Source organism: Bacillus sp. FJAT-25509 (genome assembly GCF_001420605.1).
In the GTDB taxonomy this organism is placed as follows: domain Bacteria; phylum Bacillota; class Bacilli; order Bacillales; family Bacillaceae_G; genus Gottfriedia.
Genome location: NZ_LJIZ01000038.1, coordinates 1 through 57671, shown reverse-complemented (window position 1 = coordinate 57671; position 57671 = coordinate 1). Strand labels below are relative to the sequence as shown.

The following is a 57671-nucleotide window of genomic DNA, read 5'->3' as shown; positions in this document are numbered from 1 at the left end:
AAGAACCAGTATAAAAAAATACTATGTTTAATACATATCTTTTCTTGCCCTTGGATCTTATTGTGTTCCATTTTTCTTTTTGTTTATTTAAATTTCTCATTTATCGCCCTCACTTTACTCATCACTTCTCTATTTATCTAATTTTCAAATTATTATACAGTATCAAATGAACTTTGTAATTTGGGGGAAATTGCTTATTTCATTGAAATTTAAACTTCATTGTTGTTAATAAGTAAAAAAAACGTCTCTCCTTTATCGTTTTGATTAGGACAGCCGTTTTTAATTTTTAAATCCATTAACCTTATACTCAAATTTTAGAATCATTTTCATTATTTTTTAATTCATGATAAAAATGTGCCTCACTTGCATTCATATAAGGAAACAACCATAAAAAACCAATGCCAACTGTTAAAATGCATAATAAGATCCAACCAAGAAAAGAAAGGTCTAAACAAAACAATTTCCACTTATATCCATCCATCATTCTTCTACTCTTTGTTATCGCATCATTTGGAGACAAATGTGGTTCTTCAATAAATATGTATGGCGCCATTCTATATGAATATGATTTTATAATGCCAGGAACAATCAAAAGCAATGTCCAAAGTGTAGTATATAAATAAGTTAAGAAATTTAGTAAAAATGCATTTAAATATAAATTCAAGTTTGTAAAATAATAAAAGATTGTTTGTAAGGAATAAGGTTGCTCATCTTCCTTTGTCGCAAATGTAAAGAGTCGTGTACTCCCGATCGTAATAATTGCCGTAATAAATAAACTATAAATAAACGTTATGTAGTCATCCCAGCTAATTACAAAGGATATATATTTCGTCAATTCATTTTTAATGGGATTCGGGAAGTATACAGTAAGTCGATTTTCAACTAATGTAGTTAAAAGATGTACTATGATCGTATACCCAATAAACTTTTTCCAATTCCCTCTCAGTGTATCCCTTGCTCTTGAGCGTATTTCATCTATGTACATGAAAACACCTCCTTTATGTTTATGAATATAAAATTCTACATTTTTCTACAAATCCCTTTTTAAAAATTATGTCAATATTTTTACAATGAATATTTCTATTAATTTTTAGCACAAAAAAACATTCCATAATTAAAAATGGAATGTTTCTTAAAATCACCAATTGTTGTCGAGTCAATCCTAAATTGATTGCCACTGTTTTACATATTAAATAAACTGTCTTCTATGAAATCACATCGCTAGACTCAACTTTGTTGTCTACTTCTTAATCGACCAATTATTTCCATATATTTTCAATCGATCTAACAGATTTATTTGTCCCTGCATGTTTTAATCCGTAAATATCCTCTATTGTATGTAAAAGATCAAAATGGTTTAAATTTTCGTTAAATTGTCCTTTTTTTACCATGGGTCCAACAAAAACGGTGGGAATTTTGTTATTATGTGAAAGGTCATCTTCATCCCACGTTACAATTAGCAAACTATTATTCGTTTTTGCCCATTTGACATAAGCACCAATTTGTTTTTTTAACCACTGATCTCCTTGTTTAATTGTTCCATCGTGCATGTCATTTTGGAGATTAGGGATTATAAACGAAACAGTTGGAAGTTTACTAAAATTTGTTGGGAAATTTTCTAATGGCTGATTTGCTTTTTTAGGGACATTTGTAAAATTAGCCCAAGGATTGTGCCTACGTGCATAATTTTTGTTGTATTCTCCATTAAAACCAATTGAAGGCAAATCTTCAGAATAACCGGCAAATGTTAATTTTTTTTCAATAAGCTCACTTGCTAAATTATCTGTTGAGAATTTTGTTTTTGGTAAAGCATCATCTGTGACACCTTGATTTGATCCAGAGAACAGGTCCAAATAATTCGGCTGGCTAGGATGTTCAATTGCATGATAGTTAGTTAAGTTGGCACCTAGGTTCATTAGTGAATTAATATAAGGTGCAGAATGATTCCCCATAATTTGCTGTTTCGCATGATTCTCCTCAATTACTATTACAATGTGATCAATTTTTGGAATTCCTGATTCTGTTTGCGAATTGAAATTAAATAATTTAAACGTATTTAGATTTTTTTTATTAATCTGTATACAAGCAATTAAAACAAAACAGATTAAAAAAAGTACTATAACCCATTTTCTCAATATAACACTACCTTTATTTAATTATTTTCTTATTTCAATGAAATTAAAGTTTTAACATAATCTAGTTATTTATTCTGTATTTTTCCTTAAAACATTAATTCTCTTTGTATATGTAATTACCCTTCTTTGATTTATTTCTTTCAATTCATTAATAATGATGATCTTCTTTTTGTTGTTAAGTTTGTCGGGCCCATAAGAAAAAAACATCCCATTAGATAAATGGAATGTTTTTCAACAAAATTATTCTTTTAAACCCATTGCTTGTTTAATAGCCTCATAGATATAAGTGTTTTCATATGTTCCTGATAATAGCTCTGCTCCAGCACCAATTGCTGTTAATGGAACAGATACGCCACCGTGTCCACTTGTTGTCCAGTCAATCATGAATTGATTGCTACTGTTTGCCACATTAAATGGTCCGTCTTCTTTAGAAATTCCATCGCCTGACTCATCTTTGGTGTCAACATCTTCAATTGATAAGCCACCACATTCATGGTCTGCTACTACTAGAACAAGAGTGTCAGGGTGGTTCTTAGCATATTCCTTAGCTACAGATACTGATTTATCTAGTTCTTGACCAGCCTTAATCATTTTTTCAGCATTGTTCTCATGAGACATTTCGTCTGTTCCCTCTTCTTCTACCATTAAGAAGAAACCTTTTTTATTATCTGATAAAGTATCGATTGCTTTTTTAGTCATGTCAGGAAGAGATACTACTGGATCATAAAGATCACCTTTTCCCTCTTCTCTTTGTTCAAACATTTCTTCGTTTGCAAAAAGACCTAACAACTTACCATTTTTCGCTTTTTGTAGCTCATTAGCATTCGTTACGTAATTGTAGCCAAGCTTTTTCGCTTCATCTACAAGATTTCCTTGTGTTCCTTTACTTTGCTCAGAAGGGTCCTTTACTGGGTGGTCTTCGTAGCTTCCAGCATTTCCTGCAGGATACCAAAAGTCCTCTCCTCCACCTAGTAGAACATCGACTTTGCTGTTTTCAAGATACTGCTTAGCAATGTCACTTTGTTTTGAACGATCTGTTACATGGGCACCAAATGCTGCTGGAGTTGCATCCGTAATCTGGCTTGTTGTGACTAAACCAGTTGATTTCCCAGCTTCTTTCGCCATTTCCAAGACTGTTTTTACTGACTTCTTGTTTGCATCAACACCAATTGCCCCATTATACGTTTTTACCCCTGACGCCATAGCAGTAGCCGCAGCTGCTGAATCTGTTATAGCAGTAGTTGAGCTAGTATGTACCAATCCAGCATAAGGCATATCATCCATTGCTAGTTTACCAGTTTGTCCAACAGTAGCCAGTCGGATCGCTTCACGGTGTGCAGCCCCCATTCCATCTCCAACAAAAACAATCACATTTTTAGCCTTTCCTTGTTTGTGACTATTATCGGATTCTTTTGCATCGACGAAATGATTAAATCCCAATGTTGTTGCAGTTGCAATTGTTAAAGCAGCACTGATTATCGTTTTCTTTTTCCCCATTAATAACACTCCCTACCTGAATATTTTCTTAATTTCAATATAAAGGAAGAGTATTTAGGAACTGTATAGATACTGTAAATATGGTATAAATTTGTATGAATATTTTGTAACTTTTGTCAATGTAGTTCTTTCAATTTTTAAATTTAATCCTTGTTTAATGTTTTAATTTCTAGTTTATTTATCGAATCCAAATAAAAAAAGAATCAAATTGTAGATTCTTTTCGCTCTCAAACTATGATCTTTTAGATTTCTTAATGATTCTATTAAATAGTACAAATACTGCAATTAAAATAATTAAGACTAAACCAGGAAAAACGATATTAAGCATTTTAGACCAGCCTTTCAGGTAGTGTTTTATATTATTTCGTCACAATCGTAAATATTTCCTTTTTTGGCGAAATTAACTACCCCACCATTATATTAAATTAAAGTTCAATTTTTTTTCACATAGATTACTTTATTTACTTTTAGTATCCTCCGATTTAATAGTTAAGAGACTTTCCCATTACTAAATTTAAGGAGGAAATACAATGATTAGAATTAAAAAAGGTTTAGCTATTTGTATAGTATCTTCAATGTTACTAATATGTGGAACAGCTTTTGCAGCAAATGGTAAATACTCTACTACATATAGCATGACAGGTGGCGTCGAAAGTAAAAGACTTGATGTTGGTAGTAATCCTACCTTTATTGTTGCAGTTAATCCTACCAAGGGTATTTGGGTAGATACTAAGAAAACAAAACAAGCTAATATAGAACTACAATTTAAAATGGATGCTTTTGGCTTAGATCCGATAATAGATGTAACAAATGTACCATCAGTAACTGGTGGAAACAAAACATTTACAAATAAGACAAAGGGTAAATATTATATTTATTACCGTAACTACACAGGCCTTCAAATGGAAGGAAAAACATCTATATCTTGGAAATACTAACATGTTCGGCTATTCAATATCATTAGATCCTATTGAATTTTTATTTGTATTTTTGCTAGGATTAATAGTATATTTCATTAAGATAAAATGGATTAGTAAATCAATTACAAAACAAAAATTCGTTCATTTTACATTATGGTTTTTTTACTACTTATCTTTAGTAAAAGTTGTTTTCTTTCCAATTACGTATTTCTATAAAAAAAATCTTGAAATAACTAGTAAGCTCTATTATCAATTTTCACCTTTTAATACAATTCTTAAGTCGATTGAACATGATCTATGGATACAAGTAATTGGTAATATTCTTTTGTTGCTTCCAATACCAGTTCTCTATGTAGTACTAAAAAGAAAAATTCTGCGGTTTCATAATTTTTTTTTATTTGGTCTTTTTCTGTCTTTCTCAATTGAAATAATTCAGCTTGGAATCAATTATATAACTGGATATCCTAATAAAGTGATGGATATTGATGATGTAATCTTAAACGTTAGTGGTATATTATTAGGTTGGTTTATTTCGAGAGTATATTCGTGTTGGTATTTAAAAGAAAAAACCTTAGTTTAAAATCCACTTCTCAGCCCTGCCCCACTTATTTTTTATAGATAGAAAAATCACTCTAATGATTATATTTAATTAGTTGAATTTTATAATTGGGGGAATTCACCGTTTTTTAAGATTTTTTTGTATGCATTATAGGAAGTAAATTAAATTTTTGTGCTTTGAAATAGAGATCAATCATATATTTATTATTGTGTAAAATTCATTTTTTTTTACAAAGCGACTAAAGAGAATCCTCTTAGTCGTTTTTTAATCCAATGATTTTCTTGTGGATTAATCGTCTTTTTTATATTTATCAATTCTACATGCCATTTCTTTCCAACAGACTTTCCTACATTGCAACTCAGCCACCTTATCGCATTCTTTCCCATAAAAAATAAAATGCATTTTTTCTTAAAGTCAACATTAGAATAATTTTAGCTATTAAAAAGGGAGTGAGACAATTTGGCTTACTGTACTAAATGCGGTGGAAACTTAGAGCAAGGGGCAATATTTTGTACAAATTGTGGTGAAAAAACTAGTATTCCAGAAGTGACTAATCAGGTCGAAACTCGTTCGAAAAATCGGAATTCACATGAAAGTAATTATAAAAATAAGTATAGTAGATTAAAAGGTATATTGATTTCAATTGCCGTATTAATTATATTGGCTGTCGCAATTTATTTAATTTATCCAAAACTTACAAATAAAAATAAACACTCTCAACATGTATCGAATCATGTACAACATAATGAAAATGAGCAAGAGGCAGTGGGAGATTCTGCAAATAATCCACCTAATACTCAAACGATCCCTTCTTATAAAGCTCAATTAGAACAATTAAAAATTTACGCTGGTAGTAGAAGTCTTTCTGTTGGTAGTTGGGACATAACACAAATTGATGGTGTAATACATTTAACAGCTAATAATATTTCTCCACAAAATCTTCAATCAATATTTAATTTATATGATAGTGGAAATATTTCTCCAATAAGAGATTGGGCGATTAAAGTAGCAAATATTGCAGATGAAGTAGCAATGTCTAAAAATACATCATGGTATATTTATGTAGGTGATCAATGTGTTGCACAGTATCCACAAACGTTATCTAACGATGATTTAATGTATTATTCAGGCTCTTGCGGTGTTTCAATACCTGTATTGGAAGGAAATTCGAAAAATGATTTAGCTATCGTAATCCATACAATGGTGTATGGTGACGTATCTACTGCAAATAAGTTTATCTTGCCAATGAGTAATATAAGAAAACTAACTCAAGATGATCTAGATTATTTGACGAAAGATGAGTTGCGCAAAGCTAGAAACGAAATTTATGCACGTCATGGATACATTTTTAAAACGGATGAAATGCGCAACTATTTTTTAGCTCAATCATGGTATAGTCCAAATGTGAATTACAATGGTACTTTAAGTGCGATTGAAACTTATAATGTAAAACTAATCAAAGCTAGGGAGGAGTTCCTTAATTGAAGTTGGTAGTTAATAAAAAGATCATTATTTTTTTTATGATCTTTATAATCTGTATTTTAAGTTTTTTATTTTATCCAAAAGATCATTCTGATAATAAACCGCACAAAACATCACTAAGTCAGCAGCCTAAAATAGAAAACTTTAAAGAAAAATCAAATAAAGTCATTCAAACAAATGAAAAGAAGAACTCCAAAAAGCCACTTGTAATTTGTATTGATCCAGGTCACCAAAGTAAAGCAAATACAGCGCTTGAACCATTAGGTCCGGGCTCTAGTGAAATGAAGATTAAAGTGGCTGGCGGTACAACAGGAGTAGTGACAAAGAAGCCCGAGTATGTTTTAAGCTTAGAGGCATCACTTAAATTAGGTGAAATCCTTAAAAAGAGAGGTTACAATGTCATCTTCACTCGTACAACAAATAATGTAAATTTAAGCAATAAAGAAAGAGCAGAAATAGCCAACAAAATCAATGCTGATTTATTTATAAGAATCCACGCTGACGGTTCGAATGATCATTCTACAAAAGGATTTTCTGTCTTAACTCCGTCTAAAGAAAATCCTTATATTTCTTCACTTTATAAAGATAGTTTATTAATTTCACAGAATATTGTTGAGGAAGTAAAAAAAGACCAATATACAAAAGTAAAAGGGATTTCCTATCGTGACGATCTCTCAGGATTTAATTGGTCAAAGGTTCCTGTTACATTAATTGAACTTGGATTTATGACAAATCCCGAAGAAGATCGAAAACTATCGGATCCACATTATTTAACAAGTTTGTTGATGAAGATAGCAGATGGGATCGATCGATATAGTTCAGAAGTTATTGACGATGGGTCAAAGTAGATATAGGTAAATAACATATTTACTGCTAAGATCCCGCACTTCTTATTTTGTATTTCTAAACGTGTATTGGGATCGTTGGATGCCTTGCACGTTTATTTTTTTATTGATGGGTCTATTTCTGATATAGATAAAGTTAGATTTTTACAGAGTGAAATTAGAATTTAAGAAAGAAGGTTACAACTTTGTGCCCCATTTTTTAAAGCACGAAATACCTTTCATTCCTATCTGAACATAGTTCGGAATGCTTGTCCATTTATATTCAGAAAAAGGTCCCCTCCAAGTAAAAGAGTAACATCCACAAATTAAATGGTGATGTCTTTTCACTTTCTACATGAATGGGATCATATAGTAAATCTTAAATATAGTTTCTAATTTTTTGTCCTATCTATTAAGTGGCTTTTTTTACCTACTATTAATCTTTATTCCATATTAATTAAAATAGTTTTCCTAATAGCAAGTCACTAATTCTATGAATCGTATTTATGATCATTGTTCGTAATAAAATCATTTGAGTGATTGCCATTACTATATAAACTATTGAAATGATATATAAACTATCGATTCCTTTTGTTTTAGTATTTTGGAACGAACTGATCACTAATGGTACTACACTAATACTCATAAATACCGATACTAAGATAAATATTAGACAAAGTGTTATCGAGACATAACTTAAAATAAATGCAAAGCAAACTAAAGCTAAACTAATAGAATAGATAGTTCCATATCTCGCAATAACTTCTTTTAATTGAAGATTTGTTTTTTTACCTTTTAAAAAAATGTAAGATGTAATGACTGTTACTAAATGAACAATTAATATCATAACAAACGGGCTAATAACCAAGGTACTAAAACTTAATTGGTTACTGAAGTTAGTATAATCTCCTATAACACTCTCTGTTGATTTAATCCCAATCTTTAATACATTATAGAAAGTTGCTGGAATTAATAGCGAATATAAAATTAAAATAATAATCCCTTTTAAAAAATGTTTTTCTGTAACACCTTGTGCAACACCATAGGGATTTTTAATAGCTAATTTAAAGAAACTCCAAAAGTTTAACATTGTTGATTTAAATTGATTAAGTTGCTCTGAATTCACATGATTCATAACTTGGCTATTTGCACCTGGTTCAGTTACTGTTTGTGATAAGAGCCCGTTATGTACAATTGCTGAGGAATTTTGTTTCGATCGTTCTGTCTTAGGTGTAACTACTTTTGAAACCGATTCACCTAATGAAATATCCTCATTAATCTGATCTTGATTTGTTGAAATTACCTCTTCATTTTTCAAAAAAATAACTTTTGTTCCGCAATTCCCACAAAAACGGTCATTTTCTACTAATGAGTTGCCACATCTTTTACAAAACATAACTATTCCTCCTTTACCTTAGACAAATTTAATATACTTTTAATTTATATTTTGGTAGTGAGGAAAAATTCTGAAAATAATTATTTAAAATACAAATAAACGTTGATAAGATTTTAAATATATAAAAAATATAAGGGTGACTTCTATCTAATTTTTAGAAGTACCTTTATCCAGTGATTTTTCCGCTTATATTAAGAGGAATTTGATTCTACTGTGCCACTAACTATTCCAATAAAAAAGATGACGCCCAAAGTACCAACCAGGAGGTCAGTACGATGGACGCCATCTGTTTCGGGATTTAACCCTATTATATGAGGTCTCTCTAAAAGAATAATCTTTTATGAAGTCCATATAATCGTTAAATATTGGTTCGTTAGGAGCCAATCTTAACTAGAAGATATTGTCGTGTAAACAATATCTCTATTTCAGTATTACCATTAAGGATGTCTTTATACTTATTTTCAATAATAACTTGTAAAAATTTCTTCTAATACCATAAAATTCTCTAGGCTCTTTTTTATTTTACTAGCTCTTTAAACTACTGGTGGGTTGCCCATGTTATTTGTTGTCCACTCTTCAAATGAAGGACCGTAAACACCAAATACTGGTAAATTAGCATGTCTCATTAATACGGTTAATTGCCCACGATGATGAATTAAGTGTTTTATTATTATTGATAAGATTACTCCGTTTGTCATCGTTCTACCAAATTTAAATTGCTGTTCTGTTAGTCTTTCATTAGTCCATTGACTTCTAACAGTTTCTATTAAATCTGAACTTACTTTATCAAAAGTTTCAATTACCTCTTTAGCTGATCGAGGAACTTGATGTTCATTTTCTAATGGAACGGCATTAAATCCAAAATAACCTAATAAACCTTGAGAACTACAAGTAATATGCCAAATTGTTCTTCCAATCGTTCTTCCATTTTCAGCTATTGAAACATTTAGGGAATCATCTGTTAAAACATTAATTAAGTTCTTTGTTAATTCCGCTTCTCGAGTCCAATCTTCAATAAATTCTTCAATATTAGCATACATTCTCATTCCTCCAAACTGTTACCTGGCGTTTTATTGTTTAACTCTTATTATTTCTCTCAACTGCTTTTTACCATTTTTATTACTTTTCTTGCTCGCCTTCGGGCAGACCGTATATCCATACTTTAGTGCACTTTGATTGTATGCATTGAAAGGATTACCCCTACAGTTCTTTCTCTCTTACTGTTTCTTTTGTTTTTTATCATGGGGATACAGATGTACGCTATTTAGTAAGTTCTTTAGTTTGCCCCTGAAAATGACATCCTTAAATTCTTTTGGATGAAATGGAATGATTGGTGTAAGATATGGAACACCTAATGAACGAAGTCTGGACATGTATATGATCAGAATAACTAGTCCAATACCCATTCCCGTAAATCCAAACCAGTCGCCTATGATAAGAAAGATGATTCGTAACGGAAGAAGTGGTGCTCCCATGCCACCAAACATAAACATTAAACTAATCAAGATAGCGGTTCCTACAACAACGATACTCATTGGGTGAATGATTTTAGACTGTACGGCTGTTGAACTAATAATGGTTGTTCCGAGTAAGGATGCGACAATAATCATATCCCCTGATATACGGAACGCTGAAATTGATAATAAATACAAGATAAAAATTAAAAAAATCATATCCCAAAAAGATGTGAAACCGACTTTATCTTCAAAAAATATTTTGACAGCTTTCTTAGGAAACCAATCAGTGTGATATTTTTGAAGGGCTATGTAAACACCTGGTAGTAAAAAGGTAAGAAAAAAACTAATAAAAAATAATGGTTTATTTGCAAAGCGTCCTGTTTTCTCGTAATACGAATTCGGCACCTGCATGAATTGAACAAACAAAGCGGGAACAACCGTTGCTTCGGGTGTTCCATCTACGAAAATCGCAATTCTCCCTTCATATAATGCAGATACAATTACATCTGGCATTTCTTCTGTTTTAGTCAAATGGAAAAGTGTAGGCCTATATCCTTCGATTGCATCGTCAATGATACGGCCCTCTATTGCATATTCGACATCCACGGAGTCAATTTTTTCACGAACTTCTTCAAGGCACAATTGATCAACTTTACTCTTTAAGTAAACAATTGCAACATCTTCCTGTACATACCTGCCTATTTTCTTCATTTCAACTACTAACTCCGGTGACTTAATGTAACTACGAATCATGTTTATATTTGTTTTAAACATTTCATTCAGTCCAATTTGTGGACCTGATGGTGAACGTTGTCGAAAGCTCTTTTCAACGGTTCGCGCTTTAAGTGTTTTGATAAACATTTCTTTTGGTATTAGCTTCGCTTTTGCTAACGGCTGAATAATTGATTCTCTTATGATTTGTGTATTCACAATCCCATCGAGATAGATGAGAACCCCATAATGAATCTTATTATTATGTCCCTCAATTTGGATGTTCCTCGTCGTAAATTCAGCTGTATTGTTTAGTTTTTCTTGTATGACTTGAGTGTTCTTGGTTAAACTCTTTGTAAGATTTGAATGATGATCTTGCAAGCTAGTCACCCCCTAGTTAACCCGTAAATTCTTTCCCACCTATAAATCCCATTTTCATAATCATATAAATTACACTTAATCTTAAGAATTCTTCTTGCTCGCTTCTCCAAGGTACTCTTTGTTTCCCACACTCTTTCTCCACATTAGCAAGTATTCCCAAATGGAACAAATAAAAAAGAAGAAAGCACTTAAGGCTCCCTCCTTCTCTAAAATGATGCAAAACCTATAAAAAATAAGACAGAGGATTAACACTCTGTCTTAAAAAACATTTCTTATTATTTAAAATTATCTATTGCCGCTCTTTCTATTGCCAAACCATTGGTATAACGTTTCATGAATAGCTCAAATCCCTCTACATCCTTTAAGTCTGGAGATATTGCTTTACCTGTTTTTTCAATAAATACTTTGTGGTTTAAATAACCTTCAAGCATTTCATTGTCTGCTTTGTTTAACATATAGGATGCAAGTAATGCAATCCCCCATGCTCCTCCTTCTCCTGCTGTCTCCATAACCGAGACTGGAACATTGAGAGCAGCGGCCATGATTCTTTGTCCAACAGCTTCAGTTTTAAACAAGCCACCATGACCTAGGATTTTATCCAATTTCACTTCTTCCTGTTTGAGAAGTATATCCATCCCAATCTTCAATGCTCCTAAGGCTGTATATAAATGAACACGGATGAAATTAGCCAGATTGAATTTGCTCTCTGAAGAACGGACAAACATTGGACGGCCCTCTTCGAATTTAGTCATATGTTCTCCAGAAAGATAGCCGTAAGCTAGTAAACCGCCACAATCCGGATCCCCTAGAAGAGCTAAGTTATACAGAATTCCATATAACTTATTCATATCAACATCCTTGCCTATTAGTTTTGAAAATTCATCAAACAAACTAATCCATGCATTTAGATCGGAAGAGCAATTGTTGGAATGGGCCATTGCGACCAGATTTCCATTAGGTGTAGTAACAAGGTCAATCTCCGAATAAACTTTTGACAGTTCCTTTTCCAATACAATCATTGCAAATACAGAAGTTCCCGCTGAAACATTACCGGTTCGCTTAGCTATACTGTTAGTTGCGACCATACCAGTTCCTGCATCACCCTCTGGCGGACAAAGTGGGATTCCTCCTAGTAGTTCTCCTGTAATATCTAGTAGCTTTGCTCCTTCTTCTGTGAGGTAGCCTGCTTTTTCACCAGCTACCAAGACCTTTGGCAGAATATCTTCTAATTTCCATGGTAAATTATGAACTGCAATTAAAACATTAAATTGATTAATCATGTTTTGATTGTAGTTCCTTTTAATCAAGTCAATTGGAAATACACCAGAAGCTTCACCAATTCCTAATACTTTCTGTCCTGTCAGTTTCCAATGGATGTAACCAGCAAGAGTTGTCTGAAAAGTAATATCTGCAAGATGTTCTTCCTGATTCAATATTGCTTGATATAGATGAGCGATACTCCAACGCTCTGGAATTTGATAGTTAAATAGTTTTGTCAGTACTTTTGATGCCTGTTCGGTAATATTGTTACGCCAGGTACGAAATGGGGCCAAAAGCTCTCCCTCTTTACCAAAAACCATATAGCCATGCATCATTCCACTAAATCCAATACCTTCCACTTTTTGTAGTGTGACGCCATATTGATGTTTTACATCATCTGCCATCTTTTTATAACTGTTTTGTACACCCTGCCATATATCCTCTTCACTATATGTCCATAGATTGTTGATATATTTATTCTCCCAATCATGACTGCCTGAAGCTATCGGTATATGGTCTTCTCCTATGAGTACTGACTTAATCCGCGTTGAACCTAGTTCTATACCAAGAACTGTTTTACCACTTTGAATTTCTTCTCTTCGTTTGAGACTCATTATACTCACCTCCAGTTCTTAATTTATTAACTCTGTATTTCCAGAAACCTTTAAAACTCCCTTTTTAGATTGAGATTCTAAGAGAAAAAATAGAATTTCTGAAAGTCTATTAATCTATCTATAAATAACTTCATTCCAGCGTAATTCGTTATTAAATGCCTCCGTTTTAGTATCTTTGTTAATTACAACCAGCTCAATTCCAGTCAGTTCAGCAAAATCTCGCAGCTGTTCGGTTGTTACTTTGTAAGAAAAGCTAGTGTGATGTGCTCCTCCTGCTTGGATCCAATTTTCAACAGCTTGGTTTAAGCTTGGTTCGGTTTTCCATAACACTCTTGCAACCGGTAGATTTGGCATCTCTTTTTCTGGCTGAACAGCTTCAACTTGATTAACAAGTAATCGAAAACGATGTCCAAGGTCAATTATAGTTGCATTTAATGCGGAACCGCCTCTTCCATCAAATACAATTCGAGCAGGATCTTCCTTGCCACCAATTCCAAGTGGGTGTACCTCAATTTTTGGACGAGTTGCGGAAATTGAAGGGCAAACTTCGAGCATATGTGCACCAAGAACCATTTCATTTCCAGGTTCAAAATGATAGGTGTAGTCTTCCATAAAAGAAGTACCTTCGTTTCCAGCTATAATTTTCATCAATCTGACAAGTGCCGCTGTCTTCCAGTCACCTTCACCTGCAAAACCGTATCCTTGTTCCATTAAACGTTGAACTGCTAGACCAGGAAGCTGATTCATACCATGCAAGTCTTCAAAAGTGGTAGTAAATGCAGTATATCCGCCTTCTGTTAGAAAAGCTTTCATACCAAGTTCAATTCTAGCTTGGTAACGGATTGAATCGCGGACTGGACCTTCAGTCAGTCCTTCGGGAGTAATGTCATAATGCTGCTCATATTCAGCCATTACTTGGTTAATTTCTTGTTCAGTTACATCATTCATTCGTTGAACAAGATCGCCTACACCGTAACCATTCACTGTCCACCCAAGCTTGATTTGCGCTTCAATCTTATCCCCTTCAGTTACTGCAACCTGACGCATATTATCACCAAATCTCGCAACCTTAAGATTTTTACTTTCCTCGAATCCTACCGCAGTTCTCATCCAACTGCCGATTCGTTCTCTTACTTTTGGATTCTCCCAGTGACCCATAATAACTTTTCGCTTAATTTTCATGCGCGATGCGATAAAACCATGTTCCCGGTCTCCATGGGCGGCCTGATTCAAATTCATGAAATCCATATCGATTGTATCCCAAGGTATATCACGATTAAATTGAGTAGCTAAATGCAGATAAGGCTTTTGAAGTGATGAAAGGCCCGCAATCCACATTTTAGATGGTGAGAATGTGTGCATCCACGTTATTATTCCTGCACAATTTTGATCAGCATTTGCTTCTAGCATTAATTTGCGGATTGAATCTGAATCTTTTAATACTGTTTTAAAAAGCACCTTATATTGGACACGAGAATCATCTTCCAACCCATTTACAATCTTTTTTGAATTCTCTTCCACTTGACGAAGTACATCTTCTCCATACAATAATTGACTTCCAGTTACGAACCAAAATTCATAGTTTTTTGTAGATAACAATGTAAATCCTCCTAAGTAAATAAATGATATTTATCGAAAATAACAAATTAAGAATCAATCCAGTATTAATAATTCCACCTAGTTACTTTTGTCCATAATAGGCATTTGCTCCATGTTTGCGAAGATAATGTTTATCAAGTAGAAATTGGTCAATGGCTTTTATTTGAGGGTTTAGGATATATGTGTTTAATGCCATTTTGGCTACTTCTTCTAATACAACGGCATTATGTACCGCTTGGTTAGCATTTTTCCCCCAGCTAAATGGAGCATGACCTGCTAGTAAAATACCTGGCATTGCAACAGGGTCAAGTCCTTCATTTTTAAAGGTTTCAATAATGACGTTACCTGTTTCATGTTCATACCCTCGGTCAATTTCTTCCCTGGTCAATGCACGAGAACATGGAATCTCACCATAAAAATAATCCGCATGAGTCGTACCAAGTGCAGGAATTCTTCGCCCTGCTTGAGCCCAGCTTGTAGCCCATGGTGAGTGGGTGTGCACAATTCCACCTATTTGGGGAAATGCACGGTATATGGCTAGATGTGTAGGTGTATCTGAAGAAGGTCTTAACGAGCCTTCAACTATTTTTCCGTATAAATCTAATACGACAAGGTCATCTATTTGTAAATCGTCATATGGTACACCACTTGGTTTAATTACGACCAGTCCTGATAGATGATCAATTCCGCTCACATTACCCCAAGTAAAGGTGACCAAACCATGTTTTGGAAGCTGAAGATTCGCTTCCAAAACATCCTTTTTTAACATTTCTAACATCATGGCTCCTCCTTTGTATTAGGCAATATTTGCCATAATCAAAGTGATTTTAATCGCGAGAACTCACATTTGCTTTTTTATACAAGTTCCATTCTTACTTACTATAAAACTCGAGCTCAGCAACATTTCCATACCCACCATTTGGGCTCACATATCGGATATAACGATAGGCTGTTTCTCCGGTTAACTCTGTTACGTTCCATCCAAGTTCAGGTGTTGAAGTAATCGTGTACAGATCAACAAATCCATCAGTCGATGAAGTATTAGAACCTTGAATTTTTCCTCCTACCATTCTTCCTGTATAGCCTGCACGCGGGTAGTATCGTATTTCTTTTAACACACTTTGCTTACCTACTCCCAAGTCAATTCCTGTGATGCCACCATTCGCTTGACTGTAGTCATAGAAGGTATTGATATTTCCATCAAATGCTTTATCAAATTCCCCGCCTGGTGCCCACGGCGGATTTTTACCAAATGGAACTCCTGTTACTTGAACTAGCTGATTCGTTATGTTTACGACCATTTCACTTACAACTCCAGATCCATCGGCTGCTGTAGCTACAACTTTCACTTGACCGTTTTTACCATCCTTATTTGCAGATAACAATCCGTCTGAAGAGATAGTAGCTAAATCTGTTTGTGAACCGTTCAAGTTAAATACGGACCACTTAACATTCTGGTTAGCATTTGCGGGAATAACCTGCGCTTCCAACTGCAATGTGCCACGGTTGGTCCCAATTGTTTTCTCTCCATTTTTTCCGGTTATTATAATAGTAGATACATGATCAAAAAGGTCGATTGAATAAACGTTATCTTCAAGATTAACCGATTCTCCGTTACTTTTGCCTAATGTTATATTTGATGTAGAGACATAAGTTGTTAACTTTTCATTTTCCTTAATTTTCATCTTAATTTTTACTAAATCACTTACTTGTTTGAAATGCCCTGGGGCACCTTCTAAAACAACATCCACTACTCCTGACTTTGCTGACTTATTAGTTGAAACCTTAATTTTACTATTAAGAGCTTCGGCTGAAACAAAATCCATCAATTGAGAATCATAGTTTAGTTGCATCTTAACGGAGTGAATGTTATCTAATAAATCGTTAAGAGAATAAATAAGATTAAAAGAATCATTTACTTTTAATGAATTTGGCCCGTTTACTGATAAGACTGTTTCCACTGTTTCCGTCGGCGCAATCTCAATTTTATCGATATTCGGAGCGTATTGTTCATAATCCGGTGACTCTGTATCGTTATAGAATCGAATTGAGTTAGAACCTTTCTTAAGTTCTACGTCAAATACTATCGATCTAAATGTTTCCCAACTATAGGTACTTCTAAAGTAAGTTTTTTCACTAGCTTCACCATTAATGCTAATGTTTGCATGTCTTTCCACGACGTTAGCATTATAATCATGATTGCCTTTTTGTTCATTATTTGCATAGTGTACAATTAGTTTATACTTACCACTTTTTGGAACGACAATATCGTTAAACTGAAGATAATTATCGGCACCTTTTCCTATTAAACCAACATAGTTATTACCTGAAGCATATGGGCCTTCTTGTACTTTAGCTGTACCCGCAATTGTATTGCTCGTTTTTTCAGCCTCAATAACCTGAATTAGTTCCTCTGTCTTCCTTGGTGCCGCTTTTACCTCTAGATTATCGATATTAAGATTACCCTTAGTATTCTTTAATTCTATTAAATTGATTCCTGCTTTTAGATAACGGATTTCCGAATGGGTATTCCAATCACCATCTGCACTTGAACGTTCTAACTTAATATCCTTGACCTTATTACGATCCACATAATATTCTACATTGCTTGATGAACTATCTGTTGAGTACTTAAAGTTCGTCTCATAATATCCATTTTTCTCAACGTTCACAACAAACATGACTCCTGTTTTACCCTCTTTTGATAAGTCAAGATAGCCAGTTCCGCTATAATTATCAAGCTTTGAGTTTACTTCACCATTTGTCTCAGCATATTCCGCTTCGTACAAATCAGTTTGAGGAACTACCTCACCCTCATACTTGCCAGCCCTTGTAAGATCAATTCGATCAAGAAGAGCTACTCTTGTTAAATTACCATCCTGCATTACTGGCATTCCAGAGAACGAAAGCGTATGTTCACCAGCTTTTAAATCTAGGTAAACTTTTTTGATTCCAATAAATTTAAATCCAATATTAGCCGGATAAACAATTTCAGTTGCTTCTCCGTTATCAACTTTAAATGAGTGTTTAGCTGTTTTTCGTCGATCAGCAATCGCTGCCTCAGGGCCTAGCGGACCGTTTCCATAATAAACATCCATCAAGTATTTTCCATCTTCAGGTATATTGACTTTAAATTTCACACTGCTATTTTCATCATCAATGCCACCAACTTGTTTGCCGCCAGAAGTCGGCCATTCAATATAGGCACTGCTATTTTCTAGGTCATATACACTTGCTTTTCCACTTAGTTGTGCATTTTCTGCTTCATAGATTTTTTTCCATGGTTGATTTGGAAATGTTGTTTTTGCAGTTGCTGGGGTCACAATCGCTTTATAAGCTGACATATTGTGCATATTTGAAACAGGAACAATTACTTTCCCATCAACAACAGGGTAATCTTTTTCATGTACGACTACTGGATTACCTGCAGCACCATCAAATCCAGTCCAAGCACTTTCCCAAATCGTTACATGTACAGAATCACCAAATTCCTTGTGCTGATTGAATCCTTTTAACACAAGGTCAGCACTACCATTAATACCGCCAAATACGACTTGTGATTGTTTTTTCGATTGATCAATTGTAGCAATGCCTTCTAGTCCTATTGCATTAGCATTTGGTGGAGTTACTTGAACCGTTTCTTTTCCCTTCATTTCACCTGTCCATTTATAAAGCCACCATGCTCCATTAACTTGATTATTTCCTACAACCAAGTCGTTCAAATTATCAGCCATATGCCAATAAGGTAATTCACCAAAAACTTTACTTCTTTCAAACTTTGCAAGAAATTGCAAGAGGACGCCTTGATTAGATGGATCTCTTGGACGAGCATATTCATTAATATTAATTTCAAGCGGTCCAATTCCTAACTCTTTTTCGATTGAACGAAAATCATCATATCTTGCGTTCCATCCTGTGAAGAAATTATCTCCTAATTCATGCCAAGTTACGATATCTGGTAAAACATTATTCTCTTTAGCAAACTTAAAGAAATTACGATAAACTGTGCTGTTATAACTAGCAAAGTTTGGTCCTGCAATTTTCGCATCTGGATGGAGTGATTTTATTTTCTCAACGACAGTTTTCCAATCTGAGAAAAAACGTGCTTGTGCTTCAGAATTCATACCGCCATACCAAATTTGATCTGGTTCATTGAAAGGTACATAAACAAAGGTATTTTTATTAGAATTCGCAACAACTTTTTTCACAATCGTTTCGACCTTATTCAAATAATCTGGTATACCAGTAAATTCGTATGGCCACTTCTCATAAAAATCTTGTAAATAGATTTGTATTTGCTGACCTCCCGCTTCAAGGAAATAGTCTGAAATCTTTAAGGCATCACCATTTGGATGTTGCAATCCGTCTGGGGCTTTTTGGACTGCTGTATTTGGCTTAAGTGGAATAATCGTGTTAATGTCAGGAACGTTTGGCTCACTCATACCATATAAGAAACCAGCCCCTCCGTTTAACATCTTTCCATTTTCTTTAGATAAATCAACTACTAGCTGTGGGTCTGTTGCTGCTGATGTCTTTACTGGAGAAAAGCTAAATCCGCTGCATATTAAGATTGTACAAAAAAGACAGGTAACGATTTTTTTTAACATTCATTTGTCTCCCTTTTTATTATTTTTACAATCAAAATCTCCACGGTGTAAGAACTCGATGAAACTTACCAAATATTTTGCAAATTAACGATTCTTTAAATTGACCTCAAATAATCTAGCAGCATTCCTTTTTGGGATTTTAACTGTTAATGTCCCACTATGTTTGTTCCATTTGTAGTCAACATCCCCTTTTGATGGGTATGCTAATTTAACTTCTACTTCTCTATTATTTAAATGGTTTAATGGGATCAAATAGTTTTCCTCACTAGAATCCAATCTCCAAACTGCAATAAAATTCTTATCGTCGTTTCTTAATCCAAAGCTCATCCAAGAATCGCCTAAATTAGGTATACCTGTTGGCCAAATTGGAGTACTAGTTACAATGGATTGACGAATTGTTTTATAGTACTCAATTCCTTCTTTAACTAAAAGGAACCGTTCTGGACTGATTTCAGCTAAATGGCCACTTTGATGAATTCTTAGAAGTAAGCTATTGATCATATTAAAAATAACTTCCTCATCGTCTCCTTCTTTTAACGGATATGACCACACTGCACACTGTTCAGGTGTTACTAAGGAGGCAGCAGCTGCAGCAATTGCACCATTCTTTAAGTAATCTGTTTGATCACTACTGGATTGTAGACTATGCCGACTTAGTAAACTATAATCCATCCGCATACCGCCGCTACTGCAGTTTTCTATTACTAAATCAGGATATTTTGTAAATATTTGATCAAGCCAACTTAAATAAGCTCGGTTATGCTCAAGTAAACCGTCACCCATTGAATCCGCATGATAATCTGTACCCACTCCAGCATTAATGTTATAGTCCATTTTGATGTAACCAACACCATACTCGGATACTAAACGATCAATTATTCCGGTTGCAAAATCTCTTACCTCGGGATTACGATAATCTAATTGATATCTAGAATGATCGATCACTCTCTTACCATGGCGTTGAAAAAACCATTCATCTGGTACTTTACTTGCAAGTGGACAATTGATTCCCATCACTTCTAATTCTAACCAAAGTCCAGGTACCATCCCCATGCTCCGAATATAATTTAAAACCTCTGTTATCCCATTTGGAAAACGCTCTTTAGAAGGGATCCACTCACCTACTCCATCCCACCAATAACCATCTGAATACCACCCACAGTCGACACAAAAATATTCACAACCAGCAACAGAAGCTGCCTCGATTAGGGGTAACAATTTTTCTGTCGTTGGATCACCGAATAGACAATTCATATAATCATTAAAAATGACTGGAAGATGTATATTATCATTATTTGGACGACGGATTCTTCTACGATATGACGTTATTTCTGAAATGGCTTTTTCTGTTCCACCACTAGTAGCTCCAATTGCAACAGGTACAGAAACAAAGGTTTCTCCTGGTATTAGCTCTTTCCACCACTGATTCTCACTTTCTGTAGGTCCACTTAACAGTAAATAAAGCGAATCCGCAATATCACTTATTTCCCAATGCCAAGATCCATGATGTTCAATTTGCCAAATAAATCCCGTTCCTGTTTCTGTATTTTCTAAAATGGCCATCGGAACATATTGTGATGTTGACCATGTTCCAGTACTAGAATACGCTAATCTTTTCATCGAAAATTCATTCACTTTGTATAGCCCTAAATCGGTCAGTGAATAGTGATGCCATTGTGCTTCCCCATACCATGTGTTATGAGGGATGTGTAACCTCATTTTCTCTTCTCTGTTTTTTAGACCTTCTTTATCGATACCTGTATAAGCGAAAGATGAAACGTATTCGATACCAACCGGTTCATTACCTTTATTAACGACCTCTGTCCAAGTCCTTACAATCTGAATTCCGTTATAAAATTGCATAGTTGAATTCACTACAACATTTGTTACTTCATCCATCAATTCAAACACAAGCTTACGACCGTTTGAATTTACTTTATCCTTAAAATTTTGTAATTTTAAGCGTCTCCCTGGGTTTGTACCCGTATGTTTTGACCCATGATGATCATTTTGATTTTCACCAGAAAAATGAACTTCAACTAGACGATATTTACTTCTTTTTTTATCATCCCAGTTTAAATACTCATTTGAAGGAATAGACGAAAAGTGAAGAAATCTAACATCTTTGTCCTCGGTGACCTCAAATACAAGGTATATTCCGTTTTCTTCAATTTCAATTATTTTCCCAACTTTTTCTATTACTTCTGACATGTTAAAACCTCCTTATCCTTTAACTGAACCAGCCGTCATACCTTCTATCAAGTATCTTTGTAAATAGATGAACATGATTACGATTGGAATAACTGCTAACACAGATGCAGACATGATACTTCCCCAATCTGTAGAATAGAGTCCTTTAAAAAGAGTAATCCCTGGCGTTAACGTACGATGTGCTTCGTCGTTAATAAAAACATATCCAAACATAAACTCATTCCAAGCGTTAACAAATGCAAATAACGCTGTTGCTACAATGCTCGGAATTGAAATCGGCAGGATAATCTGAAATATTATTCGAACTCTTGAACAACCATCCATCTCCGCTGCTTCTTCTAATTCATATGGAATTGAATCAAAAAATCCTTTTAACATAAAAGTACATAACGGGACCATAAACGTTGTATAAGCTAGAATCATTGATGCGTATGTATCCAACAATCCAAACCTTTGCATCAAGATATAAAGTGGAACTAACAATAGAACCCCTGGAATCATTTGAGATAATAGCATTGTTATATTTAGAAATTTAACTCCTCTAAATCTTTGAAACCTGCTTAAAGCATAACCAGCAAAAATCGATACCAATACAGATATAAGTGTTGTAGAAATTGCAACTATTAAACTATTAACAAAAAACGTAATGAACTTTGTATTTACTAGAACATTTTCAAAATGTGAAAAAGTAGGATGTTTGATGAAGAAACTAGGATGGGTAGTACGAATTTGATCAGTTGGTTTTAAGGACGTTACCAACATCCATAGAAACGGGAACACGCAGTAAATCGAGATGACGATTAGCACAATATAAGTCACAATTTTACTCACCAGCATCCTTCTTTTACTCATTAGCATGTTTTATCACTCCTAACATAGATTAGACTCTATTTTTTTTGACATTATAATAGTAATTAACTACAAAAATTGTAATCATAAATCCTATCATCATAGTTGCCAACGCTGAAGCCGATCCAACATCAAATTGTTTCATTGCATATCGATATATCATGATTGGGAGAGTTTCAGTCGCATTAAGTGGCCCACCTTCTGTCATTACCCAGATAAAATCAAAGTTTATAGCTGTCCAGATAAGATGAATAAAGATTAAGACTACTGATACCGGCTTTAATTGTGGCAACACAATTTTAAAAAATCGCTTCATCGCACCGGCTCCGTCTATCGCCGCAGCTTCTAATAATTCTTTAGGAATCGATTGCATTGCTGCTAGTAAGCAGATTGTATAGTAAGGAAAACTTCTCCAAATATTTACAAAGGTTACAGTTAACAATGCGGAATTCAATTCGCCTAACCAATAATACGGTTTATCTAATATCCCAAACTTTGTAAGAAGAAAATTAATAATGCCATAATCTGGGGTTAACATCCATATCCACGTCGTTCCTGCAATTACAATTGGAACAACCCAAGGTATAATGATCAATCCTCTAAAAATTGCTCTTCCTTTTAACTTTTGATTTAAGGCTACTGCTGAAATTAAACCTAAAATAAACTCACCCGCAACAGAAACGACAGTCCAGATCGTCGTGTTAGAAAGGGCCTTAGTAAAATTTTCATCATGAATAACATTTTTGTAATTTTCTAATCCCGAAAAGGAAGTTTTTAAAGTACTAACGAGGTTTTTAAAATGGAAGCTATCCCACACGACATTGATCAGAGGTAATGCAATTAAAGCAAGAAAAAAAAGGATCGCTGGAAATATAAATAAATAAGCTTGAATCATATTCTTTTTTTCTTTTGAAAATCCCCCTTTAACTTTTTCTTTAGTTAATCCGAGTTCTTTATTAACTTGCTCAGTTTCTATGTTCAAGAGTATATACCTCCCTCTTTCGATACGGATGATTGATGATTGTATGTAATAAAAGAGCAAGTATTACTTTTTCTCCTATACAATACTTGCTACTCCTTGAAATAATTTATTTACTGCTAAGTTCTCCTGATTTCTGTAAATCATTATTAATTTGATCTGACAACCATTCAGCAACTTTTTTAGGACTTTCCTTTTGCAATAATGACTTAGCAAGTGCATCTTCCATACTTTTTGTAACGCCACCTAATGAGATTTCAGGATATGTTACACCAGTTGGCGCTAAATCCGTAAAACCTTTACCCCACTGACTATCACTGACAACATCAGTACGTGGTGAGTTAGTTGGACGAATGTTAGATTGCCATTCTTTCCCTAAGATATAGCTTGCAAACTCCCATGTTTCTTTAGGATGTTTACTATTTTTGTATAAATATAGAGGGCTAATTTCTAGGAATGTTGCTGGTTTTTCTTTGTAAGGAGGAGCTGCTACTTTTACATCTTTCATTTCTTTAGGATTTTCTTTTGCTCGATCTTCAATCCATGGCCCGTTTACTACCATTGCATATTGACCAAGGGAGAAGTTAGTATCTTCTTCTTCCCATCCCCATGCTTTAGCATCAGAAGGAATTACACCTTTATCTTGCATTTCCTGGTAAAATTTAAAAACTTCTGTCGCTTTTACAAGTTGCTCAGGATTATCTTTCCAAGTATTTTTAAATTTACCATCATCCATTTTCTCAGCAATCTTTACATCATTTGAAGCTAAGTAGGCAAGTAGCTCTTGTGGTGAGCGCACTCCTGCACCAGCTATACCGAATGCGGATTTACCAGTTGCTTTTTTAATATCGCCCGCTACTTTCATTAAATCATCAAAGGTTTTTGGAGGTTCCTGAATTCCCGCTGCTTTTAGCATGTCTTCATGGTATAAAAGTGCTCGAATTCCTAGATATTGGGGGATGGCAGTTACTTTCCCTTCGAATGTTAGGGCTTTCATTACATTTGGATAAATTTTATCCTTATCAGCCCAATTATTTACATATGGAGTTAAATCGTGCAATGCACCCATTTTGTTAAATTCTCCATACCATTCACTTAATCCCCAGCTTAAATCTGGAGCTGCACCACCACTAATTGCCGCTACTAATTTATCGTGTAGTGCATCAAAAGTAATAACTTGCGTATTAATTTTAATATTTGGGTGTTCATCTTCAAATTTCTGAATTTGCTCTTTCGTTTTTCTCTCTTCTTCAGAACCAGGTGCCCATGAAGCCCAGTACTGCAAAGTCACTTGTTTATTTCTATTTTTATCAGTTGAAGCTTCTTTTGAATTATTACAACCAGCTAAAGTAGTTGAAAAGACGAGTAGCAACATAAAGATTATTGAAAAGTACTTTTTCTTCACCACTATTAAATCTCTCCCTAAGATTTTTTATAAAATAATTACAAATTGCAAGCTCACATATTTACTAGAGTAACCACTTTAATACAAAATGCTAGAATGATGGTTAAGAAATAACTAATGCCAAAACATTAGAAAACTATGTAACTACTAATCTTTTTCTACATAAAACCACCTCCAATGTTGATCATCTTTCAATCATCCCCACTACTTTCTCTAATGATTAATTTTGTTGGAACGGTTACTTTTAAAGGAATTTTCCTCCCACTTATCCGATCGAGTAACAATTTCACTCCTGTTTGCCCCATCTCTTTTGTAAATACTTTCACAGTTGTTAATGGCGTACTTGCAAAACTTGCCATCTCTATATCATCGAAACTGACAATTGCTACATCATTCGGGACTGAAAGATTTGCTTCCTGAAGCGCTTTTAATGCACCAATTGCCATTGGATCACTCGAAATAAAGAAAGCTTCTGGCAGATCTTTTTGTTGAATTGCTTTTTTCATCAATTCATATCCTTGTGACATTGAATATTCACCAATAAACGTATACTTTTGATTATAGATCCCTTTTTCTTTCATTAGATTTTCATAAGTTGTAAGACGTTTGTCTTCGATGGCAACAGTCTCGTTTTTCAAATATTCAATATCCACTCCACCTATATAACCTATTTTCTTATATCCTCGCTCCAATAAATGCATCAAAGCGGTTTCTGTAGATTTTACAAAATCAATTACAATGGAATCATAAAGATCTTCATCTGGGGAATGATGGATATATACTACGTTTTCAATGTTATCGCTTACAGCTTTGAATGCCTTTTCGCTAATTTTTCCAACTATGATGATTCCACCTAAATCTTTAAATAGGTGATTCGATCCAATATCATTCCATCTAAACATGAAAGTCGAAGCTATACCTTGGTTCAGTAATTCCTCTTCAACTCCTTGTCTAATTGTAAGGAAGTATGGATCCGCCATTTCTTCTTCCAAAGTTTTAGAAAGTAAGATTCCCACGCTTATACCTGGTTTATCTGATTCCTGTTGTTCAACACGCCTTTCTAATACTGTCTTATAACCTAAATCCTTTGCAGCTTGTAAAATACGTTCTCTCGTTTCTTCTAAAACTGTAATCTTTTGATCATTATTTAAAACTCTCGAAACAGTAGCTGGTGAAACTTGGGACAATTTTGCTATATCTTTAATTGTAGCCATATTATGAACCTCTCTACGTAATATTTTAGTGATTTTCACTTAATATTTACTAATTTATTTACTTGTTATATTTGTATGTTAACAGATATTGAAAATGCTTTCAATGTATTTTTCGGATTTTTCTAAAAATTTAAACAAAACAATTCATTAATCGCAAAGATTATTCAAATTTTATTGTTAAAAACCACTAAATATAACTAGTAAATTTTTTACCGGTAATTTTTTTCTATTTGGACCTCTTTTGTTCTTTCATTTAATATTTAGTAAATGCAAAAGAAGTAGATTTCCATCTACTTCTTTCTAGTTTAGTAAATTCAAATAATAGATGATCGTCTATCAGCTAAGGTAAATGAAACGACTTAATATGATTTAACCTCAATAAAGTGACCTCTCCACTTGCTACAATTAATTCAATAACACCTTCCTCTACACTCTTGAGTATTCCAATTTTCATTGGATCAATCGCCCCATCAAATACGACAAATTTTCCTTCTTCTTTTTTTAATTGTGTATCAAACAAGCGTGAAAATGACATATTTGCATTTTCAGGTAATAGATTGATTTTTGAGTTATAGGGATTGGCATTATAATTGTATGGTGTTAGCCATTTTAAATGTGATAAAGGGACATACAGCATTTTAAATACTGGTGAATAAAACACGATATAGTCACTTAGAACGTTTATAATATTTCCATGAAATGTGATATTACCTGTGACATAAATCTCTGCAAATATTCCTTTTGCATTTGATAATATTTTACGATAAGAGATCGTTCCAATATCTTCTGCTATTGAAGGTCCAGTAGGTTTATCTATTTTGTCTTTAAAGTTGTTACTAAGACTTACCCTGTGAACGTGAATCCATGGAATATAATAGTATTTTTCCCCATTGTACAATACAAGGACATCTCTTCCATAATCTGTTAGTATTCCTTCAAAATAATTACCACCTGATAATTGTACATAAATTTTTTCTCCAACTAATGATTGTACATCACTCACTTGCATCTCCTCTTTCTAATAGATTGAAATTGTTAATTAGGCGAAAACTAATTGCACCCAATAGTATAGTAGAAACAGTGTAACGATTGTTGTTAATGGAATGACAATTAATGATACATTTAGATAATCCTTCCATTTAACTTTAATTTTATTTTGTTTTAAGATGTGCATCCAAATTAAGGATGCTAAAGTACCTACTGGAAGTAATAACGATCCAATGTCACTACCGATTATATTAGCTAGATAAATTGTCTTTAATGTAATCGGATCAAGTCCCATTTCTGTCAGTGTAATGGTTCCAACCATTAAAGCTGGATGATTATTAAAGAGATTAGATAGGATTGAAACTAATCCTCCCATAATAAAGCTTGCTTGAAATAAGCCTTGGTTTACGATTGGTTCACAGAATTTTACTAAAGCTGCAGTTAAACCAGCATTATGGAGACCATAAATAATCACATACATCGAAAAAGCAAAGACTAAAATATGCCAAGGTGTCTTTTTTAAGATATCAACAGGGCTTGTCCGTAAGTGATACCATCTCCAAGTTAACAAGACGAGAGAACCTAAAACTGCTACATATTGGATCGGTATTCCTAAAAAAGAAGCGACGAATAATAAGCAGCGCATTAGAAAAACAAATCCCAATACCTTTAACATAAATTTTGTTCTTTTTTGTTTTGTTTCTACTGACATTTTCCCTTTTAAAGGATGAAAATTTTTCATAAAAAATGACTCTTCAATATCATCGGTAGACACCGGCAATTGTTTTGGTAATTTATTTCTTAATACCATGTACATTAGCCATGACATAAATAGCAATCCTGTACTTGCAGGGACAAACATCATAGCTGTGTGCATATAAAGAGTCATATGAACAATTTTTAATGCGATTAGATTTACGATATTACTTACACCGATTGGTGCACTTGAAGCCGTGGCAATTAATGCTCCGCTAAGAAGATATGGAATTTGTTGATGTGGTTTTAAACGTAGGTTTTTTAATAGGAGAATTAAAATCGGAGTTGTAATTAAGATGCTGCCATCATTATTAAAGAGTAATGTCATTAAAAAGCATAAAAGCTGGATATACCAGTATAATCTGCGTCCTGACCCTTTTGCTAAGCTTGCAAGTCTAGCAGCAGACCAATGGAAAAATCCAAAACTTTCTAAAATAATCGCCATTACAATCGTTGCGATAATTGTAATAGAAGCTTCACCAATTTTGTGTACAATATCGATTAAATTACTTTTTGTTACGATCCCAGTCACTAAAATAATTACTGCCCCAAATGCAGCAGGCCACGCTTCATTTATTCCTTTTGGTCTCCAAAATATGACTGCCATCGTTAATAGAAATACAGAAGCACTCATTAGAATTTCGAAATTCATAAAACTCACCTTCTTATAAAATATTTTCCAATGAAACTTGTCCATTTAATATATTATTATTCAAATATAGTAATGATGTTTTAGATGATTTCATTATTTTATGGAAGATGGTTGTTTTACCTAAATAATGCAAATGTCCCTTAAAGATAAATAACTATAGTAACAATTGTCCAATGGTGCCCTTAGAAAGAGTACAATGAAAATCACATTTTGTGGATGATCTCATCCGATTTATATTTTTCTAATCATATAGTCTAGAAATTATCTTTTATTCGGATTAATTATAATAAGAGAAACAAATAAAAAAAGAGAAGCTCTAGAATAAGAGCTTCTCAATTAACAAAAGCACACCACAATTGTTTATCTGTCGGTTTAATAATAAACCAAAAACTAAAATTTATTTAAGGCAAATGCACTGACTTAATATGGTTAAGTCTTAAATAAACTACTTCCCCACTTGCGACCGATAGTTCAATTACACTATTTTCAATCGTATTCAGCAAACCAATTTTCATAGGATCATTCCCACCATCAAAAATAACTAGTTTTCCTTCTTCTTTTTTTAATTGAGATTCAAATGAGCGCACAGGGGAGATATTCGATGGATTAATCGGAAAGTTTGCATTATCAATTGAATAAGGTGTTACATTTTGATGATAAGGTGAGAGCCACTTTAGATGAGATAATGAAATATACATCATTTTAAATACTGGTGAATAAAAAACGATATAGTCACTTAAAACGCTTGTAATATAGCCATGAAACGTCAAATTCCCCGTAACATATATTTCCGAGAAGATCCCTCTCGCATTTGTTAAAACTTTCCTGTAAGAAATTGATTCAATCTCATTTGCAATTGAAGGCTCGTTAGGAGTATCTATCTTATCTTTAATATGCTGACATAAATGTACTCGATGAACATGAATCCAAGGGATATAATAATATTTTTGACCATTATATAATACAAGTATGTCTTGTCCTGCATCTGTTAAAATACCTTCAAAACCTATATCTCCAGATAGAAGTACAAATACTTGTCGATCTAGCAATGAATCTATATAACTCACCTTTTCTCCCCCCTTTATAATTTAAAATAAAAACGTTCTCTTCTTATAAAAAGTAAATAATGTTCTGCCTAAATCGTACATTTATTTATTTCTACAGTTTTACTTTTATTCTTTTAATATTTAAGATATGCATCAAAAAAATGTGATTAGTTGATTGAATATGTGAAAAAACATTTAATTTTTACTTTGGAATGGAATCGCTCACTCGATCTTACTTTATTTTTTTGGCTGCTTTAAAGTAGATTATTATTGCTGTGATTGCATTTGCATTTTTTATGGAAAAGAAGTTTGGAACTGGTGCTCCCAATAAAAGTGGTAATCAATCAATGAATGAAGAAATTGGGCGACAATCAACTAATCCCACGAATAATAATAACATTAACATTCCTTGACTGTTTTTACTAAAAAAGTTCGATTGCATCACAATTATGACTCATATACTTGTGTAACTAACACATGCTTTAGTTATACAACGTGAAACATGATCGACGATTTGTCGGTCTATTTTTATTGAACAGAATGGCAGTTCAGTTTGATAAGCACTTCAAAAAAGTATTACAAATTCCAAAATATGCTAAAATTTAATTATCCATTTAAGTAGTTATGAAAATGAATAATACAAACGGGGCGATGACATTGAGAAAGATGGGAATAGAATCTTATTAATCGTGAATTAGAGAACTTATGTAACTAACGCAGTGCTTTAGTTGAACATCGAACGTATGCTAGGGCATTAGGCTCAGCAGTTTTTTATGTCTTTAGAAGAAATGCTTTTATTTAGGTAATATATAAACTTATGCAACAAACGCATGCGTTTGTTGCATAAGTTGGTCGGTTGAAAAGTCGATTCTTTTATTGAGCTAAGCCAGAGGAGGAGTTACTAATGAAATTTATGATGGTTGTGAAGGCCTCAAAGGATTCTGAAGCAGGGACAATGCCAAGTGAGCAGATGGATCTGATGTTTGCTGAGATGAAGAAATATAATGAAGAACTGAAGAAAGCTGGAGTTCTGGTGTCAGTCGGTGGACTCCATCCAAGCTCCAACGGTATTCGTATAACATACCCTGTTCCTGGAGAACCGCCGATCATTACAGAGGGACCTTTCGCTGAAGTCAATGAGTTGATTGCAGGATACTGGTTCATAGATGTGAAATCTCGCGAGGAAGCAATTGAATGGGCGATGCGCGCACCAGATCCACATGGTCTTGGTGAAGGACAGATTGAACTACGCCAAGTATTTGAATAGACCGATAGGCTAAAAATTAGATTAATATGACTGAATAAAAAAAGTCATATCAACGGGTTTATCCTGTACAGGTAAACTAATATTCAGTAAAAAAGTGAAAATCCAGAAAACCTGTTAGAAGGCTTTTCTGGTTTTTTATCGTAAATAGTTAGAAATAAATCAATTGCTGAAAAAATTCTTATCCAACATAATGGAAGATTAGTTGAATAAGGAAGAATTGAAATTTATTTAACAAAATACTGAATTCCCCCAAATTACAAAGGTCGTTAAGTTGATATAATTATCTTAAAGGTGGAATAAATTGAAAAAATCTAACCGTTATTCTAAGTTTGGTTCTAACATTCATAACTGCATTTATCCCCACACACGCAAACGTTAGTTGCATAACAGAAAGGACTGCAGTTCATTTTTGCAGTCCTTTTAATATGAAAAAATTTATACTTTTGGTACATATTGATCACTATGAAGCAGTCCACGATCGTCCTGCCTACCTTTCGGGACCAAATCGAGAAACTGGTATGTGATATTCATCATGTCAATGCCACGTGCGTAAGTGGAGTATGTATGAAATATATTTTCCTCATCATCTTTATAAAAAACACTCGCGCCTTCTCTGTCGGAACTCATTGGATTTTGCATAGTATAGTTATAATATGCTAATTTATTTTCTACTTCGTCTTCTATAAAAGATGCTTGAAAATCATAATTAAAATCCGTGTGTCCTGATGAATACCAGGGAAATGTCCAACCCATACGTTTTTTAAATGCCTCCAACTTTTCTAATGGTCCACGGGAAATACAAACAAAGCTGACATCTCGGTGATTTAAGCGAGGAACCATTCCGCTGTAGTGGTCGGCCCAAAAAGAACAATGTTTGCAGCCTTGATTCCAATTTGGACTGAACATGAAATGGTATACAATCAATTGACTTTTTCCATTAAATAGATCTGCTAATGATACCGTACCGTTCGGACCGTCAAATAGATAAGACTTGCTAACGGCTTCCCACGGCAAATCTCTTCTCTTCTGTGTAAGTTCATCCCTTAACTTGGTGAAATCTTTTTCTTTTTGTAAAAGTTCTTTCCTCGATTCAAGCCATTCTTTTCTTGGCAGAACTTTGTGATCCATAACAACACCTCGTCATATAGTTTTACTCATATGTTCTTTTTTGAGTGGAATTTAAAAGTCACATTTAGACTTAATTCAAATCTCTCACCCGTAAGGTCGAATATTAGTGTACCATATTGTATAAGTACATATTCCTCACCTTTATGATTATTGGATGTATGACGAAAAATGAAAAACTTAATAAATTAAAAGTTGAACAAAACAAGGGTCTATCTTCTATTGGAAAATTAGTGGCGTTGAGTTTGGTTTCTTAGCTCTTCCAAAATATTCGGTATTATCATTTTCGTTAATCAAAAAAATTTTTGGTTAATAAATATAATCTTATTCAACTAATTCAGTGCGACAATTGAATTAGACATAAAATTACCCCATCAACTTTGGAAAGCAATATCTTCCAAGTGCATATACTGTTTCAAATTCTAAGTTTCTTGATTTAATAAAACAATATCAGCGTCGCACCCAGGTTTTAAGTTATCTTTTTGTGATAGTTTTAGCACTTGTGCAGGATTTGAAGTAATTACTTGTAATGCGATTTCTAATGAAATCCCTTCATTAATTACTGCATCTCTCATTCAATGTAGACGTTAGAGAAAAATATTGACCTTAATGACAACAAAAAAAGTAACCCTTCGTACCAACCGGAACGAAGGGTTACTTTTTGTTACAAAATACATGTATTCTTAATCTCTTTTTATATTAATACACATCACGTTGATAACGCCCTTGCTTCTGCATATCTTTAAGATGTGCTTCAGCTGCCTCGCGATCCATCGCACCTTCTTTTTCAAGAATCGTAATAAGCGCTTCGTTGACGTCTTTAGCCATATATTCCTTATCGCCACAAACGTAGAAATAAGCTCCTTTTTCGATCCATTCAAACATTTCTTTGCTATTTTCAAGCATTTTATGCTGTACATAAACTTTTTGATCTGTATCACGAGAGAATGCAGTATCAATTTTTGTTAATACCCCATCTTGTTGATATTTTTCTAACTCGCTTTTATAAAGGAAATCTGACGCTTCATGCTGATCTCCAAAAAATAACCATGAACGGCCAGCGACTTTATTGACTGCTCGTTCCTGGATAAACGAACGGAATGGTGCAATACCCGTACCAGGTCCAACCATAATAATATCTACGTCTTGAGAATCTGGCAGATAGAAGTGTTTATTTGCTTGAACATAGACTGGAAGAGTATCTCCTTCTTTAATACGTTCTGAACATAAAACAGAACAAACACCTTTTCGATCGCGCCCATGCGCAGTGTAGCGTACAGCACCGATTGTTAGATGAACTTCATCTGGATTTGCAGCAATACTACTTGCGATTGAATATAGACGAGGAGTCATTTTTCTTAATAATGAAACAATCTCTTGAGCAGAAGCACTCCATGGACCAAAATCACGTAACATATCAAGTAAATCTCGCCCATAGCAATATTCCTTAAGTTGAGTTGCATTTTCAACCAACACAAGGTTTTTTAGCTCTTCGTTTTCTGTAAATGCAGCTGCCTGTTGTAATATCTTCTTCGTTATTAGTGTAATTTCAAAGTAGGATGTAAGCGCTTCTTTTAAAGATAGTGTTTCACCCTGCTTACCAACAGTAACAACTGCTTCTTCATCCCATTTCATTTCATTTATAAGAGCAGCAACTAGCTCTGGATCATTTGAAGGAACCACGCCAAGTGCAGCACCTGGGACATAAGTAAATCCTGATCCTTTCAATGATAATTCAATATGCCTTGTTTCCTTATTTGAGTCTGTTCCATTTAAATTAATATTTTTAAGAACCTTCGCTTGAAATGGATTGGTCCTTGAATATGGGAGCTGCTCATTTGTAGTATCATTTAAAGTAGATTTCATTACTCGTAACCTCCAAGAATTGTTATATAACTAAGATAACATAGAAGTGGGAAATAATGTATTAACATCTACGACTTTTTTACCTTTTTCGCGCTTTTCTTTAGCCAACCCCCGAAATTTTAAGAGTTCTCCTCTTTTCCTCTGCTTATATAGGGAATTTTTAGATAATATACTGAAAACTGTAGAGGAGAAATAAAATATTAGTAGTATCTAATCTATAACCTATTATAAAAATAGCAGTTACTAATCATTGGGAGGAAAAAACTCATGAAGAGTTTTACGAAGCAAGAAAATAGTTGGATTTTCTATGATTGGGCCAATTCAGCTTATTCTATTATTATTAGCACTGCCGTATTCCCTCTTTTTTATAAAGCTTCCGCTTCAAAAGCTGGAATAAGTGCTTCTGATTCTACTGCTTATTTAGGTTATACGATTGCTATTTCTACATTCATCTTAGCTATGTTAGGTCCAATTCTTGGAACAATCGCCGACTATAAAGGATTTAAAAAGAAGCTCTTTACTTTCTTTTTTACTCTCGGTGTTTCTTTTACTGCAGTACTTACTTTTATTCCTAATGATAACTGGCTTTTACTATTGATATGTTATACGATTACAGCTATTGGCTTTGCTGGTGCTAATGTATTTTATGACGCTTTTTTAGTAGATGTAACTTCAGAAGTTCGTATGAATAAGATATCCGCTCGAGGCTTTGGTTTAGGATATATAGGTAGTACAATTCCATTTATCATTAGTATTGCTATAATTGTATTAGCTCAGAAAGAGATCCTTTCAATTTCAACAACTTTAGCAAGTCAAATTGCCTTTCTCATTACTGCAGTCTGGTGGGGCATTTTTGCAATTCCTTTGTTACGAAACGTTCGTCAAAATTATTTTATTGAACCTGAACAAAATCCTGTATTTAATAGCTTTAAGAGGCTAGGAAAAACATTTAAAAATATCCGACAATATCGTGCCTTATTTATATTTTTAATAGCATATTTCTTTTATATCGATGGCGTTGGAACGATTATTACCATGTCGACAGCATATGGAACTGACCTTGGAATCAGTTCAACAAATCTATTAATTATTTTGTTTGTCACACAGGTTGTTGCTGCTCCATTTGCAATTATTTATGGAAAGCTTGCAGATAAGTTTTCCGGTAAAATGATGCTTTATGTTGGAATCATTATTTATATGTTTGTTTGTATATATGCTTACTTTTTAAATTCTACTTTAGACTTTTGGATTTTAGCCATGCTTGTTGCCACGTCTCAAGGTGGAATTCAAGCTTTAAGTCGTTCATATTACGCAAAACTTGTACCTAAAGAAAAATCAAATGAGTTTTTTGGCTTCTATAATATTTTCGGTAAATTCGCATCGATTATGGGACCATTAATAGTCGGCCTGACAGCTCAAATCACAGGACGTTCTAATATGGGGGTATTTAGTCTAATTATTCTATTTGTAATTGGTATTTTCTTTTTAACTCGTGTTTCTGAACCCCAAAATACAGAAGTAGCTAAAACTACAAATTACTAAAAAGAGATAGGAGGATGTCCTAAAAAGGGCACCCTCTTTATTTTTAACTCTTTGAAGTTTCAAAGGAAAATAGTAATAGTTTTTTCATTTTCATATTCAATAAAAAAATTCAAAATTCAAGAAAAAAATCCACGTTAGCGAAGCTTTCTTCCTTATTAAACTAAAACACTGGGCTAGTTGAACATGCTGTTAAATAAAGATTAAAAAAGAGAGTGTTTGTATGACACTCTCTTCTTTCAATCTATCTTCGATGTTCAACTAAGTCAATGGCACCTAATACAATATGGGCTAAACCAAAACCAAAAACTGTATTGGCGATCATTTTATTCGTTCCTCTTTTTTGTTTTAATGCATAACCAGTAGCAGTTACAGCAGAACCTAAAACTGTTGGGATTAAACCTTCACGAATATTCATATAAGTTTACCTCCACATCGAAGTTTATGATGTAATTTACACCATAATTTTAGTATCGGCTATAATAATTCTATGTATGTAAGTATTCAAAAAGCAACATGAATCTAAGTCCAACTAGGTAATCTTATGAAATTGAAGTCACTAATGAAGAATCTTAAAAAGTTTTAATTTTGAGAAGAAAAAAACCTATCTTACCACAAGGATTAAGATAGGTTTAATTTACAGTATGAACCTAATTCATTACTGGCTCTTATAGAATAATTTTTAAATGTTTCAAACATGATTTTATTGTCAAGGTAGGTATATTTTCTAAACACTATTCCATTTTTAATAAATTACTTTATTTTATTTGCTTCATAAAGATTTATTTGAATAGGCGCTGTAAGGTAATCTTTGGCTTTTTCAGCAAACGCTGTAAAATGAGCACTTGTATTATGTGTGGCTACAGCATTTAAATCTTGCCAAGTTTCGACCATGATGTATTCATTTACCCTATCCGTTTGTTTTGTCAAATCGTATGAAATATTACCTTCTTCTGCTCTTGATAATTCTAAAAGCGAAGTCATTTCCTCTAAAAACATCGTTTCTTTTGCTGAATCAATTGTCATTTTCGCATGAATAATAATCATTATATTTACCTTCTTTTCATTATTTTTTTTATATTATTTTTTATTTTTTATTTCCACTCTGCTACACGTTCAACTGGTAAACGTACAGATTGATATCCTGCATCCACAGCTTTACCTATTGAAATCAACATAACAGGAACATATCTGTCTTTATCCATACCGAATGCTTCTGCAATTTTGTCTTTTTCGAAGCCACCAATTGGACAAGTGTCATAACCATAAGCACGAGCCGTTAGCATAAATTGCATTGCTACCAATCCACCATCAATTAAAACAGTATCTTTCATTTGCTCTGCAGTACTGTTTGCAAAGAAACCACTAAGTGTTTCTAGTTGTTTCTCTTTTACATCTTTTGGCATATAACCTAATTCAACTGCACGACCATATATTTCTTCAGCATAGTCAAAATTATTTAAGTCCCCAAATAGTGCAATCATCGCAGAAGAAGTTTCAACTTGTGATTGATTGAATCGGGCTAATGGAGCTAATGTAGCTTTTGCTTCATCACTTTCAATTACTAAGAATCTCCACGGTTGCATGTTTACTGAAGAAGGAGCTAAAGTTGCCGTTTCTATTATTTCATGCATTTCCTCCACTGGGATTTTAACATTTGAATCATATTTGCGGATTGAGCGTCTTCCTTTTAGAATTTCATTAAAATTATTAGTTAATGTTGTCGTAGTCATTGTTGTATTCTCCTCTTTACTAATTTTTAAGTATTATTTAGATTATCGCGATTTGAATTAATTTGGTTCATATTTATTTGTATACGGTTTAAATATTCAAGTGTTAAGTCAATTTCTTCTTCTGAAAATCCAATAAGCATGTTCTCTACAAACTCTACTTTTTCCTTCCATAAACTAGACATTTGATCTTGTCCCATTTGTGTTAATCTAACTAAGGTTATTCTGTTATCAGTCTTACACTTTCTTCTAGTGATCTTTCCATTTAACTCAAGTTGTTTTAAATGTCTAGTAATTGCAGCACTATCAATCTTTAAATTTTTTTGAAGCTGAGATTGACTAATTTCACCGTACTCAAACAATTGATTCAAAATTTCTAATCGTGACTGACTAATACCCATACATTTTTCAAATGTTGTTTCAATTTGAACTTTTAATTCTTTTAATAGTGATAGTACTTTTGTTTCTTTTGTATTAGGCACGCGCTACCTCCAAAAAGATTTGATGAAATTTTATTAATGGTTACTAATTTTTGACCTATCAATAATTGATGGGTCAACTATTGATATGTCAATTAATATACACCTTAGTCCTACATGAATCAAGTACAAAATCAAAATTTATGTTTTTAAAAATTTCAGATGATTCAATTACATTTCTTTTTTGGAATTAGACACTTTGCATCTGTCCCTTAGCAGAGGTTTCATGTCAAAAAATGATGGGACTTTTTTACTTAAAAAGGATAACTAATGTATATATTTTCCAAAAATGGAAGATTTCATCTAGTTACTGACAATTTTGTTCAATATATTAAAAATATGACTACAGTTATGCAATAATGTTGAAAATTGCGTTTAGCGATTGAACATGTAATCTGGAATTTTTCATGTAATAAGTAAGCTATAGTTGTTTAAGTCTTTAAAAACTTTCATAATCATATAAACATAAATTTACTAACTATGGAAAACATAAAACCTAGTAAATATTAAATATTTAATTACAGGAAGAAAGGTGATGAAATGGAACTTTACAACGATAATCCGACTTATCAACCTGGTGATATTGTCTATGTTTTTTACCGAAACCCCCATACACAGAATGTGGCAAATATTCAAGCTGCAGCAGTTGTAAACAATCCAGAAAACTCCAATGAATTAGCCTTATTTTTATATGAAACTTATTACCCTCTCTCAAATGAGATGGCAGTTTATTCTACTGAAGAAGAGGCTAACCAAGCATATAATTACTATTTTGGAGAAGCTACAGAGGAGAAATTTGAATGAATAAACCTTTTACACCAAAGCTAGTATATTTCGAACCAAGTGCGTTAGATTATCCATTAGGAAGAGAACTACAGACAAAGTTTGAAAAGATGGGGGTCGAAATTCGCCATACCACTTCTCATAACCAAGTAAGAAATCTCCCAGGCGACAACGATCTTCAAAGATACAGGGTAGCCAAGTCAACACTTGTTGTCGGGGTTAGAAAAACACTTAAATTTGATACTTCAAAACCATCAGCAGAATATGCCATTCCTTTTGCAACAGGCTGCATGGGACATTGTCATTATTGCTATTTACAAACTACTATGGGGAGCAAGCCGTATATTCGTACATATGTAAACGTGGATGAAATTTTGGAAACTGCTGACAAATACATGATGGAGCGTGCCCCTTCAATGACAAGGTTTGAAGCATCTTGTACATCCGATATTGTTGGAATTGATCATTTGACACATACATTAAAAAGGGCGATAGAACATTTTGGTGAATCTGAGTATGGAAAATTGAGATTTGTTACGAAATTTCATCATGTGGATCACTTACTCGATGCAAAACATAATGGGAAAACTCGATTTCGATTTAGCGTTAACGCTGATTATGTGATCAAGAACTTTGAACCAGGAACTTCACCATTGGAAAAAAGAATTGAGGCAGCAGGAAAAGTAGCAAGAGCTGGTTATCCGCTTGGTTTTATAGTAGCACCAATTTATCTGCACGAAGGATGGGAGGAAGGATATCTTCATATGTTTGAAAGGTTGGAAGCGGAACTGCCTCAGGAGGCCAAAAAAGATTTAACTTTTGAGTTTATTCAACATCGTTTTACAAAGCCAGCAAAAAAAGTTATTGAAAAAAACTACCCTATGACAAAATTAGAATTAGATGAAGAAAAAAGACGGTACAAGTGGGGTAAATATGGCATTGGAAAATACATCTATCAAAAAGAAGAAGAAGAAGAATTAAAATCTAAACTTTATAGCTATTTGGAAAAATTTTTCCCGAATGCAAAATTGGAATATTTTACATGAAAGTTATATTTTTCACTTTAGCTTTGAATATTTGAGGATTATGACATTCTTTTTGATTCAGTATGTTTAAGGTGCTATCTTATTAAGCACTGTTTTAATTAAAAAAACATTAAATTAAAAACGCAAGAATGCTGTTAAATCAACATTCTTACGTTTTGTTTTTTTTATATAAATTAATTATTTGATAAATTGGTTATTTATTTAAATAATACAGAGTAAATGATAAATAGGTTGCAAATATAGTCCATATAGCATAAGGAATTAATAATACAGCGGCTAACATCGAATAGGGTATCGTTAAAATAACTAATAAAACCGCTGTAACTGCTACAATTAAACAATCTAATGCTGCTAAATCAAGTCTCTTTAATTTAAATTGAAAATAACTAAATGCCTGGTTACTTATATAATTTATGATCCAGATAAGCAAATAAGGAACTGAAGTATTTTTTAGACCAACTTTGCACTCTACTATAGCGAGTGAAAGTGCAATTAATACATAGAGCACTCCCCATACGATTCCAAATAATTTACTAGGTGGAGTCCATACAGGTTTTTTCAACTTGCTATACCATTTAATATCTATTGGAAATAAGATCCCAGACAATGAAAATAACATTAACGCGAAAATAAACGTAAGAATTGAACTCACATTCGTACCTCCCTATACTTGTACTATACCAATTTATATGTTTAATTTTATTTTTTAGTATGAAAAAAAGAGTACTTTATTAAATACTCTTTTTTAGGCACTACAATATTATTTTCAATTTATACGTTCATTATTTCTTATCGTATGACTACATTTATCGGTTTAATATCTAACGAAACATTTACCACACTATAATCATCTTTTTGACCATCCTTGTAAGTCCAGTAGCCATTCGTTTCAGCTGTTTTTCTAAATGTTAGTTCAAATCCTTTAGCATCATTAAAACTATAGCTATGTACTTCTTTTGTTTGATCATTATCAACTAAATTATATGCTAAGAAATTTTTTAACAACCCATGCGGAGAAAAAACTCCTGTATAAGGGGCTACTTTTGAATCATAATATTCAAATCCTTTTGTTGATGACTTTAAGTTACTTACGCTTACCTCATTCGTTAATAAATTAACATGATCTCCAGGTGAAACAACTGAAACAATCACATTTTTATACTTATTTGGCATATTTTTACTTGTTTTGACTTTCGATAAATCAATCACAGTTAATCCTCCACGACCAACTACATCGACTTGATGTTTTTTGTTATTAACAATCATAGCCGTGTCTTCATCAACCCCAAATGCCAATTGATTTTTCTTTCCTTTTTCATTTGCTGTAACAATTAAACGTCCTAACCTAGCTTTCTTATCAAAATGCTGATCGACAATTCCATCTTGAAAGAAATTCAATCCTTTTTCTAAGTAGACTGGTCCACCTTCCTGTTGTTCCATATCATTATATGACTTTGTAAATCCATATCTTAAAGCACCATAACTGTCACCGCCAGCGATCATCGTATTGCTCATAATAGCTGCTCCTGCACTTGTTCCACCTATAACAGCACCATTTTCATAAATCTTCCAGATGGCATCTAAAACTTTTGAATTTGAACCATTTTCGTTTAATAATGATGAAGTAATTAATGTCTGGTCCCCACCAACAAACCAAATACAATTTAATTTACTAATTTTTTTAACTAACTGGTCATCGTTCATATTGTTAATCCATTGCTTCTCGTCTTCTGGAGTACCTTTAAAATCATGACTAGATATTGGTAGAATCTCAATAGAATCTTTTTTAACTCCGTAATTAATTAAATCTTTTGTAAAATCATTCGAAGAAGTCAGTTTAGTACTCGCCGCAGGGATGATTCCTACTTTTGCATTTTCAGGTCCTCCTGCAAGTTCAATCAATTTATTATAAACTGCACTATTACTGCTTCCCAACGCTCCACCGACAATGACTAAATTCCCTTTTATAGGTTCTTCTCTAGTATAATTGGATACAGTAAAATCTGACTTCTTATAGTCAATTGCCGAATCTTGTTCGTTAAATACTAATTTTTTAGGATAAATATCCATTGTTACATTTTGAATCGAATAATCATCTTTTTGTCCATCAGTATAATTCCAGTAACCATTTGTATCCTTTGATTTTCGGAAAACGATTTCGTACCCTCTGCCTTCTTTACCATATAAATATGATTTTACTTCCTGTGACGATTCGTTATCAACAAGCGAGTAGGCTAAATAATCTTTTAACTTTCCATAAGGTGTTAAAAGCCCTGTATTTGGTAATGTTTTAAAAGAGTAATACTCATATCCTTTTGTTTCATATTTATTTTTTGAAAAATCAATCGAATTAGTATCAAAATGGATCTTGTCACCTTGAGCTAAGTAGTTAATTTTAATATTTTCTAAATTTCCATTTCTTTTTGCTTCATTTACATCAATAACAGATACACCACTGCGACCTATTACTTCTATGGTTTTTTCTTTGTTGCTAACAACCATTGCAGTGTCTTCGTCAATTCCATAAGCAAGATTCCCATTATTTTCATACTGGATTGCTGTAATTGCTAATCTAGCATAACGAGCTCTTTCATCCATATGCTGATCAACTATACCATTTTGAAAGAAACCTAGTCCTTTTTCAACTGACAGAGGTTCATACTCTTTACCTACCCCTTGGTTTTGATTTTTTTCATAATATCCTTTTAATGCACCAAGGCTATCTCCACCTGTAATCATCGTGTTGCTCATTATTGCAGCTCCAGCGCTTGTCCCACCAATAACTGCACCATTTCGATAGATATCCCAAATTTCTTTTAAGACTATTGAATCTTTACCTTCCCTACGTAGTGTATCAACAATACGTTGTTGGTCTCCACCTACGAACCAAATAGCAGTCAGCCCTCTTATTTGCTTTGCAATTTCTAAACTATTAGCTTGATTTTTCCAATTAGACTCATTTTCATCTGTATCAGAAAAATCATGATTTGATAAAGGTAAAATCTCTACTGATTCTGGACTTACACCATAATTTATTAAATCTTGTTTAAAATCTAAAGAAGATTTTAATTTACCGCTAGCAGCAGGAATAATGCCAATTTTCGCCTTTTTAGATCCGGCTAATTCAATAAATCTTTCATACACTCCTTTATTCGAAGAACCTAACCCCCCGCCAACAATGACAAGGTTTCCTTGAATATCTTCTTGTGAACTTTGAGCCCTTACATACGATAACCCTGAAACTGAAAACGTTAAAATAAAGCTAATTAAAAATGCAATAAATTTTTTTCTCATTTCGTAACCCCTTTACTTATTTTTTAGCTTACTTCTGAATATAAGCAAGTTTTATACCAAAAATAAGTAGATTGACTAATCAAGGTTTCAATACTATTTATTCCATTTAAAAACTAGTTTTTGGTGAATGATTACAACCAATTCTAACCAAATAGGATATGAACTATTTAGAAATCTTAAAGAAGTTTATTTTGTATGTTAGCTTTTAGAAAATGCAAGTATTCAATTCCATTAGTAGTAATCTTCGTACCTGCTCTTCCTCTCCCTTTTGTTATCAAGCCTTTATTCCCCATAATTTCTAATCGAAGTCTAATTTGCTGTGGAGATAAGTATCTACCTTTTTCCTCACTCGAGCTAGAAATAAGGTCTCTACTTGCTGCTTTACCTAAATCATTACATTTCTTTATTGTTTCAAGAATTGTAACAGATTCTTCAATTTCAAGAACACTTGTAGGAAGTTCAAATTGATTTTGATCACTTTTTGGGTGTTCACTGTTCACTGTATAGTTATAATGAGGAAAGTCATTTTGAGAAATCGTATTTCCCTCACAAACAGTAAGCATATAATCGATTACTGATTTCAATTCCCTAATATTCCCAAACCAATTTAAACCCATTAATTCCTTTAAAGCTTCTTCCTCAATCGAAACCCCTTTTCCACTTTTAGAGATAAAGTGTTGAACAAGCAAGGGTATGTCTGTTCTTCTTAAGCGTAACGGTGGAATGATGAGATTTAAGACATTTAATCTATAATACAAATCGGAACGGAATGAGCCGTCTGAGATTTTATGATGGATATCTTTGTTAGTTGCAGCAATGATGCGAACATTAATAGGAATTATTTTTCTGCCACCTATTCTACGAATTTCTTGTTCTTGAAGAACACGAAGTAAATGTGATTGAACATTTAAACTGATGTCACCTATTTCATCTAAGAAAATCGTTCCTCCATCTGCAATTTCAAAAAGACCTTTTTTCCCACCTTTTTTTGCCCCAGTAAACGTACCATCTTCATAACCAAATAGTTCACTTTCTAGTAAACTTTCAGTAAAAGCACTACAATTAATGGCTAAAAAAGGGCCGTTTTTCCTATTTGATTGTTTATGGATTGCGTGTGCAAAAAGTTCTTTACCTGTACCCGTCTCACCTTGAATTAAAATAGGATGCTCTGCTTTTGCAAGTTTTGTTGCTATACGTTTACATTCTAAAATTGTGTAATCCTCACCAATAATATCCGCAAAGTCATATCTTGCATAAAAGCCTTGCTTTCTAAACTCTCGCTGCGCTGTTTTTTCTATTTCAAAAGCTTGATTAACACTTTTAAAAGTAACAACGATTCTGTCATCTTCATGACTAATCGTTCGATAGATTACTATATCAATATTACCAATCGAAAAAAATTTAGATTCTTCCGTTCCATTTAAAATAAATTCTCTAATATTTTGTTGCTTAATAATATCTTCTAGATAACTACCTTCATAACTAATATTTGATAATTTAAACAGGTCGATTATTCGTTCGTTTAACACAGTTATTCTTTTATATCCATCAATAGCTAATATTCCATCATCAACTGCATTCACAACACTTTGAATATGTCTATTTACTTTCTTTGCACTTTGCTCTGCATTTAAAAGTTCTCTATGTAATTCAATAATATTACGTAAATACTTTTCTGAAATTAATGTAGCTATATTATCGTTAAATTGAAAATATTCTATAATTTGTAAAATTGTAGAGATATCAATAAGTCTTACGCCTATATCCAATACACGTTTTATATATGACGGACTTAAATGAGTTTCCCCTGGTGACACCGCTAGATTAATATCTGGGTAATAGAATTGATCACTTTTAAATGGAAAATACTCCAAATGATTAATCCCTAATTGGTACAAGGACTGAATAAGTTCGACTGTCGAATGAAAATCATCATTAACTACAAGAACTTTTGTCCCCTCCTCAATTCTCAATAATTTGTCTACATTTTCATGATTAAGTGTTCTTTTCCCAACTATGATTTTTTTAGCACTTATCTGCGCAAATTTTTCAGTTTCAACTTTTGCTTCAGCTGACGAAAAAAGTATAATTTCATCCTTAAATTCTTTAAGTTCTCCCTCGTCAATTGCATAAGAGTTAATCGTTATGTATTCTTCTAGCAATTGAACTAGTTGATTAGACAAAGCTTGTCTTGTTTTTGAACTGCCTGTTATCAATGTTAATGAATTTTTCACCTTTAATTTCCCACCCTATTTGATAAAATTGGGTTTATTATAACACCAAATAAACCAAAAAGAACCAATTAAACTAAAGAATCTATCAAATTTCCTTAAAAATAAGACATTAAAAATTGGCACACTCCTTGCTAATAGAATGTTATAGCCATTTTAATAGATTTTGAGAATACAAAATATGGGAGGGAATGCACGAAAGCGTCTTATTTATCAAATTCTATTATTATTAATTAGCTACTTTCATTAAAAGGAGATGGACCTATGTCACAAATTCACGCTAATAAAATGACACCTAAGACAAAAGTTATGAAAGAACGTAAAATTAATGTCTTTGCATTACTCTTAGTAATTCTATTAATCACGACAATTCTTACTTATCTATTACCTACAGGTGAATATGCCCATATCGACGTTGGCGGACATTCATCAATAGATCCGAATTCATTTAAATCAATCGCTGCTACACCAGTTGGGCTCTTCGATATGGTGAAAGCAATTCATTCGGGCATGGTAGAAGCAGGTAATATCATTTTCTTTGTTCTAATAATTGGTGGATTTTTCGGTGTATTAAGTGCTACTGGCACTATTGAAGTGTTAATCTCAACAATGGCTAGAAAACTTGCTACTCGAGAAAAGTTATTAATTCCTATTATGATGCTTTTCTTTGCAATTGGAGGTTCCTTAATGGGAATGGCTGAAGAAACTTTAGCTTATATTCCACTTCTGATTCCGTTAGCACTTGCTTTAGGATTTGACACAATGACGGGTACTGCAATCGTATTAGTTGGAGCGTCAGCAGGTTTTACAACAGCGATTATGAATCCGTTTACAGTTGGTATAGCTCAAGGAATCGCAGAACTTCCTACATTTTCTGGTATGGGATTTCGACTTGTGTTGTTTGTAATTGTCTATCTAATATCTGTTATTTTTATTTATCGATATGCCATGAAAGTAAAGAAAAATCCTAACATAGGATTCTATGGAAAATATTCAATTGAACAAACCAATGATCTATTATCTTCTAAAGCTAAATTATCTTCTAGACATAAATGGATATTATTTGCGTTTCTTATCAACTATATTGTTTTAGCTTTTGGAGTTATTAAATATCAATGGTATATTGCTGAAATTGCTTCTCTGTTTATCATCTTAACGATTGCAATTGGAATAATTGGTAGATTATCAATCGATGACGTAGTTAAATCATTTACACAAGGATCTGCTTCTTTAATTAGTGGTGCTCTTATTATAGGTGTTTCCCGTGCAATTCTAGTTGTTTTAAATCAAGGACATATTGTTGATCCAATGCTCCACGGAGTATCTGAAGTCATTAAACATATCCCTGCTTCTTTAAGTGTAATTGGAATGTATAATTTCCAAGCAGCAATTCACTTTATTTTAGCTTCTGGTAGCGGTCATGCCATGTTAACAATGCCAATTATGGCTCCGCTTGCTGATCTACTAGGAATTACACGACAAACTGCTGTTCTATCATTCTCTTTTGCTGATGGAATCGGTAATATTATTTTCCCAACTGCCGGAACTTTAATGGCAGGATTAGCAATAGCAGGTATACCTTGGACAAAATGGGCCAAATGGATTTTCCCATTAGTATTCATTCAATATTTAATTGGTTTAATCGCTGTTGTAATCGCACACATAATGAACTACGGTCCTTTTTAATAAAGGAAATAGGAGGAGAAAAAAGTTGTTAACCTTAATAAAAAACGGTCAAGTATACACACCACACTCTATTGGCAGAAAAGATCTACTTATAGCAGGAGGAAAAATTGAAATGATAGCCGATCATATCACCATTCCACCTGACCTTCCTTCTTGCGATGTCATAGATGCCTCCAACTCTTTAGTTGTACCAGGTTTTATTGATTCACATGTACATATCATTGGAGGTGGTGGTGAAGGCGGATATAAAACACGCACTCCAGAACTAATGCTTACTAATGTTACTTCTGCTGGTGTTACGACAGTAGTTGGTGTATTAGGTACAGACGGTACAACAAGAACAATGGAGAATTTGCTTGCAAAAGCACGTGGTTTAGAAGAAGAAGGGATTACTTGTTATATTCACACTGGTTCTTATCAAATCCCTGTAAAGACACTAACAGAATCAATTCAAAGTGATATTATTCTAATTGATAAGATTATTGGTGTTGGTGAAATTGCTATTGCAGACCATCGTTCCTCAGAACCAACTATTGAAGAACTTGCAAAAATCGCATCTGCTGCACGTAATGGAGGAATTTTATCTGGAAAGGCTGGCATCTTAGAAATTCATGTCGGTGATGGCAAAGATCAACTTTCACTTCTACATCAACTAGTTGAACAGACGAATATTCCAATTCGTCAGTTTCACCCGACTCATATTAATCGGAATGAAGAATTGTTTAAAGCCGGTATTGATTATGCACTTAAAGGTGGATTTGTAGATTTTACTACAAGCACAATTCCTCAGTTTTTAGAAGAAGGCGAAGTAAAGTGTAGCAAGGGATTACGAGTTATGCTTGAAGAAGGAGTTCAGATTGAGAACATAACTTTTTCATCTGATGGTCAGGCAAGTCTTCCCTTTTTTGATACGAATGGAGACTATTTAGGACTTCAAATAGGAAAAATTACATCTTTATATCAAGAAGTAAGAGATGGAGTAATTGATGAAGGAATTCCATTAGAAGTAGCATTACAAGTCATTACTTCAAACCCTGCACACGTGCTAAAACTATCATACAAAGGTAACTTAAAACCTGGCAACGATGCTGATATTGTCATGTTAAATCAAGATACTTTAGAAATTGAAACAGTATTTGCACTTGGGAAAAAAATGGTTGAAGAAGGTATTCCGATTGTAAAAGGCACTTTTGAATAACAAATTTCAGGAGGTATTAATAATGAAGATGAACAAGTTTAAGATTTCAATCGTATTGTCATTCGTTTTAGTATTTTCGTTAGTTTTTGGATCTTCTTTCTTACGAGCTGAAAAAAGTGTTGAAGCTGCAGCTGTACCTAAAATCTTTTTAATGGGTGGTGCAATTGATGATAGTAATGCCGAAATTTACAATGCGCTAAAAGCCGCTACTGGCAAAAGCAATCCAGTAGTTGCAATTGTATGTAGTGCAGCTGCTGACTACGCAACTGCGTTAGACGCATACACAAATGATATAACAGGTCACTTATCATATAAAAATTTGTTTACTAGTTATGGTTTTAAACCTGTATTTATCCCTGTGGCAGTTGATAACTATACAATAGAAGCTTATAAGCAAAGTAATATTGATCTAATTAACTCAGCAGACGTTATATTCTTTAACGGTGGAGATCAGTCTCGTCACGTAAGAAGTTTATTAAAAGACGATGGAACGCCTACCCCACTTTTTGCAGCAATCCAACAAAGAGCAGCAGCTGGAGCTATTATTTCTGGTACAAGTGCTGGGACTGCTGTCCAAAGTCCGAAAACTTACGGTGAAGGTGTAAGTTACGGATACTTATATTACAATCGTTTATTGTCTAAGAAAATCAGTGACATCTCACTAGCTGATTCTCAATATCCAGATAATGGTGGATATACAACAGGTTTCGGTTTTGTAAATGCTGCAATTGATACACATTTCGATGCAAGAGGTCGCATAGGTCGTATTCTTTTAGCTGAAAGAGACTTAGGTCAAAAAGTAGGCTTTGGAATTGACGAAAACACAGCACTTTATTTGAACGGTACTACTGGAAAAGTGTATGGTGAACACGGTGTTTACATAGTAGACTCAACAAATGCAACTTACGGAACAGCTTCATCGTTTACGGCAAATAATGTAAAAGTAAGTTATTTAACATCTGGTGATACTTATAATACAAGCACGAAATCAATCACATCATCTAAATCATTAATTACAACACCATACTATTCGACGATTCGAGATTCTTCGGATATCTTTGCAGCGTATGAAACAACTACGACAATTACAAGATTGGTCGATACAAATGTTTCTTATTTATATGGTGATAGTTACGAATCAGGCCCTAAATTTACATTAAAGTTTATTAAAGACGCAAACACAAAAGGATACTATAGCAATAGTAAATATACAGTTAGTAATGTTGTACTGAATGTAAGTTACTAACTTTAAAGTAACAAAAAGAAGATTTACGCAACGTAAATCTTCTTTTTTAATCATCTAAGCATTTCCAACTGAAATGAATTAATTGTTCGGACTTCTCTTCAATTAAGGAAAAAACTTATTTTCGATCTGCATCTCTATACAGGTTATACTATTCGAATGGTCAAATCAGGAATGTTATTTCAAATAGATTGATAAAGTACAATCATGAAATTACATTTGGAGTAAATTTAGAAAAGTAATCAAACTGTAATCCTCCGTTTAGTTATGTGGAAACGAAAGATATTGCAATTAATAATGATCTAATCGTTCTTGCTGTTCCAGGTAATGCTGTAGAAAGTGCCGTTAAAAACATCATAGAAATAGATGGGAAAATAGTAATTGATTTAACTAACCCCATTGGTGAAGGTTTAAAGTTAACAAGAGGTACTACTACTTCAAATGCCGAAGAAATACAAAAAATAATACCAACAGCAAAAATCGTTAAAAAATTAAATACGGTTGGACTAGAAAAAATGATTGACCCAACGGTAAATGAAAAAAAGATAACGATGCTTATTGCATGGGATCACGAAGATGCTAATTTAAAAGTGTCACAACTCATTGAAGAAATTGGTTTTGATCCATTAATAGTTGGTAAACTTTATTTCTCAAGATATTTAGATCCTTTTGCTATGATTTGGATTGAAGTGGTTAGAGTACAGGGGATGAATCCAAATACTGGAATAAAATGGATGCGTTAATTTAAATTAGCATTTTGTATGAAACAATGAGTCGTTTTTATTAAAAACGACTCATTTTACTATGTAAAAACGTAATAGGATGGAACTTGGAATCACTTCTTAAAAGTTATAACACTTTTTTATTTAACTTCACAAAAAAAGTTATCCAATCATCTTTAAGTTCGACCCAAATACTTCCTTTATGTAGTTCAACTATTCGTTTAGATATAGCAAGTCCTAATCCAGCACTACCTTCACTCTTTCTTGATGAATCTTCACGATAAAATTTTTCAAAAAACCGTTCAAGACTTTCTGGGTTTACATTTATTCCATGATTCGATATCGAAAGTAATACTTCATTAGATCTTTGAGTTAGATTTACTTTTATAGTTGAAGGTTTAACACTATATTTCATTGCATTCATAAATAGGTTATCAAAAACTCTAACCATTTTTTCGACATCAATATTAATTTCTATATCTTCCGCAATCGACTCCTTTTTAATTTTTAATCCTTCTTTTTGAAAAATAGGTATATTCTCACCTATTATTTGTTCAATCAACTGACTAAAATCAACCTTTTGTTTTGATAGGATAATATCTGGACTAGATAACCTCGTAAATTCAAAAAGTTCATTGATTAAATTCTTTAAATCATTCGATTTTGTATAGATTGTATTCAAGTATTCGACTAATTCATTTTCATTCTTGTATTCTCTATTCTTCAACAAATTACTATACCCTAATATTGAGGTTAGTGGTGTTCTTAGATCATGCGAAACACTAGTTATCAATTCATTTTTGATATTTTCAATTTGACGTTCATTTTTAAATTTCCGCTCTAACTCCTTCGACATTGTATTAATATTCATACTCAACTGTGTCAATTCGTCTCGCCCTTTTACCTCAATCACAGCTCCAAGTTTACCTTGCGAAATTATTTGAACAGTACTTGAAATTTCTTTTAAATAAAGAATCTTTTTTCTAATTAGTAACAGAAAACTAACAATGAAACTTAATATGATAATTACAAAAGTTGGAATAATAATGAGATTATATTGTAATGGACTTACCTTATTTTGATGAGAAACAAAATAAGGTCCTATAAAAATTTGTGAAATAAAAATCGTAACAATTAAAGAAACACCGAAACTAATTGTGATTGCTACTAATAACTGAATACTAATTCTTTGCCAGTTATGAATTAAATTCTTCATACTTTGTATCCAATTCCCCAAACTGTTTTAATATAAATAGGATGTTTAGGATCATCTTCAATTTTTTCTCTAATATTTGTTATATGGACCATTACGGTATTATCTGATTTTAAAAAGTCTTCTTTCCAAATTGCTTCATAAATCTTACTAACACTTAGTACGATTCCTTTATTTCGGACTAGTAATTCTAATATATCAAACTCTTTTGGTGTTAGTCTTTTTTCGTTCTTTCGTATCCAAACTTGCCTTGTCTCTGTATTTACTTGCAAGTCACCAAATACTAATACTACTTCATCATTCTTTTGTATATTGTTATATTTTTTATATCTTCTTAGCTGAGATTTTACTCTAGCGATCAACTCAAGTGGATTAAATGGTTTAGTTAAATAATCATCTGCACCTGAGCTTAATCCTTGTATTTTGTCTAGATCTTCAGATTTTGCCGAAAGCATAATGATCGGTAGTGTCCTTTCCTCTCGAATCATTATGCAGGCTTCTATTCCATTTATTTTTGGGAGCATAATATCTAATATAATTAAATCAAAATCTTCATCTTTTAAAAGTTCAAGAGCTTCCTCTGCATCTTCTGCTAAAGTAGTCGAAAACCCTTCATTTTCAAGATAAATTGAAATTAATTTTTTTATTTTTTCATCATCATCTACAACTAATATTTTACTTATCAAGTTTCCCTACTCCTTTCTAAACAGTACTCATATCTAATTATTGCAACTTAATACATATGCTGGTGGGAAATTTCTATATTCTCTTTTAATATCTATATTTTCAAAGTAGGTATTAATAAATTTCATTTTTCTTTGAGTATATTGGAATGTAACAAATCTACCTTGATCTGCGAGTATCTTTTTGGTGTTAAATAAAATAGTTTTTGATACGTTTAAGGGTAAACTAGTAAATGGCAGACCAGAAATGACATAATCGACATTGTCTATTCCAAACTCTTCTAAATACTTCATAATACTTTCTGCACTATCATTAATAATCGTTACATTATGATTATCTCCAAACTTTCTAATTAAATGGTTATAAAACTCATGATTTTTTTCTACTAAAATAATTTTTGTAGTTGGCAATTTAAGCTCAAGTAATTTTTCAGTAAAAACTCCTGTACCTGGACCGTATTCAATAATTGTTTTAGCTGTCTTAAAATTAATATCATCTAACATTTTTTCAGCCAAAAACGATGAACTTGGCATTAATGCGCCAACAGTTCTAGGTCTTAATATATATTGAAATAGAAATAAAAACTTTTTCATAATTTTAACCTCCAAATATTTAACTTATTATGCTGAAATCATAATAAAATAAATATCTGAAGAAAAAGTCACTAAATTTCTTAAGAATTTTAAAGAGGCCTAAATTCAAACTTAATGATTATAAGTGGACATATGTTCCCAATAATACATACCATAAAGCATAAAAAGTGTTACTTAACAAAACGATCATAATGTATGGTCTATACCTCATTCCCGATGCAGATGAAATTAGACAGGCAGCATCAGTTGGGCATGTTGGAACTGCACCTAGAATAAAGAGCATCCAATATTGATTTTTCTTTATTCTTTGTCCTATTTTTGGATGTTTGTTTAGGAAGTTTTTATACCATAGTGATTTATTTATTTTTTTACCAATGATGAAAATGATACTTTCAGTAATAAACATAGATCCCAGTGAAAATAATAAGACAATCCACGGATTAAAAAGAAAAATCCCAGTCAGTAAAAACAAAGAACTTGGTATCATTAATACAAATCTTAATGAAAAAATAACAAAGTATAATAAAAGAGCATAGTCCTGTCGATCTGTTATAAATTGAATTAATTCATTCTTAGAAAATGGTATTATCCCGAATGCATACATACAAACTAAAAGAATACTCCAACTAGCTAATAAAGTGATTACACGATATTTCACTTTCTTTCCTCATTTCATAGTTTAATAATTAAGCATTCATATTTTCGTCTAAACTTATTAAATTTCCCTCCACGTTTTTATTAGTAATTCTTAAGAAATCCTAAAGAACTTTTAAATTTTTTTGCGTGTTTTGATTATGTATATCAAATTTAAGAATGGAAAAATTAATATAAGTACTACAAAGTAATAAGTAGATTGTAGGTGTTTTATAATTAGCACAAATATCACTAAAACTTTAATCGCTTTATTCTTACTGATTTTTTGGGAACTTTTAATGAGTCAGTCACAAGAACTCTATCAAACAATGCATTGGATGATCATCATAAGTGTAATTGGAATTTCATGTAATTTATTTTTAGAAAATCGGAATCCTCAAAGTACGATTTCCTGGTTATTATTATTCTCCGTAGCACCTACTTTCGGCGTTTTATTATACGTTCTATTTGGTCGGTTAAAGAGGCGGCGAAAAAAATTAATCCTTCATTCAAAGTTTATAACACCTCAAGTTTTGAGTGAAAAGAATGATATTAAAGGTAATACTCTCTCAATAAAATCGCAAAAATTGAGTACCATCATTGAAAAGTTTACAGGGGTTTCCATCAACAGCAATTCAAGTGCTTCATTATTAATTAATGGTGATGAAATGTTTTCAAAACTCAAAGAAGCTCTCCTAGATGCAAAAAACTATATCTATATTCAGTACTATATCTTTCGAGCAGATACAATCGGTAGCGAATTACTTGACATCTTAAGGATGAAAGTGAATGAAGGTGTTGTAGTTCGCTTATTAGTTGATGGTTTAGGAAGTAAAAGTTTAAAGAAGAAATTGTTAAAAAAATTGAGGACTGCTGGTGTTAAAGTATCAATATTTGATCCGATTTCTCCTTGGTCAATGGGTACAATAAATTATCGAAACCATAGAAAAATTGTTGTGATAGATGGGATTAAAGGTTTCACTGGAGGTCTAAATGTAGGTGATGAATATTTAGGTAGATCAAAAATTGGATTTTGGAGGGATACCCATTTATTCATAGAAGGAAGTGCCGTTGAGGAGCTTCAAAACATATTTTTGCAAGACTGGCATTATTCTACATCTGATCATTCTTGTGAAAAAATTCAAATTAACAGATTAAATTATAATCATACAAAAAGTTATGATCAATTTCTTCAAGATGAAAGTAATAAGGTAAAAGGTGCTGTTCAAATTTTTGGAAGTGGACCCGACACGAAGGAACCAACCATGAGGAATGCTTTTCATACTCTGCTTACAATCGCTGAAAACAGTATCTGGATTGCCACTCCTTATTTCGTTCCAGACCAAGAAATTTTCACGATTTTAAAACTTAAAGCAATGTCTGGATTAGATGTACGAATAATTTATCCAGGAAAAAGCGATAGTATTTTGAGTGATTCAGCATCTAAGTCATATTTCGCTCCCCTATTAGAAAGTGGCGTGAAAATTTATACATATCAAAAGAATTTCCTTCACTCAAAGGTTATTTTAATCGATAATGAAATCGCTTCAGTTGGTACTGCTAATTTAGATGTAAGAAGTTTGCATTTAAATTATGAGTTAACTTCGTTTTTATATGAATCAGATGTTGTTGTTCAAGTGAACCAATCCTTTTTAAATGATTTTTCTGTTTCTACTCAATTAGATCGTAAGCAATTTATAGAACGTAGTTTATTTAAAAAGTTAATTGAGTCACTAACTCGCTTATTTTCACCTTTATTGTAATCTGGCTAAAGATAAGTGCATTATATATTTACAAGAGAATTTAATATAGGAATTAATTAAGGAGCTTTAGGCTCCTTTTTTAAGTTTAAATCTTTTTAAGTTTTTTCTTTTTTATAAATGTAGTAAGAAAAAAGAATACTAGGACTACAATTGAAATTAATATTATTATTTGGTTTGTTGATAAAGATAATATCTTAGTTAATTTTATTGAGTAAGCGAGTAGTGAAGATGTTATTAATTTAGAAATACATACGATTATTATATATTTTTTAGTGGAAACATTAGTAATTCCTGCTCCAACACTGACAATTTCATCTGGCAAAACAGGAACAATCAACAAAATTGTAATAAATAGCGTTTCATTTTTTTTAACCATTTCATTATATTTTGTAAGGTGCTTTGTTTTAATAAATCGATTAACTACCTTTAATCCTCCATATCTTGCTAAAAAAAACATAGTAATATTCCCTAAAACTATACCTACAAAATCAATAATAAAACCATAAAAAGAACCAAACACTGTACTTGCAGCTAAGACAGTGACTGCTTCTGGAATCGGCAAAGCAATTGGGTGGAAAAAACAGATTAAAAAATAGATAAACTTAGCAATTTTTATATTTTTTCTAAACAGTCCTTCAAAACCATAATAATTAGTTATAACCATAATATTAGATATGTAATAAATTAAAAAAATGACAATTACTACGCCAAAGTTATAAAAAACTAGAATTCGAGTTAACTTTAGAAATTCTTCACTCTTGTTAAAAAATGCTGTTATTGCAAATATCACAATGATAAATGATAAAAAAATGCCAACCATTCTAAATTCATAAAGTAAAGTTTTTAAAGAACATACTAAGATTAAAATTGGAATAAAACTTACAATCAATTGCAGACATAATCTTACATATCTCCAATTTGAATACTTAATTCTAGAAATAGTGCTCATTAAATTCTCCTTAGGCTAAACTATTATTCTGCGCAAGCAAAGATGTATTTTATTCTTTAAATAGATTGAAATGTTTAATGGTTATATTATTCAATAAATAAAGACCAGATATACCTAAGTAAGTAAAAGAAAGCAGCCTGTATATTTGACATAAAAACAACATAATGTTGTGAATGATAATTTTATTATTTTCTTTATAAAAATAAATATTCCATATGTAAATCCTCCATTTACCGACTAACCACAAGTTGGTCTCTTATATTCTCCCATGCTTTATCATTAACTTTATATTCCTTACCTTTTCGTTAGAATAAATACTTATCTTCACTAATATCGAGTTCTTCAGTTAAGCTGTTTTGTTTCGAACAAAAAGAACTAGCAGACTCTAATTCACGAACTTCAAATTTTCTATTTTCGAATATTCTACAGTAATGGATACCTTTAATACTCATACAAAAAAACTTATTCCTTTGGTATAAGAATAAGCTCTTCTATTTGCGGGTTTCATCTATATGACGAAGTGCACTAAACTTCTATTTTATTTTTAAACTATGTAAAATAAATCAGGTTATCGCAAATTTGAGAGTTACCAACTTTCAAGCAACTTAACAAAATTTCTATATTTAGTATTAATAGAACCGGTAGATTTAATACTTTGAAATTATTCTACCAAATTAAAAAATTTATGTATTAGTTTGAATACAATTCATCATTTAAGCAAGTCTGAATAGTCTATAACAAATTGTTCAAACCTAGTTGATTCCCTCCCTAATAAATCCTCTAAATCTGTTGTTATTTTTTTTGCAAGTCCTAATTTTGCGGTTGTGTATATACCGATCATAACTATAATAAAATCGCGAGCTAACCCTTTTTTTCTCATTTTTCTCCAAAAGGTTAAAATACTTGGATTTGTATATGTTATGTCTTTTTGTAGGTGCTTTGATAAGATCTCAGCCACTTCAAAATAACTAATTGCTTCATTTCCAGTTAACGAATAAGCTTTGAACCTATGACCATTTTCGGTTAGTGCTTTTGCGGCCACCACACCGATATCTCTTGTATCGATAAAACTCGTTTTCCCTTTACCCGCTGGTACAAATATAATATTTTCCTTTATCAGTTCTTCTTCATGTTGATTTAATAAATTCTGCATGAAAAAACTTGGTCGTAAAAATGTATAAGGGATCCCTGAGTTGATGATTAATTCCTCTATCTTGGAATGCGGAACTACCTTATTTTTATCAGCACCTAATAAAGACAAAAATACAATTTGTTCAATCCCCACTTCTTTTGCAATTTCAATAACTGGTTCAAAATATTTCTTATCAGCAAGATGTGGAGGACGTATTAAAAAAAGCTTTGTAATCCCTTGAAAAGCAGGTCTAATAGATTTGGGATCTTCAAAGTTTAAATAAACATCACTAGTATTTTTTTTACTTGTGGATATTTTAAAATTAGCATGTAGCTTTACCAGTTCTCTCACAACTTCTTTACCTACAGTACCTTTTGCACCTGTGACTAGAATCAAATTGTTCACTTCTTTCTATTACTTTCTTTTTCGTAGTATTATATGTAAATTGCTTTAATAGCCCTTTCAATAGCACAACCTCATTCATATTTACTTGAACATCTTTTGTTACTACTCCTCCAGAACTCTAATAACATTTTTTCCGTTGATAAACTTCAATGATTATTATATCCACAATCACGCCTAAAATTTGGTTATATCTCATCACTTTATTCGAACTAGTCTGTATATCATATTCTAATTTTAGTTTGATAGATCATTCGAGTTAGATATCGCGTAAGCGCACTTCCTTAATCATTCCAAGTCCCAATTCTTATAGTGTTCACAATTTTGTTATATCTTCTAAATACTACGTATTAAAAATCTTTATTAATATTTTTTAATAGTTTATCATAATTATATATACTTAAAAGTTAATTATTAAGAAATAAATGTGAACATTCAATTTATCGTTCAACGTATCCAAACATAACCACCCGTGATATGAAGTGCACCCCAAATGTTAGACACGACTAACATTTGGAGGTGCATTTTTTATGACTAAATTTACTACTGAAC

Annotated in this window: 47 protein-coding genes; 13 read left to right on the top strand and 34 right to left on the bottom strand. The window is 32.7% G+C overall.

Annotated features, from left to right (window positions below; all coding sequences use genetic code 11):
- Positions 1 to 307 precede the first annotated feature (307 nt).
- The 3 genes from AN960_RS22250 to AN960_RS22240 form a co-directional block, all read right to left on the bottom strand.
- On the bottom strand, positions 308 to 985 hold the full coding sequence (locus AN960_RS22250; protein ID WP_056476573.1) for a DUF975 family protein: 678 nt from the start codon (positions 983 to 985) through the stop codon (positions 308 to 310).
- A 274-nt stretch (positions 986 to 1259) separates the two neighbouring features.
- Positions 1260 to 2135, bottom strand: a complete 876-nt coding sequence (locus tag AN960_RS22245) for an alkaline phosphatase family protein (protein WP_286131780.1) — start codon at positions 2133 to 2135, stop codon at positions 1260 to 1262.
- 240 nt (positions 2136 to 2375) lie between these two features.
- Complete coding sequence (locus tag AN960_RS22240; protein WP_056476567.1) at positions 2376 to 3632, bottom strand: alkaline phosphatase; 1257 nt, start codon at positions 3630 to 3632, stop codon at positions 2376 to 2378.
- Between the two features lie 530 nt (positions 3633 to 4162).
- On the opposite strand from AN960_RS22240, the gene AN960_RS22235 reads away from it, so the two are divergent.
- From AN960_RS22235 to AN960_RS22220, 4 genes are all read left to right on the top strand, one after another.
- Positions 4163 to 4570: a hypothetical protein gene (locus AN960_RS22235; RefSeq protein ID WP_056476564.1), complete on the top strand. Its 408-nt coding sequence runs from the start codon at positions 4163 to 4165 to the stop codon at positions 4568 to 4570.
- A 1-nt stretch (position 4571) separates the two neighbouring features.
- Positions 4572 to 5132: a VanZ family protein gene (locus tag AN960_RS22230; RefSeq protein WP_056476560.1), complete on the top strand. Its 561-nt coding sequence runs from the start codon at positions 4572 to 4574 to the stop codon at positions 5130 to 5132.
- A 438-nt stretch (positions 5133 to 5570) separates the two neighbouring features.
- Positions 5571 to 6596 carry a YARHG domain-containing protein gene (locus AN960_RS25225; RefSeq protein WP_056476557.1) on the top strand — a complete coding sequence of 342 codons (1026 nt, stop codon included), beginning with the start codon at positions 5571 to 5573 and terminating at the stop codon, positions 6594 to 6596.
- Positions 6593 to 7441, top strand: coding sequence for an N-acetylmuramoyl-L-alanine amidase (locus tag AN960_RS22220; RefSeq protein WP_056476554.1), 849 nt, complete (start codon positions 6593 to 6595; stop codon positions 7439 to 7441). The genes AN960_RS25225 and AN960_RS22220 overlap by 4 nt, the downstream gene beginning before the upstream one ends.
- Before the next feature lie 433 nt (positions 7442 to 7874).
- Here the strand turns inward: AN960_RS22220 and AN960_RS22215 are convergent, their stop codons facing one another.
- From AN960_RS22215 to AN960_RS22145, 15 genes are all read right to left on the bottom strand, one after another.
- Positions 7875 to 8813 (bottom strand): zinc ribbon domain-containing protein, encoded by a 939-nt coding sequence (locus AN960_RS22215; RefSeq protein ID WP_056476551.1) that lies wholly within the window; start codon positions 8811 to 8813, stop codon positions 7875 to 7877.
- A gap of 533 nt (positions 8814 to 9346) precedes the next feature.
- A complete protein-coding gene (locus tag AN960_RS22210) occupies positions 9347 to 9853 on the bottom strand; it encodes a DinB family protein (protein ID WP_056476547.1) in 507 nt (168 codons plus the stop codon).
- A gap of 177 nt (positions 9854 to 10030) precedes the next feature.
- Positions 10031 to 11362, bottom strand: a complete 1332-nt coding sequence (locus AN960_RS22205) for a spore germination protein (RefSeq protein ID WP_056476543.1) — start codon at positions 11360 to 11362, stop codon at positions 10031 to 10033.
- Positions 11363 to 11637: 275 nt separating this feature from the next.
- Positions 11638 to 13236, bottom strand: coding sequence for a xylulokinase (locus AN960_RS22200; RefSeq protein ID WP_056476540.1), 1599 nt, complete (start codon positions 13234 to 13236; stop codon positions 11638 to 11640).
- Positions 13237 to 13350: 114 nt separating this feature from the next.
- Complete coding sequence (araA, locus tag AN960_RS22195) at positions 13351 to 14835, bottom strand: L-arabinose isomerase (RefSeq protein WP_056476536.1); 1485 nt, start codon at positions 14833 to 14835, stop codon at positions 13351 to 13353.
- Positions 14836 to 14917: 82 nt separating this feature from the next.
- The gene (gene araD, locus AN960_RS22190; RefSeq protein WP_056476534.1) at positions 14918 to 15613 is read right to left on the bottom strand and encodes an L-ribulose-5-phosphate 4-epimerase; all 696 of its coding nucleotides are present in this window, start codon (positions 15611 to 15613) and stop codon (positions 14918 to 14920) included.
- Positions 15614 to 15707: 94 nt separating this feature from the next.
- Positions 15708 to 19442, bottom strand: a complete 3735-nt coding sequence (locus AN960_RS22185) for a CBM35 domain-containing protein (RefSeq protein ID WP_056476531.1) — start codon at positions 19440 to 19442, stop codon at positions 15708 to 15710.
- A gap of 84 nt (positions 19443 to 19526) precedes the next feature.
- Positions 19527 to 21653 carry a glycoside hydrolase family 36 protein gene (locus AN960_RS22180; RefSeq protein ID WP_056476528.1) on the bottom strand — a complete coding sequence of 709 codons (2127 nt, stop codon included), beginning with the start codon at positions 21651 to 21653 and terminating at the stop codon, positions 19527 to 19529.
- A 12-nt stretch (positions 21654 to 21665) separates the two neighbouring features.
- On the bottom strand, positions 21666 to 22511 hold the full coding sequence (locus AN960_RS22175; protein ID WP_056476525.1) for a carbohydrate ABC transporter permease: 846 nt from the start codon (positions 22509 to 22511) through the stop codon (positions 21666 to 21668).
- A gap of 22 nt (positions 22512 to 22533) precedes the next feature.
- The gene (locus tag AN960_RS22170; protein WP_286131779.1) at positions 22534 to 23484 is read right to left on the bottom strand and encodes a carbohydrate ABC transporter permease; all 951 of its coding nucleotides are present in this window, start codon (positions 23482 to 23484) and stop codon (positions 22534 to 22536) included.
- 106 nt (positions 23485 to 23590) lie between these two features.
- Positions 23591 to 24889: an ABC transporter substrate-binding protein gene (locus AN960_RS22165; protein ID WP_056476521.1), complete on the bottom strand. Its 1299-nt coding sequence runs from the start codon at positions 24887 to 24889 to the stop codon at positions 23591 to 23593.
- 188 nt (positions 24890 to 25077) lie between these two features.
- On the bottom strand, positions 25078 to 26100 hold the full coding sequence (locus tag AN960_RS22160; protein ID WP_056476519.1) for a LacI family DNA-binding transcriptional regulator: 1023 nt from the start codon (positions 26098 to 26100) through the stop codon (positions 25078 to 25080).
- A gap of 340 nt (positions 26101 to 26440) precedes the next feature.
- The gene (locus tag AN960_RS22155) at positions 26441 to 27103 is read right to left on the bottom strand and encodes a YwrJ family protein (RefSeq protein WP_082459642.1); all 663 of its coding nucleotides are present in this window, start codon (positions 27101 to 27103) and stop codon (positions 26441 to 26443) included.
- A gap of 36 nt (positions 27104 to 27139) precedes the next feature.
- A complete protein-coding gene (locus AN960_RS22150; RefSeq protein WP_056476513.1) occupies positions 27140 to 28495 on the bottom strand; it encodes an arsenic transporter in 1356 nt (451 codons plus the stop codon).
- Between the two features lie 401 nt (positions 28496 to 28896).
- Positions 28897 to 29562 carry a YwrJ family protein gene (locus tag AN960_RS22145; protein ID WP_056476510.1) on the bottom strand — a complete coding sequence of 222 codons (666 nt, stop codon included), beginning with the start codon at positions 29560 to 29562 and terminating at the stop codon, positions 28897 to 28899.
- An 883-nt stretch (positions 29563 to 30445) separates the two neighbouring features.
- On the opposite strand from AN960_RS22145, the gene AN960_RS22140 reads away from it, so the two are divergent.
- Positions 30446 to 30808 (top strand): YciI family protein, encoded by a 363-nt coding sequence (locus AN960_RS22140; protein WP_056476508.1) that lies wholly within the window; start codon positions 30446 to 30448, stop codon positions 30806 to 30808.
- A 435-nt stretch (positions 30809 to 31243) separates the two neighbouring features.
- Here the strand turns inward: AN960_RS22140 and AN960_RS22135 are convergent, their stop codons facing one another.
- The 3 genes from AN960_RS22135 to AN960_RS22130 all read right to left on the bottom strand — a co-directional run bounded on the left by AN960_RS22135 (position 31244) and on the right by AN960_RS22130 (position 33799).
- On the bottom strand, positions 31244 to 31936 hold the full coding sequence (locus AN960_RS22135; RefSeq protein ID WP_056476505.1) for a DUF899 domain-containing protein: 693 nt from the start codon (positions 31934 to 31936) through the stop codon (positions 31244 to 31246).
- Positions 31937 to 32355: 419 nt separating this feature from the next.
- The gene (locus AN960_RS24675) at positions 32356 to 32508 is read right to left on the bottom strand and encodes an amidohydrolase family protein (RefSeq protein WP_156339755.1); all 153 of its coding nucleotides are present in this window, start codon (positions 32506 to 32508) and stop codon (positions 32356 to 32358) included.
- Between the two features lie 124 nt (positions 32509 to 32632).
- A complete protein-coding gene (locus AN960_RS22130; protein WP_056476503.1) occupies positions 32633 to 33799 on the bottom strand; it encodes a sulfite reductase subunit alpha in 1167 nt (388 codons plus the stop codon).
- 267 nt (positions 33800 to 34066) lie between these two features.
- On the opposite strand from AN960_RS22130, the gene AN960_RS22125 reads away from it, so the two are divergent.
- Positions 34067 to 35341, top strand: a complete 1275-nt coding sequence (locus tag AN960_RS22125; RefSeq protein WP_056476500.1) for an MFS transporter — start codon at positions 34067 to 34069, stop codon at positions 35339 to 35341.
- Between the two features lie 241 nt (positions 35342 to 35582).
- Here the strand turns inward: AN960_RS22125 and AN960_RS22120 are convergent, their stop codons facing one another.
- From AN960_RS22120 to AN960_RS22105, 4 genes are all read right to left on the bottom strand, one after another.
- Complete coding sequence (locus AN960_RS22120) at positions 35583 to 35756, bottom strand: hypothetical protein (RefSeq protein WP_056476497.1); 174 nt, start codon at positions 35754 to 35756, stop codon at positions 35583 to 35585.
- Between the two features lie 335 nt (positions 35757 to 36091).
- Positions 36092 to 36385 (bottom strand): putative quinol monooxygenase, encoded by a 294-nt coding sequence (locus tag AN960_RS22115; protein ID WP_056476494.1) that lies wholly within the window; start codon positions 36383 to 36385, stop codon positions 36092 to 36094.
- Between the two features lie 47 nt (positions 36386 to 36432).
- On the bottom strand, positions 36433 to 37071 hold the full coding sequence (locus tag AN960_RS22110) for a nitroreductase family protein (protein WP_056476491.1): 639 nt from the start codon (positions 37069 to 37071) through the stop codon (positions 36433 to 36435).
- 26 nt (positions 37072 to 37097) lie between these two features.
- Positions 37098 to 37550 carry a MarR family winged helix-turn-helix transcriptional regulator gene (locus AN960_RS22105; RefSeq protein ID WP_056476488.1) on the bottom strand — a complete coding sequence of 151 codons (453 nt, stop codon included), beginning with the start codon at positions 37548 to 37550 and terminating at the stop codon, positions 37098 to 37100.
- 537 nt (positions 37551 to 38087) lie between these two features.
- On the opposite strand from AN960_RS22105, the gene AN960_RS22100 reads away from it, so the two are divergent.
- Together AN960_RS22100 and splB are read left to right on the top strand one after the other, a co-directional pair.
- Positions 38088 to 38351, top strand: coding sequence for a transcriptional regulator SplA domain-containing protein (locus tag AN960_RS22100; RefSeq protein ID WP_056476485.1), 264 nt, complete (start codon positions 38088 to 38090; stop codon positions 38349 to 38351).
- Entirely contained in the window at positions 38348 to 39376 is a 1029-nt protein-coding gene (gene splB, locus AN960_RS22095; protein ID WP_056476483.1) for a spore photoproduct lyase, read from the top strand. The genes AN960_RS22100 and splB overlap by 4 nt, the downstream gene beginning before the upstream one ends.
- 193 nt (positions 39377 to 39569) lie before the next feature.
- Here the strand turns inward: splB and AN960_RS22090 are convergent, their stop codons facing one another.
- The 3 genes from AN960_RS22090 to AN960_RS22080 all read right to left on the bottom strand — a co-directional run bounded on the left by AN960_RS22090 (position 39570) and on the right by AN960_RS22080 (position 44904).
- The gene (locus AN960_RS22090) at positions 39570 to 39995 is read right to left on the bottom strand and encodes a TspO/MBR family protein (RefSeq protein WP_056477333.1); all 426 of its coding nucleotides are present in this window, start codon (positions 39993 to 39995) and stop codon (positions 39570 to 39572) included.
- Between the two features lie 170 nt (positions 39996 to 40165).
- Positions 40166 to 42670 (bottom strand): cyanophycinase, encoded by a 2505-nt coding sequence (locus AN960_RS22085; RefSeq protein ID WP_056476480.1) that lies wholly within the window; start codon positions 42668 to 42670, stop codon positions 40166 to 40168.
- Positions 42671 to 42846: 176 nt separating this feature from the next.
- The gene (locus AN960_RS22080) at positions 42847 to 44904 is read right to left on the bottom strand and encodes a sigma-54 interaction domain-containing protein (protein ID WP_056476477.1); all 2058 of its coding nucleotides are present in this window, start codon (positions 44902 to 44904) and stop codon (positions 42847 to 42849) included.
- A 261-nt stretch (positions 44905 to 45165) separates the two neighbouring features.
- Between AN960_RS22080 and AN960_RS22075 the strand changes: the two genes are divergently transcribed.
- From AN960_RS22075 to AN960_RS22060, 4 genes are all read left to right on the top strand, one after another.
- Positions 45166 to 46587, top strand: a complete 1422-nt coding sequence (locus AN960_RS22075; RefSeq protein WP_056476473.1) for a YfcC family protein — start codon at positions 45166 to 45168, stop codon at positions 46585 to 46587.
- 25 nt (positions 46588 to 46612) lie between these two features.
- Positions 46613 to 47785 carry a beta-aspartyl-peptidase gene (iadA, locus tag AN960_RS22070; protein WP_056476471.1) on the top strand — a complete coding sequence of 391 codons (1173 nt, stop codon included), beginning with the start codon at positions 46613 to 46615 and terminating at the stop codon, positions 47783 to 47785.
- A 22-nt stretch (positions 47786 to 47807) separates the two neighbouring features.
- The gene (locus AN960_RS22065; RefSeq protein ID WP_056476468.1) at positions 47808 to 49031 is read left to right on the top strand and encodes a cyanophycinase; all 1224 of its coding nucleotides are present in this window, start codon (positions 47808 to 47810) and stop codon (positions 49029 to 49031) included.
- A gap of 266 nt (positions 49032 to 49297) precedes the next feature.
- The gene (locus AN960_RS22060; protein WP_056476465.1) at positions 49298 to 49771 is read left to right on the top strand and encodes an NADPH-dependent F420 reductase; all 474 of its coding nucleotides are present in this window, start codon (positions 49298 to 49300) and stop codon (positions 49769 to 49771) included.
- A gap of 106 nt (positions 49772 to 49877) precedes the next feature.
- On the opposite strand, the gene AN960_RS22055 is transcribed toward AN960_RS22060, so the two are convergent.
- The 4 genes from AN960_RS22055 to AN960_RS22040 all read right to left on the bottom strand — a co-directional run bounded on the left by AN960_RS22055 (position 49878) and on the right by AN960_RS22040 (position 52898).
- Positions 49878 to 50966, bottom strand: a complete 1089-nt coding sequence (locus AN960_RS22055) for a HAMP domain-containing sensor histidine kinase (RefSeq protein WP_056476462.1) — start codon at positions 50964 to 50966, stop codon at positions 49878 to 49880.
- A complete protein-coding gene (locus AN960_RS22050; protein WP_056476459.1) occupies positions 50963 to 51649 on the bottom strand; it encodes a response regulator transcription factor in 687 nt (228 codons plus the stop codon). Before AN960_RS22050 ends, AN960_RS22055 begins: the two co-directional genes overlap by 4 nt.
- A 33-nt stretch (positions 51650 to 51682) precedes the next feature.
- Entirely contained in the window at positions 51683 to 52240 is a 558-nt protein-coding gene (locus AN960_RS22045) for a class I SAM-dependent methyltransferase (protein WP_056476456.1), read from the bottom strand.
- Between the two features lie 118 nt (positions 52241 to 52358).
- Positions 52359 to 52898 carry a TVP38/TMEM64 family protein gene (locus AN960_RS22040; RefSeq protein ID WP_056476453.1) on the bottom strand — a complete coding sequence of 180 codons (540 nt, stop codon included), beginning with the start codon at positions 52896 to 52898 and terminating at the stop codon, positions 52359 to 52361.
- Between the two features lie 274 nt (positions 52899 to 53172).
- Between AN960_RS22040 and cls the strand changes: the two genes are divergently transcribed.
- A complete protein-coding gene (gene cls, locus AN960_RS22035) occupies positions 53173 to 54636 on the top strand; it encodes a cardiolipin synthase (protein WP_056476450.1) in 1464 nt (487 codons plus the stop codon).
- A gap of 85 nt (positions 54637 to 54721) precedes the next feature.
- Here the strand turns inward: cls and AN960_RS22030 are convergent, their stop codons facing one another.
- Positions 54722 to 55585, bottom strand: coding sequence for a TVP38/TMEM64 family protein (locus tag AN960_RS22030; RefSeq protein WP_056476447.1), 864 nt, complete (start codon positions 55583 to 55585; stop codon positions 54722 to 54724).
- A gap of 709 nt (positions 55586 to 56294) precedes the next feature.
- A complete protein-coding gene (locus AN960_RS22025; protein WP_056476444.1) occupies positions 56295 to 57113 on the bottom strand; it encodes an SDR family oxidoreductase in 819 nt (272 codons plus the stop codon).
- Positions 57114 to 57671 lie beyond the last annotated feature (558 nt).

What these genes read in the sequence shown, in the direction of transcription:
- AN960_RS22090 (WP_056477333.1), bottom strand. Translation starts at nt 39,995, where the DNA reads ATGTTATTTTCATTGTCTGGGATCTTATTTCCAATAGATATTAAATGG.
- AN960_RS22160 (WP_056476519.1), bottom strand. Translation starts at nt 26,100, where the DNA reads ATGGCTACAATTAAAGATATAGCAAAATTGTCCCAAGTTTCACCAGCT.
- AN960_RS22230 (WP_056476560.1), top strand. Translation starts at nt 4,572, where the DNA reads ATGTTCGGCTATTCAATATCATTAGATCCTATTGAATTTTTATTTGTA.
- AN960_RS22200 (WP_056476540.1), bottom strand. Translation starts at nt 13,236, where the DNA reads ATGAGTCTCAAACGAAGAGAAGAAATTCAAAGTGGTAAAACAGTTCTT.
- AN960_RS22125 (WP_056476500.1), top strand. Translation starts at nt 34,067, where the DNA reads ATGAAGAGTTTTACGAAGCAAGAAAATAGTTGGATTTTCTATGATTGG.
- AN960_RS22235 (WP_056476564.1), top strand. Translation starts at nt 4,163, where the DNA reads ATGATTAGAATTAAAAAAGGTTTAGCTATTTGTATAGTATCTTCAATG.
- AN960_RS22030 (WP_056476447.1), bottom strand. Translation starts at nt 55,585, where the DNA reads ATGAGCACTATTTCTAGAATTAAGTATTCAAATTGGAGATATGTAAGA.
- AN960_RS22180 (WP_056476528.1), bottom strand. Translation starts at nt 21,653, where the DNA reads ATGTCAGAAGTAATAGAAAAAGTTGGGAAAATAATTGAAATTGAAGAA.
- splB (WP_056476483.1), top strand. Translation starts at nt 38,348, where the DNA reads ATGAATAAACCTTTTACACCAAAGCTAGTATATTTCGAACCAAGTGCG.
- AN960_RS22135 (WP_056476505.1), bottom strand. Translation starts at nt 31,936, where the DNA reads ATGGATCACAAAGTTCTGCCAAGAAAAGAATGGCTTGAATCGAGGAAA.
- AN960_RS22250 (WP_056476573.1), bottom strand. Translation starts at nt 985, where the DNA reads ATGTACATAGATGAAATACGCTCAAGAGCAAGGGATACACTGAGAGGG.
- AN960_RS22140 (WP_056476508.1), top strand. Translation starts at nt 30,446, where the DNA reads ATGAAATTTATGATGGTTGTGAAGGCCTCAAAGGATTCTGAAGCAGGG.
- AN960_RS22115 (WP_056476494.1), bottom strand. Translation starts at nt 36,385, where the DNA reads ATGATTATTATTCATGCGAAAATGACAATTGATTCAGCAAAAGAAACG.
- AN960_RS22210 (WP_056476547.1), bottom strand. Translation starts at nt 9,853, where the DNA reads ATGTATGCTAATATTGAAGAATTTATTGAAGATTGGACTCGAGAAGCG.
- AN960_RS22120 (WP_056476497.1), bottom strand. Translation starts at nt 35,756, where the DNA reads ATGAATATTCGTGAAGGTTTAATCCCAACAGTTTTAGGTTCTGCTGTA.
- cls (WP_056476450.1), top strand. Translation starts at nt 53,173, where the DNA reads ATGAGTCAGTCACAAGAACTCTATCAAACAATGCATTGGATGATCATC.
- AN960_RS22100 (WP_056476485.1), top strand. Translation starts at nt 38,088, where the DNA reads ATGGAACTTTACAACGATAATCCGACTTATCAACCTGGTGATATTGTC.
- AN960_RS22085 (WP_056476480.1), bottom strand. Translation starts at nt 42,670, where the DNA reads ATGAGAAAAAAATTTATTGCATTTTTAATTAGCTTTATTTTAACGTTT.
- AN960_RS22215 (WP_056476551.1), bottom strand. Translation starts at nt 8,813, where the DNA reads ATGTTTTGTAAAAGATGTGGCAACTCATTAGTAGAAAATGACCGTTTT.
- AN960_RS22150 (WP_056476513.1), bottom strand. Translation starts at nt 28,495, where the DNA reads ATGAATTTCGAAATTCTAATGAGTGCTTCTGTATTTCTATTAACGATG.
- AN960_RS22175 (WP_056476525.1), bottom strand. Translation starts at nt 22,511, where the DNA reads ATGCTAATGAGTAAAAGAAGGATGCTGGTGAGTAAAATTGTGACTTAT.
- AN960_RS22045 (WP_056476456.1), bottom strand. Translation starts at nt 52,240, where the DNA reads ATGAAAAAGTTTTTATTTCTATTTCAATATATATTAAGACCTAGAACT.
- AN960_RS22240 (WP_056476567.1), bottom strand. Translation starts at nt 3,632, where the DNA reads ATGGGGAAAAAGAAAACGATAATCAGTGCTGCTTTAACAATTGCAACT.
- AN960_RS22055 (WP_056476462.1), bottom strand. Translation starts at nt 50,966, where the DNA reads ATGAAGAATTTAATTCATAACTGGCAAAGAATTAGTATTCAGTTATTA.
- AN960_RS22110 (WP_056476491.1), bottom strand. Translation starts at nt 37,071, where the DNA reads ATGACTACGACAACATTAACTAATAATTTTAATGAAATTCTAAAAGGA.
- AN960_RS24675 (WP_156339755.1), bottom strand. Translation starts at nt 32,508, where the DNA reads ATGAGAGATGCAGTAATTAATGAAGGGATTTCATTAGAAATCGCATTA.
- araD (WP_056476534.1), bottom strand. Translation starts at nt 15,613, where the DNA reads ATGTTAGAAATGTTAAAAAAGGATGTTTTGGAAGCGAATCTTCAGCTT.
- AN960_RS22130 (WP_056476503.1), bottom strand. Translation starts at nt 33,799, where the DNA reads ATGAAATCTACTTTAAATGATACTACAAATGAGCAGCTCCCATATTCA.
- AN960_RS22185 (WP_056476531.1), bottom strand. Translation starts at nt 19,442, where the DNA reads ATGTTAAAAAAAATCGTTACCTGTCTTTTTTGTACAATCTTAATATGC.
- AN960_RS22065 (WP_056476468.1), top strand. Translation starts at nt 47,808, where the DNA reads ATGAAGATGAACAAGTTTAAGATTTCAATCGTATTGTCATTCGTTTTA.
- AN960_RS22075 (WP_056476473.1), top strand. Translation starts at nt 45,166, where the DNA reads ATGTCACAAATTCACGCTAATAAAATGACACCTAAGACAAAAGTTATG.